The sequence below is a fragment of the Bradyrhizobium sp. URHC0002 genome, assembly GCF_054059515.1.
This window is the reverse complement of record NZ_JBSSCF010000001.1, coordinates 2003634-2061304: the sequence shown is the minus strand read 5'-3', so window position 1 is coordinate 2061304 and position 57671 is coordinate 2003634. Positions and strand designations below refer to the sequence as shown.

General features: G+C 61.4%; 51 protein-coding genes and 1 pseudogene (2 of these 52 cut by a window edge). 19 read left to right on the top strand and 33 right to left on the bottom strand.

Going from position 1 to position 57671, the window contains the following annotated elements:
- A protein-coding gene (locus ACVWVY_RS09755; protein ID WP_456626178.1) for a hypothetical protein crosses the window boundary here: on the top strand, positions 1 to 297 show its end. It extends 1365 nt beyond the left edge of the window; the window shows 297 of its 1662 coding nt (coding positions 1366–1662); its start codon lies off the left edge, out of view; it ends in the stop codon at positions 295 to 297.
- On the opposite strand, the gene ACVWVY_RS09750 is transcribed toward ACVWVY_RS09755, so the two are convergent.
- From ACVWVY_RS09750 to ACVWVY_RS09740, 3 genes are all read right to left on the bottom strand, one after another.
- The gene (locus ACVWVY_RS09750) at positions 298 to 495 is read right to left on the bottom strand and encodes a ribbon-helix-helix domain-containing protein (protein ID WP_456626177.1); all 198 of its coding nucleotides are present in this window, start codon (positions 493 to 495) and stop codon (positions 298 to 300) included.
- 87 nt (positions 496 to 582) lie between these two features.
- Positions 583 to 906: a hypothetical protein gene (locus ACVWVY_RS09745; protein ID WP_456626176.1), complete on the bottom strand. Its 324-nt coding sequence runs from the start codon at positions 904 to 906 to the stop codon at positions 583 to 585.
- An 84-nt stretch (positions 907 to 990) separates the two neighbouring features.
- The gene (locus ACVWVY_RS09740; protein ID WP_456626175.1) at positions 991 to 4137 is read right to left on the bottom strand and encodes a phage tail tape measure protein; all 3147 of its coding nucleotides are present in this window, start codon (positions 4135 to 4137) and stop codon (positions 991 to 993) included.
- A 612-nt stretch (positions 4138 to 4749) separates the two neighbouring features.
- Between ACVWVY_RS09740 and ACVWVY_RS09735 the strand changes: the two genes are divergently transcribed.
- Positions 4750 to 5337 carry a recombinase family protein gene (locus ACVWVY_RS09735; protein ID WP_456626174.1) on the top strand — a complete coding sequence of 196 codons (588 nt, stop codon included), beginning with the start codon at positions 4750 to 4752 and terminating at the stop codon, positions 5335 to 5337.
- Between the two features lie 362 nt (positions 5338 to 5699).
- On the opposite strand, the gene ACVWVY_RS09730 is transcribed toward ACVWVY_RS09735, so the two are convergent.
- The 12 genes from ACVWVY_RS09730 to ACVWVY_RS09675 all read right to left on the bottom strand — a co-directional run bounded on the left by ACVWVY_RS09730 (position 5700) and on the right by ACVWVY_RS09675 (position 20568).
- The gene (locus tag ACVWVY_RS09730) at positions 5700 to 5978 is read right to left on the bottom strand and encodes a hypothetical protein (RefSeq protein ID WP_456626173.1); all 279 of its coding nucleotides are present in this window, start codon (positions 5976 to 5978) and stop codon (positions 5700 to 5702) included.
- A complete protein-coding gene (locus ACVWVY_RS09725; protein ID WP_456626172.1) occupies positions 5975 to 6361 on the bottom strand; it encodes a hypothetical protein in 387 nt (128 codons plus the stop codon). The genes ACVWVY_RS09730 and ACVWVY_RS09725 overlap by 4 nt, the downstream gene beginning before the upstream one ends.
- Positions 6361 to 6546: a hypothetical protein gene (locus tag ACVWVY_RS09720; protein ID WP_456626171.1), complete on the bottom strand. Its 186-nt coding sequence runs from the start codon at positions 6544 to 6546 to the stop codon at positions 6361 to 6363. The genes ACVWVY_RS09725 and ACVWVY_RS09720 overlap by 1 nt, the downstream gene beginning before the upstream one ends.
- Before the next feature lie 422 nt (positions 6547 to 6968).
- Positions 6969 to 7439, bottom strand: a complete 471-nt coding sequence (locus ACVWVY_RS09715) for a hypothetical protein (protein ID WP_456626170.1) — start codon at positions 7437 to 7439, stop codon at positions 6969 to 6971.
- Positions 7440 to 7599: 160 nt separating this feature from the next.
- Positions 7600 to 8586 (bottom strand): hypothetical protein, encoded by a 987-nt coding sequence (locus tag ACVWVY_RS09710; RefSeq protein ID WP_456626169.1) that lies wholly within the window; start codon positions 8584 to 8586, stop codon positions 7600 to 7602.
- Between the two features lie 82 nt (positions 8587 to 8668).
- Positions 8669 to 8836, bottom strand: coding sequence for a ribbon-helix-helix domain-containing protein (locus ACVWVY_RS09705; RefSeq protein ID WP_456626168.1), 168 nt, complete (start codon positions 8834 to 8836; stop codon positions 8669 to 8671).
- Positions 8837 to 9125: 289 nt separating this feature from the next.
- Positions 9126 to 10274, bottom strand: a complete 1149-nt coding sequence (locus ACVWVY_RS09700; RefSeq protein ID WP_456626167.1) for a hypothetical protein — start codon at positions 10272 to 10274, stop codon at positions 9126 to 9128.
- A gap of 45 nt (positions 10275 to 10319) precedes the next feature.
- Positions 10320 to 13088, bottom strand: coding sequence for a DEAD/DEAH box helicase (locus tag ACVWVY_RS09695; protein ID WP_456626166.1), 2769 nt, complete (start codon positions 13086 to 13088; stop codon positions 10320 to 10322).
- 9 nt (positions 13089 to 13097) lie between these two features.
- Positions 13098 to 13565, bottom strand: a complete 468-nt coding sequence (locus tag ACVWVY_RS09690; protein ID WP_456626165.1) for a hypothetical protein — start codon at positions 13563 to 13565, stop codon at positions 13098 to 13100.
- Between the two features lie 44 nt (positions 13566 to 13609).
- On the bottom strand, positions 13610 to 16819 hold the full coding sequence (locus tag ACVWVY_RS09685; protein WP_456626164.1) for a DUF1156 domain-containing protein: 3210 nt from the start codon (positions 16817 to 16819) through the stop codon (positions 13610 to 13612).
- Between the two features lie 9 nt (positions 16820 to 16828).
- On the bottom strand, positions 16829 to 17818 hold the full coding sequence (locus ACVWVY_RS09680; RefSeq protein WP_456626163.1) for a hypothetical protein: 990 nt from the start codon (positions 17816 to 17818) through the stop codon (positions 16829 to 16831).
- Positions 17818 to 20568: a DUF499 domain-containing protein gene (locus tag ACVWVY_RS09675; protein ID WP_456626162.1), complete on the bottom strand. Its 2751-nt coding sequence runs from the start codon at positions 20566 to 20568 to the stop codon at positions 17818 to 17820. Before ACVWVY_RS09675 ends, ACVWVY_RS09680 begins: the two co-directional genes overlap by 1 nt.
- Positions 20569 to 21040: 472 nt before the next feature.
- Between ACVWVY_RS09675 and ACVWVY_RS09670 the strand changes: the two genes are divergently transcribed.
- A complete protein-coding gene (locus ACVWVY_RS09670) occupies positions 21041 to 22747 on the top strand; it encodes an adenylate/guanylate cyclase domain-containing protein (RefSeq protein WP_456626161.1) in 1707 nt (568 codons plus the stop codon).
- 393 nt (positions 22748 to 23140) lie between these two features.
- Here the strand turns inward: ACVWVY_RS09670 and ACVWVY_RS09665 are convergent, their stop codons facing one another.
- Complete coding sequence (locus ACVWVY_RS09665; RefSeq protein WP_456626160.1) at positions 23141 to 24181, bottom strand: HD-GYP domain-containing protein; 1041 nt, start codon at positions 24179 to 24181, stop codon at positions 23141 to 23143.
- Between the two features lie 261 nt (positions 24182 to 24442).
- On the opposite strand from ACVWVY_RS09665, the gene ACVWVY_RS09660 reads away from it, so the two are divergent.
- Positions 24443 to 25474 carry a glycoside hydrolase family 16 protein gene (locus ACVWVY_RS09660; protein ID WP_456626159.1) on the top strand — a complete coding sequence of 344 codons (1032 nt, stop codon included), beginning with the start codon at positions 24443 to 24445 and terminating at the stop codon, positions 25472 to 25474.
- A gap of 2 nt (positions 25475 to 25476) precedes the next feature.
- Positions 25477 to 26941 (top strand): annotated as a pseudogene (locus ACVWVY_RS09655) (GH1 family beta-glucosidase).
- 65 nt (positions 26942 to 27006) lie between these two features.
- On the opposite strand, the gene ACVWVY_RS09650 reads toward ACVWVY_RS09655, so the two are convergent.
- On the bottom strand, positions 27007 to 27240 hold the full coding sequence (locus ACVWVY_RS09650; protein WP_456626158.1) for a hypothetical protein: 234 nt from the start codon (positions 27238 to 27240) through the stop codon (positions 27007 to 27009).
- 100 nt (positions 27241 to 27340) lie between these two features.
- Between ACVWVY_RS09650 and ACVWVY_RS09645 the strand changes: the two genes are divergently transcribed.
- The 4 genes from ACVWVY_RS09645 (at position 27341) to ACVWVY_RS09630 (ending at position 32173) form a co-directional block, all read left to right on the top strand.
- Entirely contained in the window at positions 27341 to 27661 is a 321-nt protein-coding gene (locus tag ACVWVY_RS09645) for a helix-turn-helix domain-containing protein (protein ID WP_456626157.1), read from the top strand.
- A 222-nt stretch (positions 27662 to 27883) separates the two neighbouring features.
- Entirely contained in the window at positions 27884 to 28615 is a 732-nt protein-coding gene (locus ACVWVY_RS09640; protein WP_456626156.1) for an outer membrane protein, read from the top strand.
- A 214-nt stretch (positions 28616 to 28829) separates the two neighbouring features.
- Positions 28830 to 30950, top strand: coding sequence for a methyl-accepting chemotaxis protein (locus ACVWVY_RS09635; RefSeq protein WP_456626155.1), 2121 nt, complete (start codon positions 28830 to 28832; stop codon positions 30948 to 30950).
- A 161-nt stretch (positions 30951 to 31111) separates the two neighbouring features.
- The gene (locus tag ACVWVY_RS09630) at positions 31112 to 32173 is read left to right on the top strand and encodes an MBL fold metallo-hydrolase (protein ID WP_456626154.1); all 1062 of its coding nucleotides are present in this window, start codon (positions 31112 to 31114) and stop codon (positions 32171 to 32173) included.
- A 26-nt stretch (positions 32174 to 32199) separates the two neighbouring features.
- Here ACVWVY_RS09630 and ACVWVY_RS09625 read toward each other — a convergent pair whose 3' ends face one another.
- Positions 32200 to 33516: a heterodisulfide reductase-related iron-sulfur binding cluster gene (locus ACVWVY_RS09625; RefSeq protein WP_456626153.1), complete on the bottom strand. Its 1317-nt coding sequence runs from the start codon at positions 33514 to 33516 to the stop codon at positions 32200 to 32202.
- Positions 33517 to 33917: 401 nt separating this feature from the next.
- Between ACVWVY_RS09625 and hemA the strand changes: the two genes are divergently transcribed.
- Both hemA and ACVWVY_RS09615 read left to right on the top strand, forming a co-directional pair.
- On the top strand, positions 33918 to 35147 hold the full coding sequence (gene hemA, locus ACVWVY_RS09620) for a 5-aminolevulinate synthase (RefSeq protein ID WP_456626152.1): 1230 nt from the start codon (positions 33918 to 33920) through the stop codon (positions 35145 to 35147).
- A gap of 138 nt (positions 35148 to 35285) precedes the next feature.
- Entirely contained in the window at positions 35286 to 38798 is a 3513-nt protein-coding gene (locus ACVWVY_RS09615) for a PAS domain-containing hybrid sensor histidine kinase/response regulator (protein ID WP_456626151.1), read from the top strand.
- A 14-nt stretch (positions 38799 to 38812) separates the two neighbouring features.
- Here the strand turns inward: ACVWVY_RS09615 and ACVWVY_RS09610 are convergent, their stop codons facing one another.
- The gene (locus ACVWVY_RS09610; RefSeq protein WP_456626150.1) at positions 38813 to 40249 is read right to left on the bottom strand and encodes an MFS transporter; all 1437 of its coding nucleotides are present in this window, start codon (positions 40247 to 40249) and stop codon (positions 38813 to 38815) included.
- Between ACVWVY_RS09610 and ACVWVY_RS09605 the strand changes: the two genes are divergently transcribed.
- Complete coding sequence (locus ACVWVY_RS09605; RefSeq protein WP_456626149.1) at positions 40248 to 40985, top strand: helix-turn-helix transcriptional regulator; 738 nt, start codon at positions 40248 to 40250, stop codon at positions 40983 to 40985. The genes ACVWVY_RS09610 and ACVWVY_RS09605 overlap by 2 nt on opposite strands.
- Before the next feature lie 166 nt (positions 40986 to 41151).
- On the opposite strand, the gene ACVWVY_RS09600 is transcribed toward ACVWVY_RS09605, so the two are convergent.
- Both ACVWVY_RS09600 and ACVWVY_RS09595 read right to left on the bottom strand, forming a co-directional pair.
- Positions 41152 to 41823, bottom strand: a complete 672-nt coding sequence (locus tag ACVWVY_RS09600) for an HAD family hydrolase (RefSeq protein ID WP_456626148.1) — start codon at positions 41821 to 41823, stop codon at positions 41152 to 41154.
- Positions 41824 to 41830: 7 nt separating this feature from the next.
- On the bottom strand, positions 41831 to 42505 hold the full coding sequence (locus ACVWVY_RS09595) for a response regulator (protein WP_456626147.1): 675 nt from the start codon (positions 42503 to 42505) through the stop codon (positions 41831 to 41833).
- A 349-nt stretch (positions 42506 to 42854) separates the two neighbouring features.
- Here ACVWVY_RS09595 and ACVWVY_RS09590 point away from each other — a divergent pair, with 349 nt between their 5' ends.
- Complete coding sequence (locus ACVWVY_RS09590) at positions 42855 to 44504, top strand: MFS transporter (RefSeq protein ID WP_456632159.1); 1650 nt, start codon at positions 42855 to 42857, stop codon at positions 44502 to 44504.
- A 76-nt stretch (positions 44505 to 44580) separates the two neighbouring features.
- On the opposite strand, the gene ACVWVY_RS09585 is transcribed toward ACVWVY_RS09590, so the two are convergent.
- The 3 genes from ACVWVY_RS09585 to ACVWVY_RS09575 form a co-directional block, all read right to left on the bottom strand.
- Positions 44581 to 45054: a secondary thiamine-phosphate synthase enzyme YjbQ gene (locus tag ACVWVY_RS09585; protein ID WP_456626146.1), complete on the bottom strand. Its 474-nt coding sequence runs from the start codon at positions 45052 to 45054 to the stop codon at positions 44581 to 44583.
- 160 nt (positions 45055 to 45214) lie between these two features.
- The gene (locus tag ACVWVY_RS09580; RefSeq protein ID WP_456626145.1) at positions 45215 to 45754 is read right to left on the bottom strand and encodes a hypothetical protein; all 540 of its coding nucleotides are present in this window, start codon (positions 45752 to 45754) and stop codon (positions 45215 to 45217) included.
- 65 nt (positions 45755 to 45819) lie between these two features.
- Positions 45820 to 46443 carry a DsbA family protein gene (locus tag ACVWVY_RS09575; protein ID WP_456626144.1) on the bottom strand — a complete coding sequence of 208 codons (624 nt, stop codon included), beginning with the start codon at positions 46441 to 46443 and terminating at the stop codon, positions 45820 to 45822.
- Positions 46444 to 46719: 276 nt separating this feature from the next.
- Between ACVWVY_RS09575 and ACVWVY_RS09570 the strand changes: the two genes are divergently transcribed.
- From ACVWVY_RS09570 to ACVWVY_RS09550, 5 genes are all read left to right on the top strand, one after another.
- Positions 46720 to 47091 (top strand): AtpZ/AtpI family protein, encoded by a 372-nt coding sequence (locus ACVWVY_RS09570; RefSeq protein ID WP_456632158.1) that lies wholly within the window; start codon positions 46720 to 46722, stop codon positions 47089 to 47091.
- Positions 47092 to 47160: 69 nt separating this feature from the next.
- The gene (locus tag ACVWVY_RS09565) at positions 47161 to 47916 is read left to right on the top strand and encodes a F0F1 ATP synthase subunit A (RefSeq protein ID WP_456626143.1); all 756 of its coding nucleotides are present in this window, start codon (positions 47161 to 47163) and stop codon (positions 47914 to 47916) included.
- Positions 47917 to 47971: 55 nt separating this feature from the next.
- Complete coding sequence (locus ACVWVY_RS09560; protein WP_016847054.1) at positions 47972 to 48202, top strand: F0F1 ATP synthase subunit C; 231 nt, start codon at positions 47972 to 47974, stop codon at positions 48200 to 48202.
- 60 nt (positions 48203 to 48262) lie between these two features.
- Positions 48263 to 48811 (top strand): F0F1 ATP synthase subunit B family protein, encoded by a 549-nt coding sequence (locus tag ACVWVY_RS09555; protein ID WP_456626142.1) that lies wholly within the window; start codon positions 48263 to 48265, stop codon positions 48809 to 48811.
- A 4-nt stretch (positions 48812 to 48815) separates the two neighbouring features.
- A complete protein-coding gene (locus tag ACVWVY_RS09550) occupies positions 48816 to 49301 on the top strand; it encodes a F0F1 ATP synthase subunit B family protein (RefSeq protein WP_456626141.1) in 486 nt (161 codons plus the stop codon).
- A 54-nt stretch (positions 49302 to 49355) separates the two neighbouring features.
- Here the strand turns inward: ACVWVY_RS09550 and ACVWVY_RS09545 are convergent, their stop codons facing one another.
- The 9 genes from ACVWVY_RS09545 to ACVWVY_RS09505 form a co-directional block, all read right to left on the bottom strand.
- Positions 49356 to 49991 (bottom strand): hypothetical protein, encoded by a 636-nt coding sequence (locus ACVWVY_RS09545; RefSeq protein ID WP_456626140.1) that lies wholly within the window; start codon positions 49989 to 49991, stop codon positions 49356 to 49358.
- A 105-nt stretch (positions 49992 to 50096) separates the two neighbouring features.
- On the bottom strand, positions 50097 to 50684 hold the full coding sequence (locus ACVWVY_RS09540) for a GNAT family N-acetyltransferase (protein WP_456626139.1): 588 nt from the start codon (positions 50682 to 50684) through the stop codon (positions 50097 to 50099).
- A gap of 10 nt (positions 50685 to 50694) precedes the next feature.
- Positions 50695 to 51984 (bottom strand): M16 family metallopeptidase, encoded by a 1290-nt coding sequence (locus tag ACVWVY_RS09535; protein ID WP_456626138.1) that lies wholly within the window; start codon positions 51982 to 51984, stop codon positions 50695 to 50697.
- Entirely contained in the window at positions 51981 to 53399 is a 1419-nt protein-coding gene (gene thrC, locus ACVWVY_RS09530; RefSeq protein ID WP_456626137.1) for a threonine synthase, read from the bottom strand. Before thrC ends, ACVWVY_RS09535 begins: the two co-directional genes overlap by 4 nt.
- 328 nt (positions 53400 to 53727) lie before the next feature.
- Complete coding sequence (locus tag ACVWVY_RS09525; RefSeq protein ID WP_456626136.1) at positions 53728 to 54999, bottom strand: lipoprotein-releasing ABC transporter permease subunit; 1272 nt, start codon at positions 54997 to 54999, stop codon at positions 53728 to 53730.
- Between the two features lie 286 nt (positions 55000 to 55285).
- A complete protein-coding gene (locus ACVWVY_RS09520) occupies positions 55286 to 55501 on the bottom strand; it encodes a hypothetical protein (RefSeq protein ID WP_456632157.1) in 216 nt (71 codons plus the stop codon).
- Between the two features lie 122 nt (positions 55502 to 55623).
- A complete protein-coding gene (locus tag ACVWVY_RS09515) occupies positions 55624 to 55836 on the bottom strand; it encodes a hypothetical protein (protein WP_456626135.1) in 213 nt (70 codons plus the stop codon).
- Between the two features lie 176 nt (positions 55837 to 56012).
- Positions 56013 to 56420: a hypothetical protein gene (locus ACVWVY_RS09510; RefSeq protein ID WP_456626134.1), complete on the bottom strand. Its 408-nt coding sequence runs from the start codon at positions 56418 to 56420 to the stop codon at positions 56013 to 56015.
- 14 nt (positions 56421 to 56434) lie between these two features.
- Positions 56435 to 57079 carry a response regulator transcription factor gene (locus tag ACVWVY_RS09505; protein ID WP_456626133.1) on the bottom strand — a complete coding sequence of 215 codons (645 nt, stop codon included), beginning with the start codon at positions 57077 to 57079 and terminating at the stop codon, positions 56435 to 56437.
- Between the two features lie 84 nt (positions 57080 to 57163).
- Between ACVWVY_RS09505 and ACVWVY_RS09500 the strand changes: the two genes are divergently transcribed.
- On the top strand, positions 57164 to 57671 hold the 5' end (the start) of the coding sequence (locus ACVWVY_RS09500; protein WP_456626132.1) for a histidine kinase. 839 nt of this gene lie beyond the right edge of the window; the window shows 508 of its 1347 coding nt (coding positions 1–508); it begins with the start codon at positions 57164 to 57166; its stop codon lies beyond the right edge, outside the window.

The window sequence follows — 57671 nt, the reverse complement described above, 5'->3', positions numbered from 1 at the left end:
GAGGACGCCGACGATGGCCCGTTGTTCGCGCCGGGTTCTTACAAGCGCGTTGTCGATCATGTTAGGGCAGTCGTCACTGATCCTCGGGTCGCGCCGAACCACGGCTGGCGGCATCGCCTCAAAACGATCAGCCGAAACCTTGGGCTGGATCATCGGGTCGTAGATGCCATCCAAGGTCACGCGGCACGAACGAGCGGCGATGATTACGGCGACGTGTCGGTGACGGCCATGGCCCGCGTGATTGCCGCTATTCCCCGGGTTGGAGTGCGCGCCAGCCGATCAAACCGTTCCACCTAGTTAGTCCTGCAACGTGCCGGACGTATCGAGCCGGCAGGCGTACAAATAGGATCTGAGAGCATCGCGCATGAACTGACTGCGACCCTGGCCGAGTTTGAGCCGCGCGGCATCGAGTTCAGTTAGCTGTTGAAGCGGAAGTTTGAATCCTATGAATGGGGTTTCCGGTTCAGGGTTGTAGGGGCGGCGGTTGCTTTTCATTGTCTTCTCTCTGAGAAAAACGCCCCCGGCTGGATTGCCAAGGGGGCGTAGTTAAACTTTTAATTTTCGGTGATTTGATCGTGTGCCTTAGCACGCGCCGCGACGGTAGGCATCGTCAACGTCGATGACGCTGGTGGGGCTTGCCAGCCATTCGCGGACAACGCGCGGTCCCGCGATCTCATCGGGAGCGATGGCCGGCACCTGTGCGAGTCCATCCCAAAGTGCATCGATCATGAACAGGAGGCGAGGCAGGCAGTTGGAAAAAATCTCCAAATCATCGCCATCGGTCGGCCGGGCAATATATTTTCCATTGCTGTATTCGATGGCGTAACCACGGTGTTCTCGGATCATTCTTGGGGCTTCCTTCCTGGGTGATTTCTGATTGTTGCTGATCTTGATTTGCTTTGCCATTTGCATCCGAGTCAGTTCGAAAAAAGAAAAGGCCCCGCCGCGAATGGGCAGGGCCTCTTGGTTGTTGCGATCTCAGTCCTTGGGTCAGGTGTACTCGCTGCTGGTATCGTGAGTTCGCCAGTTCATTTCTTCGTTGATGCGACGTTGAACCAGCACTGCCAGACTTTCCGGATCATGGCTTCCGCCGTTGATATTGATGCTGACGGGACCACCGCCACCGCTGCCTTGCAAACCGAGTGACGCGTCACCACGGATTGGAGAGGGCACGTTCTGGACGGTATCAGCCGGTGAAGGGACGTTGCTGACAACGGGCGCATTGCCCGACGACCCCACGTTCCTTTGCTGCCATTCTCTGTAAGCCCGAGAGGCCGCGTGTCCCCGAAGCCCATTCCACTTGCCCGCACCCCAATCGTTGAACCGTTCGCGGTTGATGCTGACGCCCGTTCCACCGGACACGTAGTTCGGATCACCCGCGCTACCCTGATCCGTATGACCCTTGATCTGATTGCTGCCAGCTAGGGCTTCATCAATCTGCCGCATGCGAGCAGCCATCTTGGCCGGGTTGCGTCTCAACTCGCGTAGTCTAGCGATATCCTGACCCCTGCGAACCGGACCATAGAAACTACGGTTACGGTTGTTCAGTCCGAGTCCGCTTTGGACCGTGGTGCCATTCATGTCCGATCGATTGAAGAGCGACTCTGCAACCGCTGTTCCTGCACCTGGATTTTCCAGATCGATGACAGCGGCCAGTTGTTCCTTCAGTTCTGGATTTTCATCCAGTTCCTTTTTGAGCCGAGCACGGCGGGCAGCAAGGAAGGCGTTGCCCGAAAGCCCGGAGCCGGTAGCGTCCGCCACTGAACCGCCGCGACCATTGAACGATGGAACGTTTTTCGGATCGACAATTCCACCGGCTCCCGGAAAGGTCGGAATGCGGTCCCGTCGAATGATGCCGTTGCCGCCCAAGCGATTGAGACCCGGCAGAGCCGTGCCCGGTGTGTTGGTGATGATGGCGGGAACGCCGCCGATGAATTTGCGACCACCACCGCTGTCGCTGATGCCTCTGCCTGATCCGCCACCGAGTGCGGCGTATTGAACGCCACCACCATTGCCGCCTGACATGAAGGCCGCGCGTTCGATCTTGCCGGCGAACTTGTTGAAGTTCTCGGACAGGTCGGAGTTGCGTCGCCGGCCAGAGAAGTCTGTAGATCCGGTGTAGTTGGTCGGAGTGAACATCGGATCAGCGCCCGATGGCGTGCTGTAGTTACGGAGTCGTTTCCGCGTTGCGATACGATCCTGCCAATCCGAATACGACTCGCGCCTGCCGGTCTTGGGGTCCTTCCTGCGGATTTTGTCATCTGCGACACCAACATCCTGATTTCTGGCAGCGAACATGCTGAGAAGTGCAACAGCGGCCGGCATGCCACCGATTAAGCCGAGCGTAATGCCAAGACCATTTAGGCCAACGGTGAGCGCGGCCAGAACGGATATGGTTGGCGCCAGTACCGCGAGAGCGACGGCTAGGCCGCTCAACTGCGCAACGAGGTTGCCCATCTCCTGCGCGTTCGCTGGATTTTTCCCGGCGAGGAAACCGAGTGCAGAGAACGCTGTTTTCAATCCGCTGGCAAAGTCGCGGATGCCTTCAGCGAAGCCCTTACCGAAATCCCGCCACTTCGCGATGGTGCCGGCGTCGAAATTGTCGGCAAGCGACTTGACCGCCTCGCTCCAATCTTTCAACCCGAAGCCTTCGCGTAGGCCATCGATTAGCGCGTCAACGTGATCCTTGATCGTGTCGAAATTGAACCGGCCTGCGATGTTGATAAAGGCGTCGGAGACCTGATCGAAAATCTTCTCAAATCCACCGCCGGCCTTTTCCCAAACGAGACCGAACGCCGCGACGATAGACGCCCAGCGGCCTTGCATGGACCGAATTTTCTGAAGGGCAGTTTTGTCCAGGAATCCCGGCCTGTTTTCGATATCCTTCAGGACATCCTTCAGCTTGTCGCGGCCGAGAACCAAGGTCAGAAGTTCGTCCATCCATTCGCGACCGCCGATCTGCTTCGCGACTTTCGTCCGCAGCTTCTCAGGCATCTTGGCGAGATTGTCTAGGATCTGTTGAATGGCTTCCATCGGCCGCTCGCGCATCGCTTTCGCCATGGCACTGCGGCCACCAAAGCCAAGGGCATTCGCGGCAGACGAAAGGTCACTCCCCTGCCTGCCAGTGGCGGAATCCGCACCAGCAATTTGACTGGTCAGGAAGCTTGCGAACGTGCCCATCTTGAAGGGCTGGACGCCAAGCGAAATGCCGGTGGAGTCGAGCGCCGCGAGCTGTTCCGGAGTCATCTTGGTTGTTACGAGCGCCGACAGACTGCGCCGCATCGCTTCGATGATTTCGTTTCCATCCGCTGCGGTGGCGTTGTTAGCGACCGCAACCGAGTTCAGGATTTTGCTGAAGCGGTCTTTGCTCCACGGCATCTGGGTCGAGAGGCGGCCCAACAGCTTGCCAACCTCTTGCGGGTTAACGTCGAGACCGGCCTGAGCCTTCAATGCGAGATCAGAGAACTCGCCAGCGAATTGCTTGGCGATACCGGCCTTCAATCCTTCCACCGCCGTATCGATGACCTTGCTGGTGCCGACGCCATATTTGATACCGGCACGGTCAGCAAAGTCCTTGCGGAGTGCTCCAACCTCAGCCTTGGACAGTTCTCCGAACATCGATGCCCTAACTTCGGACGCCTGCACTTCGATCCGCTTCCGAATGGCGCTGGCAACGCCGGCACCTGCAACAGCACCGCCGATCACCATTGAGCGGACACTCGGCGCAGGAATCCGGCCGCTACCTGATCGGCCTGCACCGGACGCCCGGCGTTCGGTGACCATCTGGCGTTCAAGGCGACGCTGATATTGAGATTCCATGCGCTCAAGAGAAGCGTACATCCTGCGGCTTTCGCTGAGCCGGTGTTCCGTCGCCCGTCGCCAGTCGTCGGCGTAACTGCGGGCGGCCGATTTGCTGGTATTGGCAAGGCCTTGCATCTGGTTTGCCGCATTCTGAGCCGTGCGGCTAAATCCGCTCATCGACTCCATGCCGGTCCTGCCGACGTTGCCAAACGATGCGCCAAAGCTTTTGGAGACCGCCTTCAGTTTTTCGATATCGGCGATAACGCGACGGATTGCCGGGCTCGCTTCATTGCTCGCGCTGATCTTTGCGCGGACGCTCAAGTTATTGTCGGACATGATTTCCATGTGTTGTTGGCACGCTGCGACAGCGCGCGGTGGATTGCGGATGGCCGGGGAATGGGCCGGCGGTAAATCGTCTTTTGGAAATTGCGCTGAGAAAACGGATCTGAATGTGCCGCCCGATCTTTCGAGGGGTGGGGGTCGGAAAGCGGGGGCGGGTACTTCCGCGAGGCCGGGGGTCGGAAATGAAAATAGATGGGGCGGTAAAAAGACTCGGGGTGGCTACAACACGCCACGGTTGTGTCTATAAAAAACTCGCCTTTCCCTCTCCCCTCGATTTCACGGGGGAAATCTTTCTCCCTGCCTGACGTGCGCTGGCGTGGCCCGGGAGTGAGAGCGCAGCGACGGAAGCGTGAGGACTGCGGGGACGAATGCCCTGAGGTAGCGGAACGCTGGAAGCGAACCGGATGATAGGGGTCCGGCGATGGCGACCGGCTCAGACAGAGCGAAGGCGAGGCCAAGCCCTATACAGAAACCCCATCCTGCGACCACTCGAAATTCTACAACGATTCCAATGGCTCGATTTTCACCGGATGCTTATACGAAAAACAGTTGATTTCTGTATAGATATGATCAATGGTTGCACCTGTCTCAAGCAGGGGTTCCATAATGAAACGCGTTGCTCTCTACCTCAGGGTCTCCACCGACAAGCAGACGACCGCCAACCAGCGCCGAGAACTTGAGGCCGTTGCTGGTCGGTTGGGCTGGAACGTTGTGGCGACGTTCGAAGATGCTGGAATCAGTGGAGCAAAGGGACGTGACAAGCGGCCCGGCCTTGATGCCATGCTAAACGGCGTGAACCGCAAAGACTTCGATATGGTAGCGGCATGGTCGGTGGATCGTATCGGCCGGTCACTGACAGACCTGTTAGCCGTCCTCCAGTCGCTACATGAACGCGGCGTCGATTTGTACTTGCATCAGCAAGGTCTCGATACATCCACCACGGCCGGCAAAGCTATGTTCCAGATGCTGGGAGTGTTCGCCGAGTTTGAGCGCGGCATCATCCGCGAGCGCGTCAACGCTGGCTTAGCGAGGGCCAGGGAGAAAAACGTGAAGCTTGGCCGTCCCTCGGTTGGTGCGGACATGGAAAATCGTATCCGCGACCTGCGAGCAACCGGCATGGGCATTCTCAAGATCGCCAGCGCTGTTGGCGTGGGGACTGGAACGGTGCAGCGCGTCGTGAACGCCAACGCCTAGTTAGGGCCGGTCACTGCAGGCTGACGCAATAGTCGCTGGAACTGACGAACGATCCAGGCGGACACGATCGACCGGGAAGTCTGGCAAATGCCCTGGGCGAGTCGGAATGAAGTGCGATGCAGCAGGATCCTGACGACAGATACCCGACCGGACACGTTTGCCCGGTCTTGACGATCTGATCGCGGCCATTGATCGGCTGGCAGTAACGGCCAGGGCCGGCGAGGGCCGGAGAAGCGACGACAAGAGCCACCAATCCGAGCAGAATCACGAGTCTCATCATCGTCTCTCCGCTCCTCGGGATAGGGACGGCGGCCCCCGGGAGTGAAAAGCCGCTACGGCCGCCCAAAACTAACCGGTTGCCGTCACGCTGCCAACGTCGCCGCTTCCAGGGCTTTTAGATCCTGAGCAATCGAAACCTGTTGCTCAAGCGCGGCAGTGAATTCAGCTTCCAGCGCTGCCACGTCAACGGCCTCAAGCTTTGCCTTGGCTTCATTGACTCGCTGGTCGGCATCGCCTTGCCGTCTGCGGAGATCGAACAACTGGAGGGCAACGCCGCGAGCGGCACGAACGCCCTCCCCAACCGAATACTGTTCCGCTTTCAGTCTTGCTGCGCTTTGGCGAGCGATAATTCCAGGTCTCATTTCCAATTCCTTTCACGTTCGGCCAAGTGCTGGGCCGTGGTTCCTGTGGCTTTCGAGCGGACGGCCAGCCAATCACTGGGTAACGCTCGCTGGCGGCGGTTGGCTGCGATTTCCGCCTTCATGTCGCGCGTCAGGTTTCCGGTCGATCTGGCGGCCGGCGATTTGGCGTCGAGGGCTTGAAAGGCTTCCGGCATCTGGCCATGCAGACTGCGAACGAAATCGCCTGCGCTGATGCTGCCGAGGCCGGGAATCGAGATCAGTCCATCGCTGGTCATGACGCTGCCGGCGAGATCGATGGCCGCTTTCCGCATGGCATCCGCATTTGGCTGAATGTCTAGCCGGTTCGCTTCGGACAGGATCAGGGTTTCGAGGTGGTCGGTCATCACGCGGCCTCACGTCGGAGTTGACCGATCAGAGCGCGGCGCATCCAGCTTGATCGGTTTGGCGAACTGGGATCGTCGATAGCTGCGGCTTGGTCGATCCGGTCAAGCAGGATTCTCGGAACCAGCAGCGTTAGGTGCGTCATAGGACTGGCGATCAATTCGTCAGTGTTGAAGGCTTGTTTCATGAGGGGCTTTCCACATATGAGAAAACCCGCTGCGCCATTTTCAGGCGGTCAGCGGGTCTGGCCGGGTGAGACTGAGTGAGAAATGAGACAGGCCCCACATGGGGGCCTGTATGGATGACATCTGCTGCCATTCTGAGCTATTCCTTATACGAGTCCCCCTCATTTGTCAATTGTAGCTTGGGGTACTTTGGTCCTCCAATGGAAATAGGAAATGCCCCTTTTACAGCGATGCGCAGATGGGCAAGCGGCAGCCCCCACTTCCTGCATGAGAAATGACGACCATCATACCTTATGACGACTATCATGCCATCTTTGGTTTCCTGTGTGGCGTGGCGGCAACGAGCAAAACGTCTCTAGGAGCGCTTCTATGCGTCCGAGGTTGGAGAGCTACCACCCTAGCGGGGCACTCAAAATAGCGAATGCTAGGCGCTGAGACCCCCCTGTTTCTGCCGTGCAAATTTCGTTCTACGGCCGATGGTGGACAGATTCTTCCTACGGTCCTGCGACAGCGGCGTCACCTTCCTCAAGAGGAGCGCATTGCGAAGGTCCGTGGCCTGAGCCGGTGACAGCGGCCGGTCAATCCTAAATACGCCTTCCTCATCTCCATCCTGCGTCACGGCGAGATACGCAAACCGGCGTTTGGCATTGCTCCATCCCCGGACGGAGGCCCAGGCGAGGTAGACGTAGAAGCTGGCCCCGTCACTCGATACGTGGCCGGCTGGTCCGGAGAGGATCCAGTCGCCGCATGCGTCACGCCGCAGAGTTGATTGCGAGACGCTGATGGTACGAGCGAATGTCGCGAGGCGCTCCCGGTCTGCCCGCTGATACTCGGCGGCAGGTGTGCGGCGGCGGCTGGTGGTCTTGGTGGTACGGGTGGTGGTGGTCGTGGTCATGTAACGCTTTCGGCCGGCGGCGCTCTAAGGGCGCAGCACCGGAATGATGGTGGTGGATGGACAGGGGGAGTGACCGGCGGCTTGGGGTCTGCCACCGGCCACAGGATCCTTCCGCCGCCACCTGAAGGCTTGATCGGCGGGCGTGAGATGGGGCTGGCGGCTAGATCGCCATGTTCCTCATCATCTTGGGTTTCGCCGGCTTGTGGGGTTTGAACGAGGCCGCGTCGTTCCACATTTCTTCCCGGATGAAGTTCGCCGGTTTCTTGATGAACTGGTCTTCCTTTCCCTTGACCGTGCGAGCGTATGCTTTCATCCCGCCGAGGATATCGTCAAACGAGACCTGACCTTTCTTCCTGATCTTATCGAGCAGCCTGTAGGTCGCGGGCCTCCCTTCCTGCTTGGGGCAGGCTTCCCAGAACGTGTCCATCCAATCGTTCGGCCAGCCAGCGACACGTCGTCCCTGAGCGTCTTGACCGGCCCGGGCTTCATCACCACCACCGTCAACATCACCATGAACCGGTCCCTCCCAACGCGGAGCGGAGAAGTCTGCTTGGGTTTGTTCGTTTCTATCTGTTCTATTAGTTCTGTTCTCTTCCTCGGGTTTATAACCCTGTGTGACCGGGTTAATAACCCCGTCAGACCGGGTTGTGGACCCTTTATGACGGGGCTGTGAACCCTGCCTCTCACCCTGACCGGGTTGTGAACCCTGTCTCATATCGTTGTCGTTATCCGACCGGATATCCGCAAAGGGGTCAGCGTCCTCTTCAATTTTTCCGATCTGCCGGAGTCGTTCATATTCATCACGGAACCACGGCATGATCGGGCGGCAGCGATAAGTAGACGATTTCTTGCTTCCCTTGCTGGCCGGATTGCGGACGACGTTGAATGCGCCGACCTTCTCAATCTCATTGAAGCCGGGGGAGATTGATTTGGTGGAAGCCGGGCTATAGCCGCTCTCTTCCGCTACAATTGGAATTGATGGCCATGAGTAGCCGCGCTTGCTGTTGTAGTGTGCGAGGGCATTGAGAGCGACCAGTTTGCCAGGAAGACTCAGCTTGTCCGTGAGTGCGACCACGACGAAGGCGCGCTTCTCATCGAGGAGATCGAGTTGATACTTAGACTTGTTTTTTGAGGCATTTTGTGCCATAGAGATGGTGCTTTCTGAATTGCTTCAAAGCCCCTTGGCGCGCGAACGCCTTGGGGCTTTTCCTTGATGCGTTGTGCGGTGGCTAGTTCGCTACGGCTTGAAGCCGTTGCAGATGCGCGGTCACCATCTGCCGCATGAATTGCGACCGGGAGAGACGCAATCCGATACGCGCCCGATCCAGCGCGGCGAGCTGGTTAGCCGGCAGGTGGAACCCGATGTAGCTGCGAGCGCTGTCGGGGTTGAAAAACATTCCCATAGTTGTTCCTTCCAATAACAAAAAAGCCGCAGCGGGATTGCTGCGGCTTAGGGCAGACGACAAAAGCCCCACCTCGGGCGGGGCCTTTTTTCTAATAATTAGCGATGTAAAGACATATATAGTGCATCGGCCGATAAATTTCAAATTTTGAACTGTCCCAACAGCAGGACCTTGATGCTACGCTTCGAGGTCAAGGACCGAGCGATGAAGGCGGTCTAATTTCTGGCGCGATGTCGTGTGACGAGCGTCGGACATATTGCTGGGCCGGCCTAGAGTTGTGTGCTCAGTTTCTCGGCCTGACCGTCACCTTACCGAACCCGGATAGGCGCTTCGCGATCTCGCCTTTGTCGTCCATCGCGACCGGCGGAAGCTTCCTTTCGGAGCGCTGCTGCTTCGGCGGAACACGGGGCTTAGTTTGCGGCCTGTTCGACTTACCGCTCCCGAGGTCATTGAACATCAACGCAAGCAGGAAGCGCACTAGGCGTGGTGTCCACGGCGCGTCATTCGCCGTACGGTGGCCGTCGGCGTTCAGGCGACGTGCGACGTCCCAGGGCTTGCGCGTGTGCTCGCGGGCGTAGGCCCGGATGATCGGCTCCAATTTTCCGAACAGCTTTCCCAGGTCGACTTTGTCCGAATTGAAGTGGATCATCTCGGCCTCGGTCATCGGGCCTCGCGAGTCCTCGATTAGCCTTTTGGCTCCCGCTGGGATGAGGCGAGGTTGTCTGAGCTGCAACGCGCCCGGCGGCTGCTTCGGCGCCCTCGCGTCTTCAGCCAGCGAGTCAGGCATCGTCACCGTTCCGCCAATCCGGAAGAAGATCGGCCTCAGCGCCTCCTTGTGTACGAAAGAAATCTCGTCCCCTCTCATGTTGATGAAGTCGCCCGCATCGAAGATCGGTAGTTCGGAGCGGCAAGCAAATGTCGTGGTTTCTCCGTCCCTAGAGTCGAGATACTCCGCCGTGACGGCGTTCTCATCCCCGATGCGGTCCACCGAGAGTACGACGAGCACCGTCCATTCGTCGGGGGCTCGACGGCCAAAAACCTTGTTGTCAAACAGGCCGACGATGTTGGCCGCCGAAATCAACTCCTGTACGACTCCGCGGGTGCGCCGCTGCGGTGATTGATCCTTGGGTACGTAACTCCTCGGGATGTCTGTGCAGGGATGTTTGCGCCAAGGCGGCCCCAGATGATCGAAAAACACGCGGCTGCCGTGTTCGTTTGCGTAAAAAAACACGCTGGCATTACATTCGGGACAACGCGCGTTCGGATTGACGTAACAGGCAGCTATCGACCTGGCCGACTCCCGTTTCAGGAGATTTTTGGCGTCGCGCCGGTGCATGTCGGAAACCAGCCGCGCGCGGTCGGAATACGACAGGCGACCATAATTTACGCACCATCCGCAGGTGCAGTCCGCGTAGTGGTTGTACCCGGGCACAGAGAGTCTCCGGCCGGTCTGTAATCGAACCGGCGTTGAACAACTTTAATCGATGATCTCGACGTACCCGATCAGCTCAGCCGAATAGCTACCGTTCCCATTGGCGGAACCCTTATGCTTTAACTCTCGCTGCAGGGTCGGCTCGACGGCGCGTGCAAACAGGTCGAACCGCTGCTCTGGTCGCAAGATTGGCTCAGCCGGCTGGGCCTGAAAGTATTTTTCGCACAGCCTTTCGACCGCCGGGACACGGGTTCCGTCCTGCTTAACCGCAATGGGTTGCACCATCACACGGCGCTCGCCATTACCGGTGGATATCTCAACCATCCAGAGTGACAGTGCGACTGGTTCTTCAATCTCAGCCGATACCGCAATCCCCAAACTCTCCGGCGGTAAATTGCGCCAGCGTCCCAGCTCTTCCTGCACCAATGGGTGATCTAAACCCATCAGTTGCAGTCCGTCCTGCTTCGTCGCAGTTTCGCGGTTTAAAGTGAAGCGGGCGCGGCTTGTGCCTTCCGCCGTGACGAGGTCGTAGGTCGCGTCGTCTACCTTGACCAGCCTCTGCTGGAGATCCGCGACCGCAGCCGAGAGGAAACGTACCAGCCGATCCAGACCGGAAGAGACGTCAGCGAAGGGCTTGTAATCGTCCAGGCTGAAGCCGTCGAGGTCTTGGAACAAATCGAACACCACTTGTCGTGCTTCGCGGGAATTCGACAGCGCTGCTTCCAGCTCTACCTGCGTGCGCTTCAGCTCGGGATCGGAAAGCGCCTCCTGATACAGACGGTCATAGTTCAACCGCTCGGACAACTGCCCGAGAATCTGCGAGCGCAAGTCTTCCGCCACGTTCCCTTGTTCATCGACCTTGCCGACCGTGCGTGCAATCTCGGTTAGTTTCTCGTCCAACAGCAGGAAGATACGTCCCTCGATGGTATCCGAGAGCACGAGGTTATAGACCTGCGCCGTGTCGCGTTGGCCGTAGCGATGGATACGTCCGATGCGCTGCTCCATATCCATCGGATTCCACGGCAGGTCGAAATTGAACAGGATACGTGCGAACTGTAAATTGATGCCCTCGCGCCCTGCCGCCGTGCAAACCAGTACACGCGGACCATCCTTTTGACGGAAACGGCGTTCCGCCGCTGCCTTGGCTCCGTGATCGCCACCGCGCAACACTACCACTCCCTGACCGGGGAACGTCTGTTCGATCTCGCGGGCGATCATGTCGACGGTGCCGAGATAGGTTGCAAAGATTACGATCTTCTCGTGCGGATTCTGTCGCCATAGCGTGCCCAACCCATCAATCAATTTCTGCATCTTGGTTTCGCTCTGCGGCGGGAACAAGCGCAGCAAGTCACCGATGCGCAAGCGCTCTTCAGGCAGATGCAGGTTCACCGCTGCTGAGGCGGCTTCTTCGGCGTGCATAGCCGAAAACTCGCTTCCGTAGGGATCGGAAGCCATCTCCAGTGTGTCTTCGTCCAGCTTCTTGACTAGCCGGTATTTTAGATCGGCCAACACGCGATCCACCTCGATGCGCCCCACGTTGTCGCGCGGGAGACCGAATTCCTCATGGATCAGCTCGCGCGCCTCCTCGGTCAGGCGCTCGCGATCCTCGATGTTCAGTTCCTTGTCGCGCAACAGCGCCTCGTGAAGCGTCAGCATCAGCAGGCGGCGTCTGAGCGTGCGACGCACGGCAGCAAAGCTCGATGCTGCGATCTTCTGGAAGATCGCCATCAAGAACCCTAGCGCACGCCCTTGGTTGCCTTGCCGGCGCGCAAGGTCGAAGCCGTCCTCCAGGTACTCTCGCAGCTTGCCGTAGAACAGCCGCTCCTCATGCGACATCACGAACGACTCGGTGTGAACCCAGCGACGTGCGAACAGCGGAGAACCGTCAGGCTGGCAGGCATCGGCCTTGGTGCGCCGAAACATAACCGTGTTGAGCCGGTGGCGATTTTCCACCATTTCCTCAGGACCACGAAATAGAGTCGGGTTCAGCAGTTGCACCAGCATCCAGAACTGGAAGTGGTTGCCTTGGTGTGGCGTGGCAGAAAGCAGCAGGAGATCACGTGAATGATCCTTCAATGCCTCGGCGAGCTTATAGTTCTCAGTCTTGCGAACCTTTCCGCCAGTGCGGTGCGCGGTCACGTGATGCGCTTCGTCGAACACCACTAGATCCCAACGTGGTGCATCCAATAGGCGCTTGATGCGTGCCGGACGTTTCAACGTATCGATGCTGGCGATCAATCGGTCGTGCTTGGCGAAGGCATTGGTTTTGCGATCCGTGATATCGCCCTCAGAGCCGAACACCTCAAAATCAAGATTAAAAACCTCGTTCAATTCGCGGTGCCAGTTGTTCACGAGGCCTGCGGGTACAACCATCAGCGCGCGGTTCAGTTCGCCCCGGCTCGCCAGCTCGCGCAGGATCAGCGCTGTTTCGATGGTCTTTCCTAAGCCCACCTCGTCGGCGATCAGATATCGCCGCGGCGACGCGGTGGCCACCCGATGCGTCAGCACCACCTGATGCGGCAACAAATCAATTTTAGCCGAGGTCAGCGCCGAGGCGCTTTCCATCAAAGGCAGCGCGTGCGCCTCATAGGACAGCCAAGCATTGCGCCCCCGCTCCATGCCCCCGTCAACTGCGCGGAGTATTCGTTCGGTGCGCGTGAGTTCGCGCCGCACCGAACCCACGGGGACTCGACGCTCGCCAATGCCAAAGAAAGCTCGCAGGTAGCCATCGCGTGCCGGGTCGAGTACGACACCTTGACCGTACTCGTGATGGGTGATGCGTTCACCGGGTTGGAACTGAACGTCTGCCGTCACGCGCCGCCTTTAAGTAATCCGCAGATGGAACAAACCGGTGGGCTTGCCACCGTGGTGCAAGAGGATTTCCTGCGGGTACTCGTTGGCCTCGCCCCACAGGATGCGGCCGAAGTCGAGCTGATAGCCGTGAGGCGTGTGGCATAGCCAACTCACGGCGTCGGTGGATGCTTGAACTTTGATGCGATTGTGGCCGGTAGGCAACCAAAACACCAGCGCTGCGTCGCCTTCGTACTCATCTTGAAATGACAGGACAGCCGGCTTGATCGCATCGCCCAGCCACGACTCTGCATCCGTAGGTGTCAGCAGGTCGAGGCTGCCGTCTAGTCCGGCTACAACAAGGGTCTTACGCCCGTTGCTCGGCAGGTCATCCGGCCAGCTTCGCGGCACACCCGGTGCGCCCGCCACGCGCAGAAACTGACGCAAGCTCCAGACCTCGTTTGCCGCGCAGATTTGGTTGCGTGCTTCTTCGTCCCACACCCAACTCGTTCCCCGCCGCTGCCAAACGGTGTCCAGTAGTTGCCTCATAACTCGTATTCCTCGAACAAGGAGCCCTGCCTAGGTCGGACCTCCTGACTGACCTGCCACGAGTTGTAGATGGACACCGCGCGGGAGGCTGCGTTGCGAGTCGATTGATCCGATCCGCTGCGGATAAACCAGTCGAGCAACGGCTTGAGCGCAATGTGGGGCCTGAAATTTTCGTTCTTCAGGGTGTCCGAAGCATTAATCCCGCTGCTTTCGAAGCACGCCCCAATCAGCACGAGCGCCTGATCAAGATCGAAGATCAAGCGGCGGCGATGTTTGCCCGACCATTCGCGCGCGAACTCTAGCGGGTTCGTGCGGGTGAAGATCTTATTCTTCTCTACGCACCAACCGCGCTGCACAAAATCGTCCGGCGTGATGATCGAGCCTTTGAGAAATTTCTGCAACTGATCGCGCTTCAGTTCGCTCGCATTGCTGAAGGTACGTAAGAACTGACGTGAGATCGGCTCGGCATCGACTGGCGCGGGCTCCTTGCCCTTGTCAGCGTCCTCATCGATGAGCTGGTTGATGCCGATCAGGGCATCCCTAACCGAGATCGGCCGGCCTTCATCCACGTACACCTTGCCGTAGTGGCGCGAGAAGTATTCTAATGCTTTGCCACGCCTGATGACTTGGAGGTCTGCAGCCGGCAGGCCTTCCTTAGCGTGGTTTTCCAACAGGGCCTGCAACTGGCGCACATCGGCCGTCACTTCGCGGCGCATCCGGCCCCAGCTCACGGGCTTGGGTTCCTCGGTACGCTTGCGACAGACGTGGAGGATGTCGTATTCGATCATTTGCGAGCCGAACGTTCCTGGCTTTGCCCCCTCACCTTTGGTCTCGTCGGAGCGGATGGGGTACGTTGCTTCAAGGTAGTAGCCCGCATCGAATAGCGACTCCAGTACTGCCACCCACGGTTCGTCTTCGCTGTGGTGGAAGGTGAAGGCGAGAATGCCGCCGGGCTTGAGCACGCGATGCGCTTCACGCCAGCATTCGGTGAGCAGGCGCTGATAGAAGCCGTCCGGGTCTTCCGGTTCGCGCGCACGATTGGCAACAGCTTCGAGCAGCTTGGGCGTGTGCTCGGCAAGGAAGCAGTCGGGATATTTAGCCTTCAGGGCGAGGCGCAGCCAGACGTAGAAGAAGTCGGACAGTTCCGAATAGTGCAAGAGTCCACCGAATGGTGGATCGGTGATGACGAGATCGAGGCTGGCCGTCGTAATGTAATTTAGATCGGTGGACGAACAACAATGTATCTGTGTGCCCAAGAGGGCATCTCCAGGAAAGACCTTCTCACTGGTTGACTTGTCAGAACCATCACTGCGAATGTTGGAAACATTCTGCGGGCTGACGAGGTCATACGGGTTCTGTCCCCATGCAAGGCCTTCCACGACCCCATCAGAACAAGAAGACCATCGTCCACTTCCCATAATCCCGAAACACGAACCTTCAACTATGTTGGTCTTTGGATGATAATTGTTGTTGCTCATGTGGGGCACCAACTTGTCGTAATTGACGTCCCAGAAACAGAACATATTTTGATAGCGAGCACTCTGTTGGAACGCGGACAGCAGCGCCTCTCTTGTGCTCCATGAATAATCACCGATGGTCAGGATTCCTTTCAGCAACTGAGCCAATGCAAGCAGCTGCCGTGGATTAAACATCGTCCACCAATGTGTATATCCGTGATTGGGAATACCTCCATTATTCATATGCGTCATGAATCCGAACGGCACCTCAGAGCGAGGCCAGTAGTCCTTCAGGTCCGTGTCCTTGCGACTCTCCCATTCCGCGAACGCGGCGTCGTACTGTCGCGCATGCGCCGCATCGTAGGGTGCGAAGAAGCGACCGTTATAGGGCTTGCCTACTTCGTCGCGCTTTGGCGCATAGCCATGGACCGCATAGGCAGCCATTGGCCCCGTCTTGCCTGTGGCCCTGACGGTGGTGAGCACGTCCTGTACCGTGCCACAGGCCGCGCAGGTGTAGTGCGATTTCTTAGGTACCGTTCCGGTCCTAGACTTGAAAGTTATGTTCGTTTCCGGACAGGTCACTTCATCCGGCAGCGCACCGCGTACTTCCAGCAGTCGAATATTCGTCGCGCGCGCCTGATCCCATCGCGCGGTAGTTGCCACAGAGTCCTGCGCCGAGCCGCCGAAGGGCTGGCCGTTCATATCCTGCTTGGGTGAGCCCGCCAGCCATTGCGGATGCACCAGCAGGGTCAGTTCCACTTTCTTATTCTTGCCCTTGCCCAGGTTCACCAAGGCAATATGTTGGCAATGCGGGCAGCTCACGCCCTTTTTCCGGTCGAGTAAGGAGTACGGGTATTCGGTCGGCGCGACATAGAGTGGCGCGTCAGGAGCCATGCGCGCGGCTTCTTCCTCGACGTGGAATGCCCTGTGGCACTTGTCGCAAGTACGTTCCCAATGCTTCACGGTGAGCGTCTTCACCGCCATCACGGGGCTGGTCATGATCGGCGTGCGGTGGCCGCAGCCCGTCACCTGACACGGGCCATGCTTGGCCCGGAAGGTGTAGATGATTTCCGGGCCTTCGTACTGGTAGTCCTTGCGTTCTTCACGCGGGATGGAGAGCGGATCGAAGTCGGCGGCCATCACCTTCTTCGTCGGCAGATGCGTCCACGTGCCCTTCTCGCCGTTCGGCCCGTCGCAAAAGTAGAACGGCGTGATCTGCGGCTTGACCTCGGCTTTGATGTCCGCGAGAAGTTTCTTAAGTTCCTCTAGATCGACGTTGGCCAGTTCCTGCTTGGTTACAAACCACGCTACCGGGTTGAGGTCGTTGCCGACCATCTGCATCCCGAGGCGCGACCCTTCTACAATCGTCGTGCCGCCGCCCATGAATATGTCCCCAACCTTCAGGTGCCTGAAGGCACCTTTCTTCTGGTGATTGGCGTAATAGTTGTCCCAGACTAGCTTTGCAGCGTGCGATGAATCTTCCGGCGCTTTGGTGGCCGCCGCGATCAGCATCGAGCGGAACACGCTCGAACGCCGCCGTGCCCACCATTTGGACATGTGGTAGATGGGCTTGCCCGCATTGCCTTCGATCACCGCCACTTGATTGACCGGCAGAATGGGGAAATCGACTTCAAGACAAGTCTTGGGGCGCTTCGGGTCGTTGAAATCGACGGTTTCGAGCGCGACGGTTTTGCCCGCGCCAACGGCCTTGGCGACCTCTTGTGCGAGTAGTTCTTTCTTGGTGGCCACACTGTTTCCTTACTTGGTCACTTCGACGAAGGGCGACAGCACTTCCAGCAGCGACAAGCCGCCGTGCGTGAGCGTCGGGTAGCCGCCCTGGCTGCGCCATTTCCTGCGGCCCAGGGCCAACAGGTGCGCGCCGTGTGGACTATTTACTTGCAGTGCCACGGGCGGAACAAAGGGGCCGGTATCACTCATACCCGGCTTGTTGCGACCGCTGGAAAACCTCTGTTTGAGGAACTGGCCAACCTCGCTATCCGCATCAGGAAAGTAGCCAGTAGCCGCGTAACCGTGGTCGGAGGTGATGACTAAGCGCCGACCGGTGGCGAGACGTTCAAGGAAGGCCCAGAAATCGTCGCTGGACAGTTGCTCGGCCACGTCCTTCGTCAGCGGCTCCAGCCCCTGACCTGCGCCAGAACCGTCATGCAGCTTGGCATCGGGCCAGTGGTGCCAGAAGATTTGGTTCTGCGTGCTGCCGACCAGGGGTTCGCAATCCTTCCAGGGTAAATCCACTGATTCGGTCCAGGCAGGTTGCAGCTTGTGAACAAGGCCGCCGCCGTTGTTCTGCAGCTTGCTGCGACTGGCGAAGCCGAGCGCGCGAGCGAATTCATTGGTTTCGCCTGGCAGTTCGGAAGCATTGACGCTGATCTCGTGCAGGGTAAAGCCGCGTTCCTTCGCGCCCTGCAACAGCCAGGGCAGTTCGCGCAAGGAGAGTCCGTCGAGGATCAGCACCGCCTTTGACTTGAACGGTTCGGCCCACCATCGCACCAGACGATCCGAGGTACGCTCGACGCTGCCGCCAAAGGCTTGCCACAAATCCCATCCACACGACGACAGGAACAGATCAAGTTCGCCGATCTCCCGATCCCGCTTGACGACTTCGCTTGGCGCGCTGCCTGCCGCCAACGGTTTAGAAGCGATCTCGACTGTGTGGTTGATAATGACACGCCAAGCGTCGTCGCTTGAGCCTTGCGTCATAGCGTGTAGCGCACTGACGGTCGCAGTCATCAGTCGTCCTCCTTCTCAAGATTCAGCTCGAAGGTCATGCCTTCGGGCAACTTCTTGAGGAGGTCCTTGAGCTGCGCGCCGGTGGCGCTTGGCACCTTGATCGACACCTCGGCAACTTTGGTGGCCGGGCCGATGCCCCAGCCTTCGATCCTGCCAATCAAATTGAGCGGCGACGTGGCCGGGTTCGACAGTGGGATGCGCGGCTTGGCGGTCGTAGTGTCAGCGCCGAAGATGCCGGTGGGACTGGAGGATGACGGAATGCCAGCGGTGTTGTCGCCTCCGGGCGCTGGCGGCGCGGCTGGCGTTGCGCCATTGCCACCGAACAGCCCACCACCAGGCGGCGATGGTGTCTGCGGCGTGGAGCCCCCGGTGGCCGGCACCGCGGAGGGCAGCATCACAAACACGTCGTCGAGATGGCGGCCCGTGTGGGAAAGCTTGGGTCGCAGACGCCGCCACGCTGTTTCCTCATCCTCACCCGGATGGATCTGCAGATACTCCATGCCGCGCACGTTAATGGAAACCTTGCCCTTCGCGCACAAGCGCAGCAGGCGTTCTTTCATCGTCGTTTCGCCGAGCCACGGAATGCAATCCTGCCCGGTTGGGCGGGGCTCTTGCAGCTCACGCAGCAGCTTGCCGACCGATTCGTTATTGTTGGCACATTCGAGCACCAGTTCTTCGAAGTCCTCCGGCACGAACAGATCGCTGGTCAGCGCCTCTTCGATGGCCTCGGGAATCTGCGAACCCTGTTTGTCCAGACGCTCGACGCTAAATTTGCACTGCGCGGGATCGGCAAAGTTCCAGCGATACAACACGGCGAAGCGATCGAACCGCTTCTTCAGGTTGTCACGCAAGGCGCTCTCGAATTCCTTGTGAAGCTTTTTGTATTCTGGGCTCTGTCCACTCCATTCCAGTGCCTTCATCTCGGCACGGGCGAGGATTAGGAGGTCACGATCAAGAAACGCGTTCGTTGTGCCATTGCGCGGCAGCAGGAAGCGCACGGTATTACGGCGCTTCTGCAATCGGTCCTTGAGCCAGCGGCCCAACGTTAGGTCCAGCCTATCTGGCTCCTCTGGCAGCACGAGGATGGGCAGACGGTCGTCCCACTTGTCGGGCTGCTCGGTCTCGTCGAGCGATGTCCACGGATCGCTAACCCAAGATTTCGGCAATGCGATTACGCGGAAGGTCTTGGCGACCTCGTCGCTGCCGCCAATGACGTAGCGCACTTGCTTAGCGAGCTGGGCTTGATCGGAGCCATCAGCAAACAGTTTGTCATTACGCGCGTAGGCCATCAGCTTAGCGCGCGGGTTTTCTTCCTCACGGAAGAGCAACTTGGTGCCATCTGGATGGATATTGAAGCTGTTGTCGACAATCGTCGCCAGCTCGACTTGGAAGGCATTGTCATCCACAGGTTTGTCGCGGGTAATGTCCAGTTGCAACGTGGCCGGTTCGGCTCCGGCGAGGTTGCCGATAGCAATCGAGCGCAGCCACAACGCGCTAACGATCTCTTGTAGGTGCGGCGCAATGCTGGCGTAATCGTGTCGCGCCTCCTGCACCGAGATGATGTTCTGCTGCGCCTTTTCGCGAAGCGTGCGGTGGTGCTGGTTGGCCACGGCTTCCAGCAACGCGCCGATACCCGAGGAGTCGTCGTCTAGCCGGAAGTCTGCGGCGGTAAGCACAGGCACGGCCTCACCACGGCTCTTATAAAGGTTGGCGAGAATGCGGATCAGGTCGCGCGTTTCCTGCGCGTCGGTGGCAATCAGCACCTGTTCCTCAAGCAGGCGCAGCAGGTGTGGCGCGTAGGGCCATGATTCGGCAAATTCCCGGCGTTTGCGCTCCTGCTCAGCAGGAGGCACGGCAAGCAGGCGGAAGGATTCAGCGGCGTGCTGCGCGACTAGCGATTCGATGGTGCCGTTGGCGATCTGCAAGCGGTTGTCAAACAGACGGTGGAGCAACATCCGGCGGCGATCTTGCTGGATGCGCTCAGCGCTCCCGCCCGCCTTGAAGTCGATGGCAATCGGGTTGACGCGATGCACTTGCTGGTAAGCGTCGCTACCGCCGTTGCGCACTGAAATTACCAGCACCAGCAGATCGGGGCGCTCCTTGGCGATTTCCGAAAGAATCTGAATGAAGTTGAAAGCCCAGTTCTTCCACGGATACTGTTTTGTGTTTGTGAGGCCGTCGTACCACGTCTGGAATTCGTCCAGCAGCAGCATCGTCGGCTTATTCTCTAACAGCTCGATGATCAGTTTGTCGGACGGGATTTCGGTCTTGGAGACGGCTTGGCCTTCCCACTTACCCTTGATGAAGGTGCCGTGTGGATGGTTGTCGAACAGCACATCCCACAGGAACTTATAGCGATGGCGGTGTAGGCTCTCGCCGATGACATGCATCCCATCGCGTAGGGCAATCTTGCCGATGTTAGGTTCGGACAACGTGGTCGCCCACGCATTGAGCCACGCCCCCGTCGATGCCGGGTCGGTCACCGCGTGGTATAGCGCAGCCAGCAAGTGTGATTTGCCAAGGCCGCGTTCACCGATCACAACCACTGGGCGCCCCTGGTTGGGACCGACGGCTTCAACGCCTTTCAACACGTCGTGTGTGGGATAGGTAATCTCCAAGAACTGCTTGGCTGCAATCTGCGTCGCGCCGGTCTGTTGGTCGTTGGAGAGTTCAATCGCCGTGCCTTTGAGACGCCTGCCCCGGAATTCTTCTCGTAGAGTCAGTCCAAGCATTAGATAAGCTTCCCCCATGCGAATTTCTTTTGTGATGTAGGAACCAGAGTCGGATCAACGGCACGCATCGGAGAGTTACGGCCCTCATCCAGTCAATGCAACCATTTCGATAAAGTATTACCCAGTACAATTAGACAATCGACGAGGATGATACCGCTGCCCAATCAGAGAAAGGTCGGGCTCCTCGTGGAGCCTTAGACTGGCCGGCAAGAAGGTGATGCACCCTCGGTCGCTTTAGGGTATTATCCAGCATCAACGAGCGCCACCCAAGAGTGCCACACAAAAACAGATCGCTGGACCGAAAAGTGCAATAAAATCAATATCAACCGGGATTGCGGCCTTAGTTCAATCCTGTCTGGCAGCACCATCCTTTCCTCAGGTCCACGACAAAGTGCTAGGGTCCCCCTTGTCCCAGCGGCGTGGGTTAGCCGGTCGTTCGGGAGGTGGGCCTGTGACAGAGCAGCGGGTTCAAAGGCGACTAGCGGCAATCTTGGCTGCTGACGTGGTCGGTTACTCTGCGTTGATGCAACGCGCTGAGGAAGCCACCTATGCCGAGTTCGAGCGGCTGAAGCGCGAAGTAATCGAGCCTGGCCTCTCCCGCCACGATGGGCGACTGATCAAGACCACGGGTGACGGCGCGTTGGCCGAGTTCGCAAGCCCGTCGGCTGCGGTACGATGCGCGGTGGAGATACAGGAAAGGATCGCGTCAGGTCAAAGCCCCCTCAAGCTGCGCACTGGGGTCAATCTCGGGGAGGTTATCGTCGGGGCTGACGGCGACCTTTTTGGCGACGGGATCAACATTGCGGTCCGGCTGGAGGGGGTCGCCGATCCGGGCGGCATCCTGATTTCCGAAAAAGTGTACAGCGAGGTCGAGGGCAAGCTGGACATTGGCTTCGAGGACCGGGGCGAACGGCAGCTCAAGAACATCTGCAAGCCGGTCCGCGTTTTTGCTGTACGCGCGGGAGCGCATAGCCCGCTAAGCGATAGGCTGAGTGTGGCCCCGCCACTCCCGGACAAGCCGTCGATCGCCGTGCTGCCCTTCGAGAACATGAGCGGCGACCCGGAGCAGGAATACTTCGCTGACGGAATGGTTGAGGAGATCATCACCGCGCTTTCGCGGTTCAAATGGTTGTTCGTTATCGCCCGCAATTCGAGCTTTACGTTTAAAGGCAAATCCACCGATATAAAGGAGGTCGGACGCAGGCTTGGCGTTCGCTACGTGCTTGAGGGGTCTGTACGCAAGGCGTCCGGGAAGGTTCGCATCGCAGGGCAGTTAATTGACGCGATTACAGGGGCGCACCTTTGGGCGGACAGGTTCGAGCGTGACCTGACGGACGTTTTCGCTCTTCAGGACGAAGTAACGGTCGCGGTTGTCTCGGCCATTCAGCCGAAATTGCTTCAAACAGAGATTGCACTGGCGGCGCGGCGGCGGCCGGAGAACCTCACCGCGTATGATTTTTATCTCCGAGCCATGCAACAGTCTTACCTAACGACCCGCGAAGGGGTGGCCGAGGCGCTAAGGCTGGCTCATCGCGCTTTGGAACTAGACCCTCGGTTCGGCCTAGTCGCGGCTCTGGCGGGTAACTGTCACGCGCAAAACGTCATTTGGGGCCATGCCGTCGATCCTCAATTCGACCGCAAGGAAGCAATTCGGCTGCTTCGCTTGGCCTTGAGCGACGACGATGATGATCCAGAAAAGTTGGCATGGCTTTCCTTAATCTCAGCGTACATGGTCGGCGATAGTGAAGGTGCGATCGAAATAGCTGACCGAGCGGTCGCGCTCAACCCGAATTCATATGCCGCATGGTACTGCAGAGGCTGGGTCTATAGAGTTGCGGGGCTGCAGGAGGAAGCGGTCAAGAGCTTTGAACGTGCCATTCGCATGAGCCCGGTCGACCCGCAGCTACACCAATCGTTTGCTGGGATGGGGTTGGCCTTTATCGAGCTTGGTCGCTTTGACGAGGCCATCGTCGCAGGGAAGAAAGCCCAACGCCAGAACTCCTCCTTTTCGCCCGCTTATCGCTGTCTCGCGTCCGGTTTTGCCCATCTCGGACGTGACGCCGAGGCACGTGAGGCGGCGGCGCGTCTGCTGGAGGTCGATCCCGCCTTTACCATATCATCGTGGATCGCTCGGGGCGGGCAGTCAAACTCGAAGCTGTTGACTGAGGGTCTTCGGAAAGCGGGGTTGCCCGAGTAGCTCTCCAACTGCGACGAGGTGATCGAAAGACGGCTTATGGCCCCGAAGGAGGCGTGGCCATTCTCCGATCTGATGTCGGCTTGCGGGGGATGGCATCTGCCAGCCAGCGGCTGCCGGATGGGGTGCATATCCTACTACGGATCGGCGCACCGTTTGGTCCAAGGGTGCAAGGTGCACCCTCCCCCAAGTCGCCTTCACAAGTGATCCTTGCGCTGATACACAACCAAGGTGAGCGGCTTGAAAAACTCTCGATCTTTCAGTGAGTGAGACTGCTTCGGAACAGTTCAATCCTGTCTGGCAGTACCATTCTCTTTGCATGAAATGAAATGGCCTGCCGCGGCCGGGGAAATCAGCCCGGGACCGCGATCATCCGCGCGGATCGGCGAGCGTTCATCACGACGCCAGCGCGACCTTGCGGAACGCCTTGACCAGCGCTCCCTCCAGCTTGCCTTCCATGCCGCAGAGGATCTGGTAGGCGTCCTGCCGGGCCATTGGCGGCCGGTATGACCGGGACTCGACCAGTGCTGCGAAGATATCCGAGATCGTCAGCAATCTGACCAGATCGGAAATCTGCGAGCCCGCCAGTCCATCCGGATAGCCGGATCCGTCGAGATATTCGTGATGGTGCCTCACGCCGTCGAGAATTTCCGGGCTGATGCCCGATACGCCCTTCAACAGATCATATCCGATCGCGGGATGACGCCGGATGATCTCTTCCTCCTCGGGATCGAGACGGCCTGGCTTGTCCAGGATCGACAGCGGGATGCGCGCCTTGCCGATGTCGTGGAGGGTCGCCGCCATTCCGAGCCGCGAGACGTCCCCGCCGGAGAATCCGACATCCAGCCCGAAGGCGACCGCAACACCTGTCACAAGCAGGCAGTGCTGAAACGTCCCCTCATGATAGCGGCGCACCTCGTCGAGCCAGTTCGAAAGTCCGTCCTGCCCGACGCGGGTGATGATCTTTGACGTCGCACGCTTCGCATCGACAAGCTTCAGTGGCCTGCCACGGCGCACATCCGAAAACATCGAGGCGAAGGCGACCACACCTTCGTCCATCTCCAGGGTCGGATCTGCAGCATTATTTTCCTCGCCCGCTTCCGCCTCTTCGATCTGCGCGACCTTGAGAATTGCTTCCTTGGGGCGTGAAATGATCGCGGTCGCGCCGAGCGCATGGGCCTGCGCAACCATCGAACGGGAGAGATTGTGAACGACGAACAGCTTTTCCGGAATGCTTGTAAGCTGTTCCAAAATGAACTTGAGCTGATCGACGCGAGACATCTGCCGCAGGTCGATGTCGACCATCAGCACGCCATGCGACCTGAGCCCAGTGCCATCGCCGCCCAGCACCCAGGGCACCACGGCGTGTTGCGGTTCGAGCATGGCGCGAATCGCAGGCAACTTCGTCGGTTCGTCGGTGACAAAGTAGACGAGCATTCCAAGAACTTCCGTGCGCCCTAATAGTAAGGTAGTTGCCCTTTAAAATTGAAGCACTGAAAAGAATATGAATGAATTGTCTTGCCGGTGGTTCCCGCCACCTGCGCGCACCACAATTGGCGCCATCGGCATCTCAAGCATTTTAATCAACATCAGACTGGCTACCTTGCCGTTAAGCTTCCACCACGTATAACTACGTACCTCAAACAGGTGAGCGTGCCGGCCGGGCGCCGAAGGATCGCCAGATCGAGGGCAACGTCAGTGAATGATCTCCAGTCGTTTCGAAGCGAACCGGAGACCGACAGATTGACGCTGTGCGCCTTGATCTCGATCTGCTGCGCGTTCGCCCCGGTTCCGGCGTTCGCGCAGGCCGATCTCGCCGGCGCGACGACCAAACTCACGCTGCAGGTCGCGACCGCCATCCTCGGCGAAAAATGCCGCCGCATCGAAGCGCCGGAACCCACGTCGCTGGCTTCGGTATCACTGCACCGAACCTTCCACGATGATTTCGACGCCCATCCCCTGCTGAACCAAAGATGGGCGCCCTATTACGCGGGCGGCGCCGCCTGGCCGGAAGCCCGCTATTGGGGCGGCGACGGCTCCGACTTCAGGCGCAAGACCAGTTATAACGGCGAGCAGCAGATCTATGTCGATCCGCGCTATGGCGGGCGGGAGACCACGCCGCTCGGCCTCGACCCGTTCAAGGTCAGCGACGGCGTCCTCTCGATCACAGCCAGCCGCACCCCGCCGGCGCTGAAAACCGTGCTGTTCAACAATGAATATATCTCGGGCATCCTGACCACCCAGAGCCGGTTTGCCCAGAAGTACGGCTACTTCGAAATGCGCGCCAAGATACCGGTCGGCGTCGGCGTGTGGCCGGCGTTCTGGATGCTCGCCGACGACGGCGGCTGGCCGCCGGAAGTCGACATCATGGAGGGCCGCGGCCAACGGCCGGGCGACATCGTGATGACGACGCATTGGCGGATACCGGAGACGCAGCGCGTGGAACGCTGCGGGTTTGACTTCACCGTGCCGGACGCCGCGACCGGGTTCCATGACTACGGCGTGCTGTGGCAGCCCGATCGCATCACCTATTACATCGACCGCCGGCCGATGTCCGAGATCAAGGTCCCGGTCGGCTTCCACGAACCCATGTACATGATCGTGAACCTTGCCATGGGCTCGAAGACTTTCGAGGGCGTGGGGTTCGTCGACGGCCAGTCGCCCACGACTGTCGCCTTCGAGATCGACAGGATATCCGCCTACCAAATCGACGACGCTGACCGGAGATGACGATGTTCGGAAAACTCTCGCGTCGGCATTTTGCAAAGCTCGCAGGCTTGTCCGCGCTCGGCATTGCGGCTGCGCCGGCCGACGCCGCAGCGCAAGCCGCATCCGAGCGGCCGGGGCCTGCGCGTTTTCCGAAGGATTTCGTGTGGGGCACCGCGACCTCGGCCTACCAGATCGAGGGCGCGGTGAACGAAGACGGTCGCGGCCGCTCGATCTGGGACACCTTTGCGCACACACCTGGCAAGATCGAGGACCGGACCACCGGCGATTACGCCAACGATCACTACCACCGCTACAAGGAGGACATCGGGCTCATCCGGGAATTGGGGCGCCAGGGCCTATCGGTTTTCGATCGCATGGCCGCGGGTGTTTCCGGAAGGAACGGGTAAGCCGAACCCCAAGGGCCTCGACTTCTACGATCGCCTCGTCGACGAACTGCTCAAGAACGGCATCGAGCCATACGCGACGCTCTATCACTGGGACCTGCCGCAGGCGCTCGAGGACAAGGTCGGCGGCTGGCGATCCAGCGAAACGTCGAAAGCATTCGGGGATTATGCCGGCCACGTGGCGGCGCGCATCACCGATCGCGTCAGATCGATCTTCACGATCAACGAAGCCGGAAGGTTCGTGAATTTCGGCTATGGCTGGGGCATCGATGCCCCCGGCCTCAAACTGCCGGACGCTGAAGTCAACCAGGTCCGCCACCATGTGGCGCTCGCGCACGGCCTCGCCGTGCAGGCGATCCGCGCGCATGGACGCGCGGGCACCAGGGTGGGTCCGGCCGAAAACATCGCGGCCTGCGTGCCGGCATTCGACACGCCCGAAAACGTTCGCGCCGCCGAGATGGCGACGCGCGAACTCAACTCCGGCTTCCTTGGCGTGATCCTGGAAGGCAAATACACCGACGGGTTTCTGCAATTCGCAGGCCCGGCCGCGCCGAAATTCACCGATGAGGAGTTGAAGATCATTTCCTCACCCAATGATTTCGTCGGCCTCAACATCTACGCGCCGCAATTCTATATCGGCGCGTCCGACAAGGCGCCGGGCTGGAGCGTGCTGCCGTTTCCCGCCTCGTTTCCGCACATGAACTCGGAATGGCTGCGCGTGGGACCGGAGACGATCTACTGGGCGCCGCGTCTGGCGGCAAAGGTCTGGAACATCGAGACGATCTACATCAGCGAGAACGGCACGTCGTCGGAAGACAAGCTCCACGCCGACGGCCAGGTCTACGACCTCGATCGCATCATGTACCTGCGCAATTATCTCGGGCAATTGCAGCGCGCGACGTCAGAGGGCGTGCCGGTCCGCGGCTATTTCCTCTGGAGCCTGATGGACAATTTCGAATGGATCTACGGCTTCGAAAAGCGCTTCGGGATCTACCATGTCGACTTCGGGACGCAGCGCCGCACGCCAAAGCTCAGCGCAGCCTTCTATCGCGACGTGGTGGCGCGGAATGCGATCGGCGTCTGAACGCCGCTAGATGATTTGACGCGTTTTCTTGACGATAACCGGTCTCCCCTTCGCTGGAAAACACTCTAGTACCGCGCGGCCTGCCGCAGCGGCGTCGAGATCTCGGAAATGGAGCGCTGCTTGCCCTCGATTGCCACAGTCGTGACCGGTTCCTGCGCCAGCTTGCGCGATGAGTCGTGACCGACGAATACGCCTGCCGCGGTGAGCAACAGCACGACATAAAGTGCAAACATGCCGCCGACCCATTGCCAGTAGATCCGGCGGGCCTCGGGGGTCAGGCTTTCGAGCAATCGACGCATGGTTGCCTCCTCATCAGGAAACCTTATGCAATGCGTATACGCTCCAAGCCGCACTCGGTATGTGACGTACTTCACACAAGTGGATTTGGACGGAGAACCCGTGACCGGAGCGGAATTAAAGAAACTTCGCCAGCATCTTGGTGAGGCCATCGGCCAGCCGCTGTCGGTGGCCGACATGGCCAAACTCTGCGGGCTGCCGGCGACCGATGGCGCCGACACCATCCGCCGATGGGAGGTCACCGGCCCGGCCGGGCCGGTGGCGGAGCTGCTGCGCATCCTGGCAATGGCCAGCGACCACTATCCGATTCTCGAAATGTTCAACGTGTTCGACCGCCACGACGTCCCGGTGAAAGACCGCCCCGCCCGCCGGCAGGCCTTCCGCGAACAGATGCGCAGCGACGTGCGTCGCCGCATTGGTTAAGCAAAGCTTGCCGGGAGGCTCCGCGGACTTCGAAAATTAAGCCTTTCCTAACCTTTGATTAGGCCTTCGTTAAGTACAAAAAACGTTTGCCTGCCAATGGGTTGAGTTAGCATCCGCTGTCACCGCCAAGTGACAGCATTTTAGATAAATGCAGTCTAATTGCGTGGGCATGGAAGGCGCCCCGCACGAGGTGTCGCCGAACGGTTTTCGGAGACCAACACAATGAAGAAGATCCTCGCAGCCCTCTTGGCCGTCGCAGCCCTCACCGCCGCCGCGCCCGCCTTTGGCGCCGATCTCGGCGGGCGGTCCTACTACAAAGAGGCGCCCCCCGTCTATGCGCCGGTCCCTCTCTGGAACGGCTTCTATATCGGCGGCCATCTCGGCGGCGCCTTCAGCGGCAGCAACAACTTCAACGGCGCGGTGCTGAGCGATTCCAGCGCCCGGCTGCTCGGCGGCGTTCAGGCCGGCCTCGATTGGCAGTTCGCGCCGAACTGGGTGCTCGGCACCGAAGGCCAGTATTCCTGGCTCGGCAAGAACAACCTCACCGCCACCTTCCCCGGCGGCTACGTCTATAGCAACGATCAGCGCGGCCTCGGCTCGATCACGGCCCGCATCGGCTACACCTGGGGTCCGGGCCTGGTCTACGTCAAAGGCGGTTACGCCTTTTCGGACAACGCCGAGAGGGTGACCCTGGCCGGCGCTCCGATCCCCTTCCTGCTCAACGGCAATCACAGCAATGGCTGGACCGTCGGCGGCGGCGTCGAATACATGTTGGCCTTCGCCCCGAACTGGTCGGTCAAAGGCGAGTACATGTATTACGACTTCGGCAGCACCCGCTTCGTGACACCCGCCGCGCTAGCGCCATTTGGCAGCTTCACCACCGAAGACCACACGCTGAAGCTCGGCGTCAATTACCGCTTTCCCTTCGGGAGCTCCGTGGCCGCACGCTACTGAGCGCTTTCAACTGTGAATTGCGGAAGGCCGGCTTTCATGCCGGCCTTTTGTTTTTTGGCCACCGTTTTCCGGTTCACGGAAAAAATACGTCAAGGGCAGGCAATTCACTGTCAAAAATGCGGCAAAAAGCCTCTCAGTTCCAAACTTGTTAACCGGGTACAGGGATACTGCCGCGCGAGGAAACACCTCAAGGTAGCGTAGACGGGGCGGGCAAATGGCGGCACGATTCAAATCCAAGGGTATTCGCTTTGGCGTCAGGGGCAGTCTGTTTGCCGCCTTCGCCGTCATCGCCGGGATGGCGATCGTCATCTCCGCCGGCGCCGGCCTGATGCTCGGGCGGCTCGGCGGGACCATGGTCGATCTGAGCGGCCGGGATATTCCCCGTCTCGCCGCCAGCCTGCAGTTATCCGCACAGAGCGCGAGCCTCGCCAGCCAGGGGCCGGCGCTGCTGGCCGCGCGCAGCGAAGAGGCGCTCAACGATCGAACCAAAAAGATGAAGGAAACCCAGGCGGTCGCGCTGCAGAAGCTCGGCGAGATCGTCGAACTCGGTGCCGACAAGGCGGTGGTTGCGGCGCTCACCGAGAACATGAAGAACATCGATGAGGTGATCAAGAGCCTCGGCTCGGCCGCGCGCGAGCGGCTCGAACTGGCCGCCCAGCACGAAAAGCTTTACGACGCGGTGCGCAAGGCGCAGCGGCGTTTCGTGGCCGCCGCCGGACCAGCGGCAATCGACGCGCAGACCGAACTCTACAGCATCTACGCTGCGCCCAATTTCTCGCAGGCCGAAGCCATCCGGGCCCACAAGACCGCCGACCAGCTCGCCGACATCGCCGCCAGCGGCAATCTCATGGCGTTCGACATGATCGCCGCGCTTTCGACCAACAACGGCGAGATACTCGAAGCGACCGGCAGGGACTTCCGCACCGCGCAGGCGCGCGTGAAGTCGAATCTCGAAGCGCTGCCCAAGACCACCGCGATGCGGTCCGTTCAAAACACAACCCTGAGCCTGCTGGCGCTTGCCGACGGCAAGACCGGCGTCTTCAAGGTCCGCCAGCAGGAACTGGATACGGATGATTTCGGCCAGACCATTCTGGAGGAAACCCGCAAGCTCAATGTCGGCCTTGGCATCAGCGTGCAGCAGCTGGTTGACGGCGTGCAGAAGGAAACCGACGCTGCGACCTGGCAGGCGCGTCAGGAGATTTCGTTCGGGACCATGGTCATGCTGGCCCTCGGCATATCGACGCTGGTCGGTTCGATCCTGTTCGTCTGGCTCTATGTCGGCCGCAACATCCTGCGGCGGATCAGCAATCTGCAGCGCTCGATGCAAGTATTGTCCAGCGGCGACCTCGAATCGGAGGTCTACCAAAGCCACGCGCAGGACGAGATCGGCGCCATGGCGGATTCGCTGCAGGTGTTCCGCGAGAGCATGATCCAGAGCCGCGCGCTCTCCGCCGAGCAGGACAAGGACCGCGTCGCCAAGAGCGAACGCGCCAACCGCATGGAAGCCCGCATCGTCGAGTTCGAAACCACCGTTCGCACCGCGCTCGACAGCCTGCAATCCGCGGCGGGCTCGATGCAATCGACCGCGCAAAGCATGTCGGCGACAGCCGATCAATCGAACGCACTGGTGACGGCGGTAGCGACCGCCGCCGAGCAGACTTCGGCCAACGTGCAGACCGTGTCGTCGGGCACCGAGGAATTGTCCTCCTCGATCGAGGAAATCGGCCGTCAGGTCATCACCTCGGCGGAGATCGCCCGCAAGGCGGTCGACGACGCCGGTGAGACCGATGCCACCATGCAGGGACTTGCCGACAATGCCGCGCGGATCAGCGTGGTGGTCGATCTGATTCAGACCATCGCCTCGCAGACCAACCTGCTGGCGCTGAACGCCACCATCGAGGCGGCCCGCGCCGGCGATGCCGGCCGCGGCTTCGCCGTGGTCGCCTCCGAGGTGAAGAGCCTCGCCAACCAGACCGCCAAGGCCACCGACGAGATCCGCCAGCAGATCGTCAGCATGCAGACGGTGACCACGACGGCGGTCTCGGCGATCAGGAACATCAGCAGCACGATCGCCGAGATCAACGAGGTGACAACAGCGATTGCAGCCGCGGTCGAGGAGCAGGGTGCGGCGACGCGCGAGATCGCGCGCAACATCCAGCACGCCGCCGGCGGCACCAGCGAGGTTTCCACCAACATCGTCGGCGTCTCCAGCGCCTCGTCGCAGGCCGGAACCGCGGCCGGCCAGGTGCTGACCGCCTCCGGCGCGCTGCGCCGCGAGGCCGACGTGCTGCGTGAAGAGATCGACGCGTTCCTGTCGAACATCCGGGCGGCGTAACCGCCCCACACTTGTCGTTCCGGAACGGTCCGAAGGACCAGACCCCAGATGCGCAAAGCGCATCGGGGAATCGGAGTACCGGCAATACCCATGCCTTTATCCGGACCGGCACCTGCTTTTTTCGGCTAGCGCGCCGCCGCCTCTACCGCTAAGCCGGTAGCATGCATTCGAAAACCGACACGGTGCAGTCCTCGGCCGAGGCACTGCGATACCCCTGGGAAAATCACCCCGGCCACGATCAGGTCGTCGAGGTGACGCCCGGCGTGCTTTGGGTCCGCCTCAAGCTGCCGTTCCGGCTCAACCACGTGAACATCTATCTGCTGGCCGACGGCGACGGCTGGGCGATGGTGGATTCCGGCTTCGGCAATGAAGAAACCATCGCGGCATGGACCACCCTGTTCGAGGGCCCGCTCCGGCATGTGAAGGTGACGCGGCTGATCGTCACCCATTCCCATCCCGATCATGTCGGCCTTGCCGGCTGGATCACGGAGCGCTTCGACTGCCCGCTGCAGATGTCGCAGGTCGAATATCTGCAATCGGTCTATCACCAGAACCGCGGCACCGAAGAGCGCAAAACCGCGCAGCGGTTGTTCTTCCGCCGCCACGGCATGGACGAGGACCTGACCGACAAACTGCTCGGCCGCGGCCAGGATTATTTGAAACGGGTCTCGGTGCTGCCGCCGGCCTACCACCGCATCTCCCACGGCGACGAGGTCGTGATCGGCACCCGCCGCTTCAAGGTCATCACCGGCGGCGGCCACGCCCTCGACCAGGTCATGCTGTATTGCGCAGCCGACAAGCTGTTTCTCTCCGCCGACCAGGTCTTGAGCAAGATCTCGCCCAATGTCAGCGTCTGGGCCGTCGAGCCCGAACAGAACTCGCTGGGCGAATATCTGGCCTCGCTCGCCAGCCTGACCACCACCCTGCCCTACGACGTCATGGTGCTGCCCGGCCACGGCGTTCCGTTTTACGGTCTCAAGACCCGCATCAAGCAGCTCGCCGACCATCACGAGGACCGCTGCCGCCTGATCGCGGAAGCTTGCCGTGAAGTGCCGCAAACGTCTAGGGAACTGGTGCCGGTCGTGTTCAACAAATACCCGCTCGATGTGCACCAGATGGGCTTTGCTTCCGGCGAGCTGATCGCCCACGTCAATTACATGCTCAACGAAGGCCGCCTGACCTCGGAAGTGACCGACGGCGTGCTGCTGTTCCGGACCACCTGACAGCGGGCCCCGAACGCGGTCGGCGGCTATTTCAGTGGCAGCGGCTGATCACCGAGCATCCCCTTGGCAATGACGTTGCGGGCCACCGCGACATCTAGCGAATGTTGCTCGATCAAGTCCTTGCATTCGGCGACGATCTGGTCGGCATCCTGCATCAGCTTGAGCTCCTTGTAGCGGTCGTGGCGGTGCAGGCCCATGCTCGCGCCGACGACTTCGAGCACATTGATGATGCGGAACGGCCAGTCGCGTTCGTGCGCGCATAATTCGCGATGATCGGAATGATAGACGCCGACCAGCGCGTCGATGCCGGCATCAGACGCCGCCTGAAGCTCATTCCGTTGCAGCTCACGCTTGAACGCGGGCAGGACGCGGAGATTGTTGCTTTGTAGGCCGACTGCCGGTTGCTGCAACTCGACGAGCTCGATGCCAGGGATCGTCTGCAGGATTTCCGCGGCGGCTTCCATGACGCCAGCCACGCCGGGATGCCGATGCAGCGCGATCCGCATCTTGACCTCCCGGCGCAACAGCGGGGTCAACTGAGCCAGTCGCTCACGCAGAAACAGCAGGAAGGGCGTCATCTCGAACGGCCGCGCGCCGCCTTGTCGCTCAATGGCCGGAATATTCGTCTCGGTGAACTGGACGTAGCAGCTTGGACACCAGGAGATCACCTGGCCGGATTTCGAGTGCGACATCTTCTCGATCGAGTTTGCGCCCATGCGCCCGGACATCTCGACGTCGCCGGCATTCATCTGTTTGATGCCGCAGCAATGGCTCGGCCCGCCCATCACCTGGTAGATGACGCCGAGCGCATCCATGATGTCGAGGGCAAGCAGCGCGATATGTGGATTCTTCAGCACATTGCAGCCGGTGTAGAACACGAAATCCGGCGCCTCGGCCGGTATCGCGGCCGATGCTGATTTTTGGCCGAGCCGCTGCAGCACCTCGGCATCGACCTGCAACTGCGACAGAACAGCCACATCGCGGCTGTCGTCGCGGAACAGCGTCAGGCCCTGGCGCCGTCGTTCGGGCAGTTCATTCTGGCTCTTGGCCATCGCGACGCGCGCCATGGTCAGCAGGAAGCGCGGATTGACGCCGTAGTCGCACGCCTTGATGCACTCGCCGCTCCGCATGCAGGCGGATGCCCACCTGCGTGACGCCTCGGGACCGTCACCGGTCCGCAGGATGTCAAGGATGCCGCTGATGATGTCGGTGGAACTTGCGTCTGCGATACCGGCGGGGGCTACGCTCGGACAGGCTTCGACGCATTTGCCGCAGCGCGTGCACGCGTCGAGCATCTCTTCAACGCGACTGCCCAGCGCCGTCTCGAAAGAGGTGTCGCTCATCGGCTGCGGCTCCGCCCTTGGCCCATGCCAATGAGCACAGGCCCCATATCGACCATGGGACCATAGCGCAGGCCCGGTCCAAACGGATATGCGAAAACCGGCCAGCCGCTCCCGAAAGGCGATCAGGTCCGCCTTGGCGGGGGGAATGTCGGTGGTGGCCTCAAGACCGGGCACATGGTCGTCGGCGCCTGCACGACAGGGGCCTTGGCGCATGTCTGTCCGGGCGATGGAATGCGGGGCCCCAATTCGGACCTAGCGCCTTGATTCCGATCAATATTAGCTCCGCCTAGGTAGCATCCCGGAGGCGCGCCAAAATGTGGGAATTCGCATAGACATCAAAGCTGGAAAGGCTCTAAAAAGGCGCGAAGCCAATCCGGCCGGTTCCGGTTCCAGGTCTTGTGATGGATTACAGCAAATTTTTCCAAACCGCCCTCAATCGCCTGCATGACGAGCGGCGCTACCGCGTTTTCGCCGACCTCGAACGGATCGCCGGACGATTTCCCCACGCGGTCTGGCACTCGCCGAAGGGCCCGCGCAATGTCGTGATCTGGTGTTCTAACGACTATCTCGGCATGGGCCAGCACCCGAAGGTGGTCGGCGCCATGGTCGAGACCGCCACGAGAGTTGGTACCGGCGCCGGCGGCACCCGCAACATCGCCGGCACCCATCATCCGCTGGTGCAACTCGAACAGGAACTGGCCGACCTGCACGGCAAGGAAGCCTCGCTGCTGTTCACCTCCGGCTACGTCTCGAACCAGACCGGCATCTCCACGATCGCAAAGCTTATTCCGAACTGCCTCATTCTCTCCGACGCGCTGAACCACAATTCGATGATCGAAGGCGTGCGCCAGGCCGGCTGCGAACGCCAGATCTTCCGCCACAACGACATGGCGCATCTGGAAGAGCTCTTGATCGCGGCGGGCCCCGACCGGCCGAAGCTGATCGCTTGCGAGAGCCTCTATTCGATGGACGGCGACGTCGCCCCGCTCGCAAAAATCTGCGATCTCGCCGAGAAGTACGGCGCCATGACCTATGTCGATGAAGTCCATGCGGTCGGCATGTACGGCCCGCGCGGCGGCGGTATCGCCGAGCGCGACGGCGTCATGCACCGCATCGACGTGCTCGAAGGCACGCTCGCCAAGGCCTTCGGCTGCCTCGGCGGCTATATCGCCGGCAAGGCCGAGATCATCGACGCGGTCCGCTCCTATGCGCCGGGCTTCATCTTCACGACCGCGCTGCCGCCGGCGATCTGCTCGGCCGCGACGGCTGCGATCCGTCACCTCAAGGCTTCGAACTGGGAGCGCGAGCGCCACCAGGACCGCGCCGCCCGGGTCAAGGCGATCCTCAACGCCGCCGGGCTGCCTGTGATGTCGAACGACACCCACATCGTGCCGCTGTTCGTCGGCGACCCCGAGAAGTGCAAGCAGGCGTCCGACATGCTGCTGGAGGAGCACGGCATCTATATCCAGCCGATCAACTATCCGACGGTCGCCAAGGGAACCGAGCGCTTAAGGATCACGCCCTCGCCCTACCACGAAGACGGCCTGATCGATCAGTTGGCCGAAGCGCTGCTGCAGGTCTGGGACCGTCTCGGCCTGCCCGTGAAGCAGCAATCGCTGGCGGCCGAGTAACCCTACCATCCTGATCCCAGGAATTGGGCCGGTAGCGCGGTGCGCTGCCGGCCCAAAGCGTTTATACTTGCCTCTTCCGGCCATGTGTTCCAGCTCTGGCGCCAGCGCGCGTCCGATCGGAGAGGGAGACAAGCAGCGATGCTGCACGACTGGGGCGTGATCGCCGCCGCGTTCGCCTATATCGGCCTGCTGTTCGGCGTCGCCAGCTATGGCGACCGGCTGTCGCCGAGCCAGCGCGGCCGCGCCAGCATGCTGATCTATCCGCTGTCGCTGGCGATCTACTGCACCTCCTGGACCTTCTTCGGCTCGGTGGGTTTCGCCACCCGCACCAGCACCGACTTCCTCGCAATCTATGTCGGCCCGATCCTGATGATCGGGCTATGCACGCCACTCTTGCGGCGCGTGATCAAGCTCGCCAAGTCGCAGAACATTACCTCGATCGCCGACTTCATCGCGGCGCGCTACGGCAAGAGCCAGGCGGTCGCAGCCACCGTGGCCGTCATCGCGATCGTAGGCTCGGTGCCTTACATCGCGCTGCAGCTCAAGGCGGTGGCGTCCTCGCTGGAGACGATCCTGAGCGAGGACAAGCTGTTCTCCTCGATCCCGATCATCGGCGACATCGCGCTGGTCGTGACATTGGCGATGGCGGCGTTCGCGGTGTTGTTCGGCACCCGCCAGACCGACGCCACCGAGCACCAGCACGGCCTGATGCTGGCGGTCGCCACCGAATCCATCGTCAAGCTGGTGGCCTTTCTCGCCGCCGGCGCCTTCGTCACCTTCTGGATGTTCACGCCCGTCGAGCTGATCGAACGTGCGATGAAGACCCCGGAGGCGGTGCGCGCGATCGACTACGTGCCGTCGATCGGCAATTTCCTCACCATGACACTGCTGTCGTTCTGCGCGATCATGCTGCTGCCACGGCAGTTTCACGTCAGCGTGGTCGAGAACTCCAGCCCCGAGGAGGTCAGCCGCGCCCGCTGGCTGTTTCCGCTCTATCTGGTCGCCATCAACCTGTTCGTGATTCCGATCGCGCTCGCCGGCCTCGTCACCTTTCCGTTCGGCGCCGTCGACAGCGACATGTTCGTATTGGCGCTGCCGATCGAGGCGGATGCCCCGCTGCTCAGCATTGCCGTCTTCGTCGGCGGCCTGTCGGCCGCGACCGCGATGGTGATCGTGGAATGCGTCGCACTCTCCATCATGGTCTCCAACGACATCGTCCTGCCGCTGGTGCTGCAGCGCGGCCCGGCGACGCGCGACGGCAGCCAGGATTTCGGCGACTTCCTGCTCAGGATCCGGCGCTTTGCGATCTTCGCCATCATGGTGATGGCGTATTTCTACTATCGCGCGCTCGGCAACACCCAGTTGGCGGCGATCGGCCTGCTTTCTTTCGCAGCCCTTGCCCAGCTGGCGCCGGCCTTCTTCGGCGGCCTGTTCTGGCGCGAGGGAACCGCCCGCGGCGCCATGACCGGCATGCTGGTCGGCGCTGCGGTGTGGGCCTATACGCTGTTCCTGCCGAGCTTCCTGGAGGGTAATCCCGCCGGCATGCTGCTGCTGCAACACGGGCCGTTCGGCATCGAGGCGCTGCGTCCGCGGGCATTGTTCGGCGCCGACCTGCCGCCGCTGATGCACGGCGTGCTCTGGTCGCTCTCGCTCAACATCCTGACCTACATCGTGATGTCGATCGCGCAACGGCCGTCGTCGATCGAACGGCTGCAGGCGGATCTGTTCGTACCCAACACGCTGACGCCGATCGCGCCGACGTTCCGGCGCTGGCGGACGACCGTTACCGTGCAGGATATCCAGAGCACGGTGGCGCAATATCTCGGCCCCGAGCGCGCTGCTCAGGCCTTCGAGGCCTTTACCGCCGGCCATCCCAGCAGTCCCGATCCGGCCGCGCCCGCCGATTTCGAATTGCTGCAACACGCCGAACGCCTGATCGCCTCCTCGATCGGGGCCGCCTCCTCGCGCCTCGTGATGTCGCTGTTGCTGCGCAAGCGAACCGTCTCCGCCAAGGCCGCGCTGAAATTGCTCGACGATTCCCACGCCGCGCTGCATTTCAACCGCGAGATTCTGCAAACCGCGCTCAATCATGTGCGCCAGGGCATCGCGGTATTCGATGCGGATTTGCAGCTGATCTGCTCGAACGCCCAGTTCGGCGAAATCCTGGCGCTGCCGCCGCATCTCGTGCAGCTCGGCATCCCCTTGCAGGAAATTCTCGAATTCATGGACGCCGTCAATCCATCCGGCCCCGGCAGCTCCGACGCGTTGCTGCAGCGGCGGCTGGATGCGTACACCACCGAGGGCGAGCCCTATCTGGAGCGCCTGCCGGACCGCCACATGGTGATCGAGGTCCGCTCCAACCGGATGCCGGGCGGCGGCTTCGTCATCACCTTCTCCGACGTCACGCCGAGCTTCGAGGCCGCCGAAGCGCTGGAACGCGCCAATGCGACGCTGGAAAAGCGCGTCCGCGACCGCACCGAGGAACTCACCCGCCTGAATTCCGAGCTGGCGCAGGCCAAGAGCACTGCCGAGGACGCCAACATCTCGAAGACCCGCTTCCTTGCGGCCGCCAGCCACGACATCCTGCAGCCGCTCAACGCGGCGCGGCTCTATGTGACGAGCCTCGTCGAGCGGCAGAACAGCGGCGGCGAGGATTCGCGCCTGGTGGAGAACATCGACGACTCGCTGGAGGCGATCGAGGAGATTCTCGGCGCGCTGCTGGATATCTCGCGGCTCGATGCCGGCGCGATGGCGACCTCGATCACCAGCTTCAAGATGGCCGACCTGATGCGCTCGCTGGAAATCGAGTTCGCGCCGATCGCCCGCGCCAAGGGGCTCGATCTGACCTTCGTGCCCTGCTCGCTGCCGGTGCAATCCGACCGCTCGCTGCTGCGACGGCTGCTGCAGAACTTCATCTCGAACGCCATCAAATATACCCCGCGCGGGCGCGTGCTGGTCGGTTGCCGCCGCCACGGACAATCGCTGCAGATCGCGGTCTACGACACCGGCGTCGGTATTCCCGTGGCGAAACGCGGCGAGATCTTCAAGGAGTTTCACCGCCTGGAACAGGGCGCGCGGATCGCCCGCGGCCTCGGCCTTGGACTATCGATCGTCGAGCGGCTGGCGCGCGTGCTCAACCATGGCATCGCGATCGATGCCACTGCCCGCGGCGGCTCGGTGTTCTCGGTCACGGTGCCGGTTGCCGCCGCGATCAACCATACCGCCGCCGTCACCAGCGCGACGCCGCTTTCCAGGACGCCGATGAGCGGCGCCCTGATCGTTTGCATCGAAAACGATCCGGCGATCCTCGACGGCATGAGGACGCTGCTGACGGCGTGGAACGCGGAAGTGATCGCGGTAGCCGACCCCGACGCCGCGATCGCGGCGATCGAGATTTCCGGCAGCAGCGTGACGGGCCTTCTGGTCGACTACCATCTCGACCGCGGTAACGGCGTCGCCGCGATCCGCGAGATCCGCCGCCGCTTCGGCGAAAGCATTCCGGCGATCCTGATCACGGCGGATCGCAGCCCGAACGTCCGGGCGGCCGCGCGCGAGGAGAACATCGCGATCCTCAACAAGCCGGTCAAACCGGCCTCGCTCCGCGCCCTGCTCGGCCAGTGGCGCGCGCAGCAGATGGTGGCGGCGGAGTAGCACGCCAGCTTTTTTCAATGTTCGCTATTGCGGATGGCGAGGCCAACTGAGGGTTTGCGCAAGGAGCGCAAGCGCAGCCCGGTCAGGAAAGCGAGTATCGCGAACACGGCAAAACTCGCCGGCACCCAGAAGGCTGAGCGCACCATTCCCTGATCCGGAATCGCAGCCGACAGTCCACTGGCATTTGCTATCAGCCCCGCTATCGCCGCGCCGAATGCAAAGCCCATCTGCTGGACAGTGGGGACCGACGAGGCCGCAACGACCTCGTTGCCCGCCTTTGCGCTGTCCATGATCCGGTGCGCGATGAAGGGCCAACACTGGCCGATGCCCGCACCCAGTGCGGCAATTGCCGAGACCAGCAGCAATGCGGATGCCTTGGCGTACGGCGCGAGAAACCCGATGGCCATCAGGCTGAGCCCCATGACTGCCGGCCCCGTGAGCATCAATCGATCCGGCCAGCGTACCGACACCCCGGCGGTTGCAAGCGAGGCGATCGTCCACGCCAGCGAGGCGCTGGCGACGGCAAAGCCGGCCGAGAGCGGGCCGAAACCATGCAGCTGCTGCAAGAATATGGGCACGTAGATCTGAAGCGGGCTGAAGGTGATGCAGAGCAGTAGCGCCAGCCATAGCCCGACACCCGTCTGCGTGCGCCATGAAAACGCGTCGCTCGGAAGGAGCCGGGTCGTTGCCAAACGGTCGAGCCGCAACATCACCGCGAACGACACGACCGCCGCGACGATCAGTCCCGATTTCGCAAGCGGCGCCGCGACCACCGATGCGGCGGACGTTGCAGCAATCGCGAGGCAGATCAGGGCGACCCGTCCGGCGGGCACGCGCAGGGTTGACGTTCCACGGGCCGTCACCGGCGGCAAGATGAAGAAGGCGCTTATTGCCAGGACAACGGCAATAACAGCGGTCGTGACAAAGGCACTGCGCCAGTTGCCAAAATGGGCGAACACCCCGCCGACAAGGGGGCCGATCAGGACCGACATGCTCCAACTGGTCGACATCAGTGCAATGGTCCGTGACCAGGCCGACTCCGGAAACGTTCCGCGGACCAGCACATAGGCGACGGCAGCCTCGAGGCCGCCGCCGAATCCCTGAATGAGCCTGCCGACAACGATCCAGCCCATCGCCGGGGCCAGCGAGCAAAGCAGGGCGCCGAGGCCGAATATTGTGACGCCCGCGCAATAAACTGTCCGGGAGCCAACGGCGGTCGCGAGCACGCCAGTACAACTTGCCGCGACGATGGATGAGGCAAGGTAAGCGGTGGTCGGCCAACTCAACATTGTGACGCCACCGAGCTCACCGACGATGGACGGCAGCACGGTCGTCAGCAGCAATACGTTCATGGATTGCAGCAGCACCCCGCCAAGCAGGATAGCCAGCGTCGGAATCCATTCCCGTTTGAAGAGTGATCGCCACCCTTCCCGGACAGAGTCCTGCTCCATGTCGGGGCCTCCCTCCGGACCAACGCGCCGGGAGTTGCCAGCGACGGACATCCGGGCTATTTTAGATAGTATTTTGTTTCTAAATAAACCCATGAGTCAAGACGCAGACCGCAGCCAGGATCGCATCCTGTTTCACCTGAAGACGCGCGGACCGCAGGTCGCCGCCGACATCGGTGCGCGCTTTGACATGACCCCGGCCGGCGCGCGTCAGCACCTCCTCAAGCTTGAGGCGGCAGGCCTGGTGGAGAGCGAGGACCAACGCGAAGGGCGCGGGCGGCCAAGGAAATATTGGCGGTTGACGCCGCGCGGCCACGGGCGGTTCCCCGATCGCCACTCCGATTTGACCCTGGATTTATTGCAATCCATGCGCGACGTCTTTGGCGTCGACGGCAGGGAAAGGCTGATCGAGCACCGCGAGCGTGCGATCGTCGCCAACTACCGCAAGTTCATCCGCGCGCAGGGTTCACTTCGCCAGAAGCTGACGGCGCTGGCACGGATCCGAAGCCGTGAGGGCTACATGGCGAGCGTGGCCAAGGATACCCGGGACAGCTTTCTGTTGGTCGAGAACCACTGCCCGATTTGCGCGGCAGCAACCGCTTGCCAGGGTCTCTGTCGTTCGGAACTTGCGGTGTTCCGCGCCGTGCTGGGAACCGACGTGAGCGTCGAGCGCATCGATCATATTCTAGCCGGCGCCCGTCGCTGCGCGTACCGGATCACGCGACGGCAGCCACGATGAGCGCATCATCCTTCGAGGCTCGCATGCGAGCGCCCAGGAATGGCGGAGATGGAACGGTGTTGGGTCGTCGGCGTCCCCTGGCGCCGTCAGCCGCCCGCGCCCTGCTCGGTCAATGGCGGGCGCAACAGATGGCGGCGGCGGAGTAAACGCTGGCGCGCGCCGGACGTCACCAGTTCATTGTCTTGCCGACCAGCCCTACCAGTTCCGGATCGTCAAAGGTCGCGGCCGTGGAGACCGCGCCCGCAGCGACCAGATCGCCATGGCCAAGGCTCGTCCGCATTCCAATCGTCGCGATGCCGGCCGCCGACGCGGATTGAACGCCGGAGCGGGAATCCTCGAACGCGAGAGACAGCTCGGGCGCGGCGCTCACGGCGCGCAACCCCTCCAGATATGGCAGCGGGTGCGGCTTTCCGTGCGGAAGCTCGTCGCCGATGATGACAGCCTTGAAGCGCTGCATGATGCCCAGCCCGGAAAGCATCATTTCGGCGTTCAGGCGTGGCGCGTTGGTTACCGCCACCATGGGGACGTCAGCGCGATCCGCCAGGGCAAGCAGTTTCATCAGACCCGCTAGCGGTTTGATTTGCCCCGACGCGAGCTTGCGGAACGCCTCTTCCTTCTCCGCCATGATGGCCGCCTGACGCTCCGGCGGCCAGCCCGGCAGAAACCGTTCGCTGATCGAAGTATTGGAAAACCCCATCAGCTCCTTCGAGGCGCGCGCGCGATCGAACACATGGCCATGAGGCGCGAACACTTGATTGAACGCATTCAGATGAAGCGCATCGGTGTCGGCCAGCGTGCCGTCGATGTCGAACAGCAGCGCCCTCCCGGATCCGGACATTGCACTGTTACCCCGTCGGCGTTCCCTGGCGCCATTGGCCGCCGGCGATCTTCGCGGCGGCGATCACGGCTTGGGTGCGGCTCTCGACGCCGAGCTTCTGCAGGATCGCCGAAACATGCGCCTTGATGGTCGCTTCCGACACACCGAGCTCATAGGCGATCTGCTTGTTGAGCAGGCCCTCCGACAGCATCATCAGCACCCGCACCTGCTGCGGCGTCAGCGTGACCAGACGGTCGCGCAGGCGCGACATGTCGGGGTCGTCGGCCGAGGTGAGATCGGTGTCCGGCGGAACCCAGACGTCGCCCTCCATCACCTTCATGATGGCGTCGCGCAGCGTTTCGACGCCGAACCGCTTGGGGATGAAGCCGGAGGCGCCGAAATCCAGCGAGCGGCGGATCGTGCCGGCATCGTCGCTGGCGGACACGATGACCACCGGGATCGCCGGGTACTGCGCGCGAAGGTAGATCAGGCCGGAGAATCCCGATATCCCCGGCATGGTGAGATCGAGCAGGATCAGATCGACATCGGAATCCCGTTCCAGCAGCGCGGTGAGATCGTCGAACGATCCGGCCTCGCTGACGACAGCGGATGCCACGACGCTTTTGACCGCCTGACGCAACGCGTCGCGGAATAGCGGGTGGTCATCGGCAATGACGAGGTGGGTATTGGCAGCGGTCGTCATTCTGCTCTCTTGCATCGGGCTTGCGACTAGTCCGCTTCGCTTTGTCTCCCGTCGGACCGGCTAGCGCAAGCGCCCAATCCTATCATGTTTGAAAGCAGTTAACCCGCGAACTTGTGCGCCGCAATACGCAGCCGCGCCGATGGGGACCAGCGCGCAAAGTCGACGGTCAATAGCGGCGAAACGCCGTGCAAAGGGCCGAAAGTCGTATTGGGGCTGGTTTCACGGGGATGTTACCTTGGGGCGAAGCCCAGCAATCCGGCCAAGTTCGGCGAGGGCGGACTTTGCATCAATGATTTTGGGGAGTGTCGAAATGTCCACTATGACTGCCACGTCCGGCAAGGCCACGGGAATGACGAAGGACGAACGTTTCGTCATTCTCGCTTCCTCGCTCGGTACCGTCTTCGAATGGTATGATTTCTATCTGTTCGGTTCGCTTGCCAGTATCATCGGCGCGCAGTTCTTCGGCGTCATCGATCCAGCAACAAATCAGCCAATGTTCAATCAGGCAACGCGCGATATCTTCGCGCTGCTGGCGTTCGCCGCGGGCTTTATCGTTCGTCCGTTCGGCGCCATCGTGTTCGGTCGCGTCGGCGACATCGTCGGCCGCAAATACACCTTCCTCGTCACCATCCTGATCATGGGCCTCTCGACATTCATCGTCGGCATCCTGCCCAACGCGGCGACCATCGGCATTGCGGCACCGGTCATTCTGATCGCATTGCGCCTGCTGCAGGGCCTCGCGCTCGGCGGCGAATACGGCGGTGCGGCGACCTATGTCGCCGAACATGCCCCGATGGGCAAACGCGGGTACTACACCTCGTTCATCCAGACCACGGCAACGCTCGGCCTGTTCCTGTCGCTGCTGGTGATTCTCTTCACCCGTACGGCGCTTGGCGAAGCCGAATTCGCGAAGTGGGGCTGGCGCATTCCGTTCCTGGTCTCGGTGCTGCTGCTCGGCATCTCGGTCTGGATCCGGTTGCGGCTCAATGAATCGCCGGTGTTCCAGAAGATGAAGGACGAGGGCAAGAGCTCGAAGGCTCCGTTGACCGAAGCCTTCGCCAACTGGAGCAACGCCAAGATCGTGATCATCGCCCTGATTGGCGGCGTGATGGGCCAGGGCGTGGTCTGGTACACCGGCCAGTTCTACGCGCTGTTCTTCATGCAATCGATCCTCAAGGTCGACGGTTACACTGCCAACCTGCTGATTGCCTGGTCATTGCTGTTGGGCACCGGCTTCTTCATCGTGTTCGGCGCGCTGTCCGACAGGATCGGCCGCAAGCCGATCATTCTGGCAGGCTGCCTGATCGCGGCGCTTACCTTCTTCCCGATCTTCAGGATGATCACCACCAACGCCAACCCGGCGCTGGAGAAGGCGATCGAAAGCGTGAAGGTCGAGGTGGTCTCGGATCCCGCGTTGTGCGGCGATCTGTTCAACCCGGTCGGCACCCGCGTGTTCACCGCACCGTGCGACACCGCCCGCGCCTACCTCGCGCAGCAGTCGGTCAAGTATACGACCTCCTATGGCGCTGCAGGCTCGGGAGTGAAGGTCGTCATCAACGGCAAGGACACGGCCTATACAGATGCCAAGACATCGAATCCGGCGGTGCTGGCGGCGGTGCAGGCTGCAGGCTACCCGAAGGCCGGCGACGCCCAGATCGTGAAGATGTCGCATCCATTCGACATCTTCAAACCGCAGGTCGCAGCGGTGATCGGGCTGCTGTTCATCCTGGTGATCTACGTCACCATGGTGTACGGGCCGATCGCGGCGATGCTGGTCGAACTGTTCCCGACCAAGATCCGCTACACCTCGATGTCGCTGCCCTATCACATCGGCAACGGCTGGTTCGGTGGATTGCTGCCCGCGACCGCTTTCGCGATCGTGGCCTCGACCGGCGACATCTACGCGGGTCTCTGGTATCCGATCATCTTCGCTTCGATCACCGCGGTCGTCGGCTTCTTCTTCCTGCCGGAAACCAAGGACGTCGACATCACGAAGTAACCGGTTTCGTTCGGGGGAACGAAATCACAAGCCGGCCGCGGAGCAATCCGCGGCCGGTTTGCTTTTTGCGGGTGATTCAATCCGTCGCGCCGATGAACTGCAGCACGACCTCGCGCCGATGCGGCCGCGCGCGGTGCTCGACCAGATAGATCGCCTGCCACGTCCCCAATGCGAGCGCGCCCTGCAGCACCGGGATGTGCAGCGAGGTCGCGGTCAGCATGGTCTTGATGTGCGCCGGCATGTCGTCCGGCCCCTCGGTATCGTGGCGCCAGCCGGCATTCTCGGGCGCGAGCCGGTTCAGCGCCGTCGTCAGATCGACGAGCACGGTCGGATCGGCATTTTCCTGGATCGTCAGCGACGCCGAGGTGTGGCGGATGAACAGCGTCACCGCGCCTTCGCGTGCTTGAGCCTGCGCCAGGAATTCTGCGACTTCGGCGGAGAGATCGGTGAAGCCCGCGCCGGATGTCTGCACGGTCAACTGCGAGGACGTGATGGTGCTGGCGGCGACGGTTGATGGAATAGTTCGGGAGAGCATTTTGTGTGATGTCATATGAACTCATCTCTTCGTCGTCCCGGCGAACGCCGGGACCCATACGCCGCGGCCTCTCGATTTCGGGAGGTCGGAGTTGACACTATTTGATAACAACCAGCAGCGGTGGTTATGGGTCCCTGCTTACGCAGGGACGACCAGAGGGTGGCGCAAGCTTCCGTCAAATCTTGCCGCTGACGTCCCGCTGCACCCGGTTGGCCATCTCGATCAGGCGCCGCCAGGCCTGCTCCAGGAACGACATCATGCGATCCATGTCACGGTCGCTCGGCAGCGGGATCTCGATCTTGCGCTCGCCTTCCGCCACCTTCGGCTCGCTCTTCTTCAGCGAATCCGATTTCGGCAGCGGCTCTTCGATCTTGCCGGGCACCGTGGGCTCGCGCGAGGCGAGGTCTGCCTTGAGCCTTTCATTGTCGGCCTGCAGCCGGCCAATGTCCGCTTGCAGCCGGCCGATCTCGACGTCCATCGCCGCGCGTTCGTCGGGGACGGCGTAGCAGGCCCAGCCGGCGCCCGAATTGTTACAGGTTGAAATCGCACCGGTTCTTGTATCGAGCCGAAGCACGCCATCGCCCAGGGGTGAAAGCGCATAGCGGCCGTTCTCGGTTTCCGGCAACGCGCCGGCGAGCGCGTGCCCGGTGCCTGCGAGACAAAAGGCCAGCACGACGAGCCCAAAGAATTTCGAGGACGATTTCGCTGTACTCATGGGCTTGCTCCCGCCGCAGGAGTTACCGGTTTCCCCGACCGCCGGGGCGCTTTCAAGGCGCGTCCCTAGACCTTTGAGCTATAGGGCGCGCGGTCGGACTTCAACGCATCCTCCAGTAATTCGAGGCGATCCTGCCCCCAAAACACCTCGCCCTCCAGCACATAGACCGGCGAGCCGAACACGTCGGCTGCCAGCGCATCCTGCCGGTTCTGCTCATACGCCGCACTGATTTCCTCCGCACCGGAACGCTCCACCAATTGCTTGCCGGGCAGCCCCGATTCGTCGGCGAGTTTCGCAATCGTTTCGGGATCGGCGAGATTGAGCTGATCTTCCCAGACGGCGGCATAGGCCCGGCGCAAATAGCGGTCGGGATCGTGGCCGGCCTCGAGCGCCGCGATCACGACGCCATCGGCCAGGCGTGCATTGAACGGCCAGTTCGCCGGCTGCAGATGAAATTTCAGTCCGCGCTTGTCGCGCCAACGCTGCAGTTCGACCATCCGGTAGCGCTGGCGCACCGGGTGGCGCTTCATCAAGGGCAGGCCACCGGTCTCCGAGAACAGATCGACCAGCACTACCGGCCTGTGATTAACCTTGAGATCGTAAGTACTTACGATATTCCGAAAGGACTGGTGCCCGATATAGGCCCAGGGCGATTGCAGCGAGAAATAGTAATCGACCTGACGCGGCATGCGGGCTCCGGGAACGGGCGATTTTCGCTTTGCTCGGGACATCCCAACAGAGCGTGCAAACGGACGCAAGATCGATCCGTGTGGCAATACTGCTGCACTGCGATCCCGGGTCTACGGGGCCGCAGACGATAGTCAAATAAATCCTGAAAAATCAAAGCACTAGCTGGCTACGGCCTAATCTTGACTTGATTAGACGCGGTAAGTATGGTCCGCGCGGCTTTCAAGGGTGACGGGCGCAATTTCCATCAACCGGCGGCATCGTTTAATGTCTTGGGCATGGCCGAAGACAAAAACGACAACGCAGGTGGAAATCGCGATCAGCCGTCTTCCGACGAAGCTGCGCTTTCCGCAAGGCTCGGAAGTCTGGATCACCGGTTGTCCGAAATTCGTGACAGCCGCAAGATCAGGACTGATCAACCCGGAACTGAAAGCGGAGACACAGCTGCCAGGACTTCTGCCATGGCGCTTGGTTTCCGGCTTTCCTCGGAATTGGTCGCGGGCGTTGTCGTCGGGGCGGCGATTGGCTGGGGGTTCGACCGTTTATTGTCGACGTCGCCGTTCGGTTTCATCGTGTTTCTTCTGCTCGGCTTCGTCGCCGGCGTGGTCAACGTGGTGAGAACTGCAGGCGCAGGTCCAGGCAGGCGCTGAGCGTCGACGGGAAGTCACGACATTTGAAATTCGATTGCCGGCCAGGCCGGTGGATAAAGAGCCGCGCGGATGAAAATCGACCCGATCCACCAGTTCAATATCGAACCCATCTTCACGATCGGCCATATCGGCAACCAAACGATCGCCTTCACCAACTCGTCGCTCTACATGTTCATCGCGGTGGCGGTGATCTCGCTGCTGATGATCGGTGGCATGGCGAGAGGGCAACTGATTCCCGGGCGGCTGCAGTCGATCGCCGAAATCAGCTACGAGTTCGTCGCCAGCACGATCCGCAGCACTGCCGGCACGGAAGGCATGAAGTTCTTCCCGCTGATCTTTTCGCTGTTCATGTTCATCTGCGTTTCGAACTTCGTAGGCATCATTCCCTACACGTTCACGGTTTCGAGCCACATCATCGTCACCGCGGCGCTCGCGCTCCTGGTCTTCTTCACGGTCCTGATCTACGGCGTCTACAAGAACGGCCTGAAGTTCTTCGGTATCTTCGTTCCCCACGGCGTTCCGGGCTACATCGTCCCGCTGGTCATGTTCATCGAAATCCTGTCGTTCTTCCTGCGTCCGGTTTCGCATAGCGTCCGTCTGTTCGCCAACATGCTCGCCGGCCACATCGCGCTGAAGGTGTTCGCGGGCTTTGTCGCGATGCTCGGTGTCTCGCTCGGCGCCATCGGCTGGCTCGGCGGCGTGTTACCGCTGGCGCTCACCGTCGCGCTGACCGCGCTCGAACTGCTGGTCGCATTCCTGCAGGCCTACGTGTTCGCGATCCTCACCTGCATCTACCTCAACGACGCCATTCATCCGGGACACTAAGCGTCCGGGGAATTTCCACCCTCACTCTGTCTTATCTCTCAAGGAGCTCTAGAAAATGGAACCGGCAGCAGCAAAACTTATCGGCGCGGGCATCGCATGCATCGGCATGGGCGGCGCGGGCGTCGGCGTGGGCATCATCTTCGGCAACTACCTCGCCGCAGCGGTGCGCAATCCCTCGGCAGCCCAGGGCCAGTTCGGCAACTTGATCTTCGGCTTCGCCGTGACCGAAGCGCTCGGCATCTTCTCGCTGCTGATCGCGCTGCTGCTGCTGTTCGTTCCGCTCTGAGCTGCACCCACTCGCGCCGCCCGATCCGGGCGGCGCGCCTGACAGCAAGAGGAGAACCCCGTGGCTGAGAAAAGTCATGGTACCGGCGCCCACACCGAGGCAGACGGCGGACACGGCGGAGGATTTCCTCCGTTCGAGTCGAGCACGTTTGCTTCGCAGCTGGTGTCGCTGGTTATCGCGTTCGTCGCGCTCTATGTGATCGTGTCCCGCTTTGCGCTGCCGCGCGTCGAAAGCGTGATCGACGCACGTCAGAATGCGATCGAGGGCGATCTGGCCGCGGCGCAGAAGCTGAAGGACGAGTCCGACGCTGCGCTGAAGGCCTATGAGACGGAACTCGCTTCGGCACGTTCCCGCGCGCAGGCCATCGGCAACGAGACCCGCGAGAAGCTGAACGCGGCCTCGGAAGTCGAGCGCAAGAAGCTGGAAGACCAGTTGAACACCAAGCTTACCGCCGCCGAGAAGCAGATCGCGGCGACGCGGGAGACCGCGATGAGCAATGTCCGCGGCATCGCCGCGGATGCAGCCGGCGCGATCGTGCAACGCCTCACCGGCGTGCTGCCCGACGGCAAAACCGTCAGCAGCGCCGTCGATGCTACGTTGAAGGGATAGAGCGATGTTCACCCAACCGGAAACCTGGGTCGCGATCGCCTTCGTCATCCTGATGGTGCTGTTTGCCTATCTCGGCATCCACAAGACGGTGCTGACGGCGCTGGATCATCGCGCCCTGCGCATCAAGGCCGAACTCGACGACGCCCGCCGTCTCAAGGAGGAGGCCGCCAAGCTGCTCGGCGAATACAAGACCCGCCGCGCCAGCGCCGAGCGCGAGGCCGAGGAAATCATCGCCAATGCCAAGGCCGAGGCCGAACGCATCGCGGTCGAGTCCAAGGCCAAGATGGAAGATTTCGTCGCCCGCCGCACCAAGACCGCCGAGAGCAAGATCGCCCTCGCCGAAGCCCAGGCGCTGGCCGACGTCCGTGCCGCCGCCGCCAACGCCGCGGTCGAAGCCGCCTCGACCATCCTGTCGAAGTCGGTCAAGGGCTCGGTCGCCGACGACTTGCTCGCCAAGGGCATTGCCGAGGTTCGCGCCAAGCTGAACTGAGCGCCTTCGACCTACCAATCAAAGCCGGCGCGATCACCTCGCGCCGGCTTTTTTTTATTGCTTCTTCTTTTTCGGCGCCGGGCGTTCAGGCTTCAGGGACTGCGGGTCGAAGCCGATATAGAAGATGTAGCTGTCGCCGACGGCGCCGGGAGGCGCCGGATAAACGAGATCTTCGGCCACCAGCGTAAACGGCTCGCTGCCGCCTTCCGTCATCGTGACGGTGGTCTGGTAGGCCTTGGTGGCGATGGTCTTCTCGGAGACACCGCCCTGCACCACCGCGACGCGAATCGGAACCTGGACCGACGACGGGGCGCCGGCGGGGCCGGCAATGACGCGGCCCTGAATGCCGATCCGCGCCGTGATCACGCCACCATTGACGGTGCATTCGCGGGCCATCTTGGAGATCGTCGCCTGAAAGCGCAGGTCGTTGCCGACCGGCTGCTTGCCGGGCGCCGCCACGGCGTAGGTGGCTGCGCCGGCCCTGACCGTGACCGGCGGACAGGTGAGATCGCCCGTATCCTCGGGCACCGCCGGCGCATTGGTGGCCGGCTCCGCGTCCGACTTGCCGCCGAACAGGCTCTTGAAGCGATCGGTGATCGATTGCGCCGATGCCGGCATCACCGTTACGCAGGCCAGCCCGCCCGCAACCGCCGCAGCCGCCATCAACCTGGCCAAACGATTGTCACCCATGCGACGTCCCTGATCCCATCATTCCACGTCATTTGTTCCCGGCGGCCTTATAGCAGCCCAATGGCGGCGAACCCAAGGCACCTAAAAGGCTTAGAAATCAACGGTTCAGCCGCGGAAATCCTCATGCAGCAGGCCGAACAGCAGATGGTCCTGCCAGACGCCGTTGATGCAGAGATAGCGCCGCGCCAGTCCCTCGCGGGTGAAGCCGCATTTCTCCAGCACCCGGATCGAGGGCGAATTGGAGGGAATGCAGGCGGCCTCGATGCGGTGCAGGTTGAGTTCGCCGAACAGCGTCGGCAGCAGCACCCGGAGCGCCGCGGTCATGTAGCCGCGGCCGGCATGCGGTTCGCCGACCCAATAGCCGATGGTGCCGGCCTGCACGATGCCGCGGCGGACATTGGCGAGCGTGATGCCGCCGATCATGGCGCCGTCAGACGCGCGGAAGACGATGAACGGATAGGAGCGGTCGGCGGCGATATCTTCGGCGTAGCGGCGCAACCGGCGGCGGAAGCCGGCGCGGGTCAGATCGTCCGACGGCCAGATCGGTTCCCACGGCGTGAGGTAGGCGCGGCTTTGTTCGCGCAATTGCGCCCATTGCAGGAAATCCGACATTTGCGGGGCGCGCAGCAGCAGGCCGTGGCCGCGCGGCACAAGCGCGGCCGGTCCGCTGGTTGGCAAACGAAACAGGGCCATGCCCTCTACCTCAATGCAGAAGCGTTTTCGCCTTCGACCTCGTCAATCCTTCCGCAAAAGTCACCGCCGTGTCCAGCCCCCTGCCGCTGCCAAGTGCCACGACCGCCGGCCGGCTGCGGGTCAGCAGCGCATGCGCGGCGTTGCGGGTCGATTCGACGCTGACCGCATCGATTCTGGCGACCAGCTCTTCGACCGTCTGCGGCCGGCCATAGGCCAGCACGTGCCGCGCCAGCTGTTCGGCCCGGGAGGAGCAGCTTTCCAACGCCATCAGAAGGCCGGCCTTCATCTGCGCCTTGGCGCGGGCGATCTCGGCTTCGGTCAGGGTTTCGACGGCATCATTGATGACGTCGACAATCACTTCCATCATTTCCGGCGCGTCGCCGGGATCGGTGCCGGTGTAGAGACCGAAAAAGCCGGTGTCGGAATAGGGCGCGTGGAAGGTGTAGATCGAGTAGCACAGGCCGCGCTTTTCGCGCACTTCCTGGAACAGCCGCGACGACATTCCGCCGCCGAGCGTGTTGGTGAAGACCTGCAGCGAGAACAGCGATAGATCCGTCTGCGGCACGCCTTCGAGCGCCAGCGTCAGATGCGCCTGTTCGAGGTCGCGATGCACCACGCGCGAACCACCTTTGCCGAACATCGCAGGCACCGGCTTCGGCGCCGACGTGGCGTCGAAGCTGGCAAATCTTTGCGCCACTTCCTCCACCACGCGCTTGTGGTCGACCGCGCCGGCGGCGGCCACCACCATGTCGGGGCCGCGGTAATGCGTCGAGAGATAGCCGCGCAGCATGTCGCGATCGAAATTCTTCAGAGTTTTCGCGGTGCCCAGGAGCGAACGGCCCATCGGCTGGTCCGGAAAACAGAGCTCGTTGAGGTGCTCGAACACGACGTCATCGGGCGTATCCTGCGCCGCGCCGATTTCCTGCACGATGACGCTCTTCTCGCGCTCGAGTTCATCAGGCACGAATGACGGATTGGCCAGAATGTCGGAGAGCACGTCGAGCGCCAGCGGCACGTCGGCCTTCATCACCCGGGCATAATAGGCGGTGGTTTCGGTCGAAGTGCCCGCATTGAGATCGCCGCCGACCGCCTCGATTTCCTCGACGATTTCGCGCGAGGAACGGCGCGTGGTGCCCTTGAAGGCCATGTGTTCCAGAAGATGCGAGATGCCGTGTTCGTTCGGCTTCTCGTCACGGCCGCCGACGCCGGCCCAGACGCCGAGCGCAGCCGTTTCCAGATGCGGCATGGTGTCGGTAACGACCGTCAGGCCGGATGGCAGCTTGGTTACGTCAACGCTCATCCGGCAACTCCCTGCTTCGCGGCACGGCTCGCCGAGCGCACGAATCGCTCCACTTCGGCTGAATCGTTTTTCATCACCGTGATGTGTTCGGATTTGGTCATGAGACCGTCGAGCCAGGCCGGTAGTTGCGGCCGCACGCCGCAGGCGGCTTCCACCGCATCGGGAAACTTGGCCGGATGCGCGGTCGACAGCACGATGTTGGGGATCTTCGAATCCGAGGTATCGCGATCCGCTACTGCCAGCGCCACCGCGGTATGGGGATCGACGAGGTCGCCGGCCTCGCGCCAGGCGGCCCTGATCGCGGCCGACGTCTCGGTCTCGTCGGCGCGTCCGGCATCGAACTCCTCGCGGATCGCGGCCAGCATGGCATCGGGCAGCACGAAACGTCCGGACTGTTTCAGCGAGGCCATCAACCGGCGAACGCTGTCGGCGTCGCGGCCGCTCGCCTCGAACAGCAGCCGCTCGAAATTCGAGGAGATCTGGATGTCCATCGAGGGCGAAGCGGAGGCGTGAACCTCGCGGACCTCATAGATGCCGGTCTTGAGCGTGCGCGGCAGGATGTCGTTGACGTTGGAAGCGATGCGCAGCCAGCGCACCGGCAGGCCCATCTTCTTGGCGACGTAACCTGCAAAGATATCGCCGAAATTCCCGGTCGGCACGGTGAAATCCACCGTGCGCGCGGGCGCGCCGAGGGCTGTGGCCGAGGTGAAATAATACACCACTTGCACCACGATCCGCGCCCAGTTGATCGAGTTGACGCCCGACAGCGAAACCGCATCGCGAAAGCCGTGATGGTTGAACATCGCCTTCACGATCGCCTGGCAATCGTCGAAGGTGCCTTCGATCGCGAGCGCATGCACGTTGGCCGCCCCCGTCGTCGTCATCATCCGCCGCTGTACGTCGGAGATGCGTCCGTTCGGGAACAGCACGACCAGATCGACATTATCGAGGCCCGCGAACGCATCGACGGCGGCGCCGCCCGTATCGCCAGAAGTCGCGACCACAATGGTGGTGCGCTGATTGCGCTTGGCCAGCACGTGATCCATCAGCCGCGAGATCAGCTGCATCGCGACGTCCTTGAACGCCAGCGTCGGGCCGTGGAACAGCTCCAGCACGAATTGATTGGGCCCGACCTGATCGAGCGGCACCACGGCAGGATGGCGGAACGTCGCGTAAGCTTCGTTCGCCATGCGACCGAGATCGACGTCGGAGATTTCACCTGCGGTAAACGGCCTGATCACGTCGACCGCGACTTCCCAATAGGGCCGGCCGAAAAATCCCGCGATGGTCTCGGCAGAAAGCTGCGGCCAGACCTCGGGCACATAGAGGCCGCCGTCGCGGGCAAGCCCGGCCAGCATCACATCGCAAAAACCCAGGACGGGGGCCTCCCCCCGCGTCGAAATATAGCGCGTCAAACCACCCTCCAAAGGCGCAAGCCCTATGCCAAGCCTTTGATATTGATCATGTATTAGATTTCGCCAAACGCGAAGCGAGCGGCACCATAAGCGTTTTGGGGCGAAGGGGAAATGGCATTGGGGTGAAAAAGAAGGGAAGCGGGACGGCCACCCCGGTGGTCGGAGCCCTGCTGTTTCCCCGTCATTGCGAGCGCAGCGAAGCAATCCAAGCACGGCAAGCGGGGACGTGGATTGCTTCGCTGCGCTCGCAATGACGGGATCAAGACCGCACGATCTCGCGACGTGGTTCGCCCGCTGGCCCAAAAGGCTTTAGCCAGCGCATATCCGGTCAGCCATATCGAAATGCCTCGACCGGATCGAGTTGCGCCGCGCGCCACGATGGATAGAGCGTCGCGAGGAATGACAGCGCCAGCGCCATGATCACAACGGCGGCGGTCTCGCCAAAATCGATCTCCGCCGGCAGCTTCGACAGGAGGTAGAGTTTTGGTGGAAACAATTCGGTACTGGTGAGCCAGGACAGGAATTGCCGGATCGATTCGATATTCATGCAAACCAGCATGCCGACAAGAAGTCCGGTCAGCGTGCCGACAACGCCGATCGCAGCACCCGCGATCAGGAACACCCGCATGATCGATCCTCGCGAGGCGCCCACGGTGCGCAGAATAGCGATGTCGCTGCCCTTGTCCTTCACGAGCATGATCAGACCCGAAACGATGTTCAGCGCGGCGACCAGCACGATCAAGGTCAGGATCAGAAACATGACGTTGCGCTCGACCTGAAGTGCGGCGAAAAAGGCCGAGGTCCGCCGTCGCCAGTCGACGAGGAATACCGGCCGCCCGGCGGCGTCTGCCACCGGCCTTCGGAAGTCGTCGACCCTGTCGGGACTGGCTTCGATGAAAATTTCGATCGCGCTCACGTCGTCGGCGCGATTGAAGTAGGCCTGCGCCTCGGCAAGCGGCAGAAAGACCATCACGGAATCATATTCCGACATGTCGATGCTGAACACCGCCGCGACCTTGTAAGGCTTGATACGCGGCGCAATGCCCTTCGACGTCACCGGCCCGCCAGGCGCGACCAGCGTGATATTGTCGCCGGCACGCAGCGACAATTGATCGGCGAGCCTGCGTCCGATGGCGACCCCCTGGCCCCGCTCAAATGTGCCCAGCGAGCCCTGCTGGATGTTGCTGGCGATCGAGGCAAGCTTGTTGAGATCATCGGGGCGAATGCCGCGAACGAGTACGCCCGAGGCATTGTGTGCCGATGATGCCAGCGCCGGACCGTCGACCACGGGAACGGCAAGCCGTATGCCCTCAACCTGACTGATGCGCTCAGTGACGTCTTTCCAATCCGTCAGCGGCGACTCGATGGGCTGCAACACAAGATGGCCGTTCATGCCGACGATCTTGTCGATCAATTCCTTGCGAAAGCCGTTCATGACGGCCATCACGATAATCAGCGTCGCAACGCCGAGCATGATGCCGAGGAAGGAGAAGCCGGCAATAACGGAAATGAGACCTTCCTTGCGACGCGCCCGCAAGTAGCGCCCTGACACCAACCATTCGAATGCCGAGAAAGGCAGCGGGCGCGGGACATTTTCCATGGCTCCGCTTTTTCCCATGGCTGCACTTTTTTCCATGCGCCACCTTAGCGCGTTTTCCGTGCGATTCGAGCGCTCGCTTCGATGAACAATCTTCATCCACCGCCATATTCCCGCCATGCCATGAAGAGCGCGCCGTTTCCAGGCTATCACCTCTATTAACCGAGCCGCCGTCAGCTAACGCCGGCCTTGCCGCGTTGGTCGCGGCGCTGCGTTACCGGGGCTGATGCCCGCAACGAAAAGGGCCGCAAGCTGAGCTCGCGGCCCTCTCTCCTGGAAGGGTCTGTCGTTAATCGGTGGTGCAGACCTTCATTGTTTTCATGCCGGTTTCGGCCTCGGTCTTGGTCTTGAACGTGCCGTTGTCGACGACGGTGGTCGTCGTCGTCGTCGGCTTGGTATCGACGATCGTGCACTTCTTGGTGGTGGCGTCGCGAACCACGTAGAATTCGGCGGCGACCGCGGTTTCAGCAGCCGCCGATGCGGCAAAGACCAGCGTTCCGATCATCAGAAATTTCTTCAAGGCGTCCTCCTCGGGGTTTTCCATGATGCAACCGGCAACTCCCGAAGAAATCGATTGTTCCTCTTTTTCCCGACTAGGGTCTTGGCTAGGGCCACCGGCGGATTACGCTAGCCGGTCCGGGACCCGTCCAGCTGCTTGAGATATTTGAGCCCCTCGACCGTCAGAAACTCCGGCTCGTTGTCGCCCGCCTCCCAGCGCTGCTGAATGAAGCGCTTCAACATAGCGTGCCGCGCGTCATTCTCGTCGATCCCTTTGTTGATCAGACGGTAGACGCCCCACGCCCGTGCACAGGCGGTCTCGACGATATCCGGGTCAGCCATTCACCGCTCCTGCCATTAAAGCGAGCGCATGTTGCCAAGTTTTCCCGAAAATGACCACGGCGACGCGGACGAATTGCATCGCCTGTCCGAGCCGGCGCGGAAAGCGCCGCAGCCGTCGGTTGCGCGGCGCATCCAGGCCGGGAATGAACGGAAAGGCGCTCGCGCACCATTGTCATTTACTTCATGCGGCGCCGGAACAAACGTTGCACCGGAAACTTGTGCCTGACGTCGCAATCACGCGAACGGGAGGACACTGTATGAGACGTATCGGCCTGATTGGTCTTGCGCTGCTGGCAATGACCGTATCCGCTTCCGCCAGGCTGGGCATGGCCCCGATGGCCGCGCCGGACGGCGGAGTGATTGAGGTCAAGCACGGGCACGGGCGCGGCCACGGCCACGGACACATGCACCGGGGACGCGGGCACCACTACGGGTGGCACAGGGGCCGCGGCCACCACAAGCATCGCCATCACCGATAAGCCTTCGCTGGATTCGCTTATCGTCATCCATTGCCCGGGCGAGAGGCCAATCCAGCGGCGCGAACGGGTCGCGCCCCGCAGCGCGGCCGGTTCAGCGATCGCCAAACGGCAGATCGCGCTCAGCCGAGCCCCATCTCCACTGCGATCCGGATCAGGTCCGAGTGATTCTTGGCGCCGAGCTTCTGCTTGAGCAGCGAGGTGGTGTTGGCCACCGTCTTGTAGGAAATCTCGAGCGCGTCGGCGACTTCGACGATCTTGTCGCCGCGGCCCAGCAGCCGCAGGATTTCCAGTTCGCGCGCGGTCATTTGCGACGCCGGATTGGCCTTGATCGAAGCGCCTGAAAAGGTCACCGCCTCCGCCAGTTGCGGTGAAATGAAGTTGTCTCCCGCCGCCACCTTGCGGACGGCCTTCACCAGCATCCTTGGATCGTCGCCCTTCGAGACATAACCCTGCGCGCCCATCTCGATGGCGCGAACCACGAACGCCGGATCGTCGTTCATGCTGAACATGATGATCCTGGCGTCCGGATCCTCCTTGCGAATTCGCCGCATCAGTTCGAAACCGGAGACATCCGGGAGTTTGATATCGATCACCGTGACGTCGGGCCGCTTCGTCACGTAGGCGCGGTGGCCGGACTTGGCGTCGATGGCCTCGTCGATCTTCACGGAATTGTCCGACGCAAACAGCGCCCGGCAACCCGACAGGACCACCGGATGGTCGTCGACGATCAACACCTTCGTTGCCGATCTGCTAGTATTTTGCATCATTTAATCCCCTACCGGAATAAATAGGCGGTTGACAATATTTGAAAAGAGAAATCTTGGGTTGCGGGAGCTATATTGGTCGAAATGTGGGAAAGGTTTTCTCTTCGAACGCGGCTGTTGCTGCCGCTCGGCCTGGTGTTCGTGGCCGCGCTGCTGGCCGGAGGCGTTTCGCTCCAGATCTTTGCCAGGGCGCAACTTCTGGAAGAAACAGAGCCGGCTGCTCGCTCGGCCAGGGCGGTTGCGGCGGCGCTCAACGCTGCGCTTCAGACTTCCACCAATCCGCAAGCGACGCTGGAAGCGTTCGTGCAGTCACTGGGCGCCTCCGAAGCAATCCGGTTTCGGCGCGTCGGGACCAGCCTCGATGGTCGTGCTCCCGAGGTGCAGAGTTCCGCGGGAACGGTGCCTGACTGGTTCGTTCGCCTCCTCGCCATACCCGAATCCGGAGCCGCCTTCCCCGTGACGATCGAGGGAAGACAGGTCGGCGACATTGTCGTTGCGCCGGACTTGTCCGCCGACATCTACGAGAAGTGGATCGGATTTCTGGCGATCGCCTGCTCCGGAATTGCCCTGATGCTGTTGACGGGGGCCATTG

Bases quoted from the DNA above. Each gene is read 5' to 3' on its own strand.
- ACVWVY_RS09750 (WP_456626177.1), bottom strand. From the start codon at position 495: ATGAAAAGCAACCGCCGCCCCTACAACCCTGAACCGGAAACCCCATTC.
- ACVWVY_RS09745 (WP_456626176.1), bottom strand. From the start codon at position 906: ATGGCAAAGCAAATCAAGATCAGCAACAATCAGAAATCACCCAGGAAG.
- ACVWVY_RS09740 (WP_456626175.1), bottom strand. From the start codon at position 4,137: ATGTCCGACAATAACTTGAGCGTCCGCGCAAAGATCAGCGCGAGCAAT.
- ACVWVY_RS09735 (WP_456626174.1), top strand. From the start codon at position 4,750: ATGAAACGCGTTGCTCTCTACCTCAGGGTCTCCACCGACAAGCAGACG.
- ACVWVY_RS09730 (WP_456626173.1), bottom strand. From the start codon at position 5,978: ATGAGACCTGGAATTATCGCTCGCCAAAGCGCAGCAAGACTGAAAGCG.
- ACVWVY_RS09725 (WP_456626172.1), bottom strand. From the start codon at position 6,361: ATGACCGACCACCTCGAAACCCTGATCCTGTCCGAAGCGAACCGGCTA.
- ACVWVY_RS09720 (WP_456626171.1), bottom strand. From the start codon at position 6,546: ATGAAACAAGCCTTCAACACTGACGAATTGATCGCCAGTCCTATGACG.
- ACVWVY_RS09715 (WP_456626170.1), bottom strand. From the start codon at position 7,439: ATGACCACGACCACCACCACCCGTACCACCAAGACCACCAGCCGCCGC.
- ACVWVY_RS09710 (WP_456626169.1), bottom strand. From the start codon at position 8,586: ATGGCACAAAATGCCTCAAAAAACAAGTCTAAGTATCAACTCGATCTC.
- ACVWVY_RS09705 (WP_456626168.1), bottom strand. From the start codon at position 8,836: ATGTTTTTCAACCCCGACAGCGCTCGCAGCTACATCGGGTTCCACCTG.
- ACVWVY_RS09680 (WP_456626163.1), bottom strand. From the start codon at position 17,818: ATGACTGCGACCGTCAGTGCGCTACACGCTATGACGCAAGGCTCAAGC.
- ACVWVY_RS09675 (WP_456626162.1), bottom strand. From the start codon at position 20,568: ATGGGGGAAGCTTATCTAATGCTTGGACTGACTCTACGAGAAGAATTC.
- ACVWVY_RS09665 (WP_456626160.1), bottom strand. From the start codon at position 24,181: ATGCTCGTCTACTTTGTCACCGACGAACCGACGAAGTTGCCTGCGATT.
- ACVWVY_RS09650 (WP_456626158.1), bottom strand. From the start codon at position 27,240: ATGCGTCGATTGCTCGAAAGCCTGACCCCCGAGGCCCGCCGGATCTAC.
- ACVWVY_RS09640 (WP_456626156.1), top strand. From the start codon at position 27,884: ATGAAGAAGATCCTCGCAGCCCTCTTGGCCGTCGCAGCCCTCACCGCC.
- ACVWVY_RS09635 (WP_456626155.1), top strand. From the start codon at position 28,830: ATGGCGGCACGATTCAAATCCAAGGGTATTCGCTTTGGCGTCAGGGGC.
- ACVWVY_RS09630 (WP_456626154.1), top strand. From the start codon at position 31,112: ATGCATTCGAAAACCGACACGGTGCAGTCCTCGGCCGAGGCACTGCGA.
- ACVWVY_RS09625 (WP_456626153.1), bottom strand. From the start codon at position 33,516: ATGAGCGACACCTCTTTCGAGACGGCGCTGGGCAGTCGCGTTGAAGAG.
- hemA (WP_456626152.1), top strand. From the start codon at position 33,918: ATGGATTACAGCAAATTTTTCCAAACCGCCCTCAATCGCCTGCATGAC.
- ACVWVY_RS09615 (WP_456626151.1), top strand. From the start codon at position 35,286: ATGCTGCACGACTGGGGCGTGATCGCCGCCGCGTTCGCCTATATCGGC.
- ACVWVY_RS09605 (WP_456626149.1), top strand. From the start codon at position 40,248: ATGTCGGGGCCTCCCTCCGGACCAACGCGCCGGGAGTTGCCAGCGACG.
- ACVWVY_RS09610 (WP_456626150.1), bottom strand. From the start codon at position 40,249: ATGGAGCAGGACTCTGTCCGGGAAGGGTGGCGATCACTCTTCAAACGG.
- ACVWVY_RS09600 (WP_456626148.1), bottom strand. From the start codon at position 41,823: ATGTCCGGATCCGGGAGGGCGCTGCTGTTCGACATCGACGGCACGCTG.
- ACVWVY_RS09595 (WP_456626147.1), bottom strand. From the start codon at position 42,505: ATGACGACCGCTGCCAATACCCACCTCGTCATTGCCGATGACCACCCG.
- ACVWVY_RS09590 (WP_456632159.1), top strand. From the start codon at position 42,855: ATGACGAAGGACGAACGTTTCGTCATTCTCGCTTCCTCGCTCGGTACC.
- ACVWVY_RS09585 (WP_456626146.1), bottom strand. From the start codon at position 45,054: ATGACATCACACAAAATGCTCTCCCGAACTATTCCATCAACCGTCGCC.
- ACVWVY_RS09580 (WP_456626145.1), bottom strand. From the start codon at position 45,754: ATGAGTACAGCGAAATCGTCCTCGAAATTCTTTGGGCTCGTCGTGCTG.
- ACVWVY_RS09575 (WP_456626144.1), bottom strand. From the start codon at position 46,443: ATGCCGCGTCAGGTCGATTACTATTTCTCGCTGCAATCGCCCTGGGCC.
- ACVWVY_RS09570 (WP_456632158.1), top strand. From the start codon at position 46,720: ATGGCCGAAGACAAAAACGACAACGCAGGTGGAAATCGCGATCAGCCG.
- ACVWVY_RS09565 (WP_456626143.1), top strand. From the start codon at position 47,161: ATGAAAATCGACCCGATCCACCAGTTCAATATCGAACCCATCTTCACG.
- ACVWVY_RS09560 (WP_016847054.1), top strand. From the start codon at position 47,972: ATGGAACCGGCAGCAGCAAAACTTATCGGCGCGGGCATCGCATGCATC.
- ACVWVY_RS09550 (WP_456626141.1), top strand. From the start codon at position 48,816: ATGTTCACCCAACCGGAAACCTGGGTCGCGATCGCCTTCGTCATCCTG.
- ACVWVY_RS09545 (WP_456626140.1), bottom strand. From the start codon at position 49,991: ATGGGTGACAATCGTTTGGCCAGGTTGATGGCGGCTGCGGCGGTTGCG.
- ACVWVY_RS09540 (WP_456626139.1), bottom strand. From the start codon at position 50,684: ATGGCCCTGTTTCGTTTGCCAACCAGCGGACCGGCCGCGCTTGTGCCG.
- ACVWVY_RS09535 (WP_456626138.1), bottom strand. From the start codon at position 51,984: ATGAGCGTTGACGTAACCAAGCTGCCATCCGGCCTGACGGTCGTTACC.
- ACVWVY_RS09525 (WP_456626136.1), bottom strand. From the start codon at position 54,999: ATGGAAAATGTCCCGCGCCCGCTGCCTTTCTCGGCATTCGAATGGTTG.
- ACVWVY_RS09520 (WP_456632157.1), bottom strand. From the start codon at position 55,501: ATGATCGGAACGCTGGTCTTTGCCGCATCGGCGGCTGCTGAAACCGCG.
- ACVWVY_RS09515 (WP_456626135.1), bottom strand. From the start codon at position 55,836: ATGGCTGACCCGGATATCGTCGAGACCGCCTGTGCACGGGCGTGGGGC.
- ACVWVY_RS09505 (WP_456626133.1), bottom strand. From the start codon at position 57,079: ATGCAAAATACTAGCAGATCGGCAACGAAGGTGTTGATCGTCGACGAC.